Annotated in this window: 56 protein-coding genes, 1 tRNA gene and 1 pseudogene (2 of these 58 cut by a window edge); 31 read left to right on the top strand and 27 right to left on the bottom strand. The window is 32.1% G+C overall.

The annotated features are described in order from the left end of the window. From LJY17_RS08665 to LJY17_RS08635, 7 genes are all read left to right on the top strand, one after another. On the top strand, window positions 1–792 hold the 3' portion of the coding sequence (locus LJY17_RS08665) for an AAA family ATPase (RefSeq protein ID WP_264543442.1). Its footprint begins 162 nt before the window's first position; the window shows 792 of its 954 coding nt (coding positions 163–954); the start codon falls outside the window, past its left edge; it ends in the stop codon at window positions 790–792. 10 nt (window positions 793–802) lie between these two features. Then, a complete protein-coding gene (locus tag LJY17_RS08660; protein WP_264543441.1) occupies window positions 803–2,077 on the top strand; it encodes a YCF48-related protein in 1,275 nt (424 codons plus the stop codon). A gap of 307 nt (window positions 2,078–2,384) precedes the next feature. After that, window positions 2,385–5,156, top strand: coding sequence for a bifunctional aconitate hydratase 2/2-methylisocitrate dehydratase (locus LJY17_RS08655; protein ID WP_264543440.1), 2,772 nt, complete (start codon window positions 2,385–2,387; stop codon window positions 5,154–5,156). Between the two features lie 238 nt (window positions 5,157–5,394). Further along, entirely contained in the window at window positions 5,395–6,990 is a 1,596-nt protein-coding gene (locus LJY17_RS08650) for an RNA-directed DNA polymerase (RefSeq protein ID WP_264543439.1), read from the top strand. Beyond that, window positions 6,972–7,676 carry a hypothetical protein gene (locus LJY17_RS08645; protein WP_264543438.1) on the top strand — a complete coding sequence of 235 codons (705 nt, stop codon included), beginning with the start codon at window positions 6,972–6,974 and terminating at the stop codon, window positions 7,674–7,676. Before LJY17_RS08650 ends, LJY17_RS08645 begins: the two co-directional genes overlap by 19 nt. 138 nt (window positions 7,677–7,814) lie before the next feature. Then, window positions 7,815–8,348: a hypothetical protein gene (locus LJY17_RS08640; protein ID WP_264543437.1), complete on the top strand. Its 534-nt coding sequence runs from the start codon at window positions 7,815–7,817 to the stop codon at window positions 8,346–8,348. Window positions 8,349–8,469: 121 nt separating this feature from the next. Then, on the top strand, window positions 8,470–10,734 hold the full coding sequence (locus LJY17_RS08635; RefSeq protein WP_264543436.1) for an aconitate hydratase: 2,265 nt from the start codon (window positions 8,470–8,472) through the stop codon (window positions 10,732–10,734). A 55-nt stretch (window positions 10,735–10,789) separates the two neighbouring features. Here the strand turns inward: LJY17_RS08635 and LJY17_RS08630 are convergent, their stop codons facing one another. Further along, on the bottom strand, window positions 10,790–11,671 hold the full coding sequence (locus LJY17_RS08630) for a TolB family protein (protein ID WP_264543435.1): 882 nt from the start codon (window positions 11,669–11,671) through the stop codon (window positions 10,790–10,792). 288 nt (window positions 11,672–11,959) lie between these two features. Here LJY17_RS08630 and LJY17_RS08625 point away from each other — a divergent pair, with 288 nt between their 5' ends. After that, window positions 11,960–13,279: a peptidoglycan endopeptidase gene (locus LJY17_RS08625; protein ID WP_264543434.1), complete on the top strand. Its 1,320-nt coding sequence runs from the start codon at window positions 11,960–11,962 to the stop codon at window positions 13,277–13,279. On the opposite strand, the gene LJY17_RS08620 is transcribed toward LJY17_RS08625, so the two are convergent. The 6 genes from LJY17_RS08620 to LJY17_RS08595 form a co-directional block, all read right to left on the bottom strand. Beyond that, window positions 13,276–13,491, bottom strand: a complete 216-nt coding sequence (locus LJY17_RS08620; RefSeq protein WP_264543433.1) for a hypothetical protein — start codon at window positions 13,489–13,491, stop codon at window positions 13,276–13,278. The two genes, LJY17_RS08625 and LJY17_RS08620, sit on opposite strands and share 4 nt — an antisense overlap. A 36-nt stretch (window positions 13,492–13,527) precedes the next feature. Further along, window positions 13,528–14,049, bottom strand: coding sequence for a GNAT family N-acetyltransferase (locus LJY17_RS08615; RefSeq protein WP_264543432.1), 522 nt, complete (start codon window positions 14,047–14,049; stop codon window positions 13,528–13,530). A gap of 7 nt (window positions 14,050–14,056) precedes the next feature. Continuing rightward, entirely contained in the window at window positions 14,057–14,416 is a 360-nt protein-coding gene (locus LJY17_RS08610) for an iron chaperone (protein WP_264543431.1), read from the bottom strand. A gap of 54 nt (window positions 14,417–14,470) precedes the next feature. Beyond that, the gene (locus tag LJY17_RS08605; RefSeq protein ID WP_264543430.1) at window positions 14,471–14,803 is read right to left on the bottom strand and encodes a YegP family protein; all 333 of its coding nucleotides are present in this window, start codon (window positions 14,801–14,803) and stop codon (window positions 14,471–14,473) included. Between the two features lie 115 nt (window positions 14,804–14,918). Then, window positions 14,919–16,370 carry a glyceraldehyde-3-phosphate dehydrogenase gene (locus LJY17_RS08600; protein ID WP_264543429.1) on the bottom strand — a complete coding sequence of 484 codons (1,452 nt, stop codon included), beginning with the start codon at window positions 16,368–16,370 and terminating at the stop codon, window positions 14,919–14,921. Between the two features lie 138 nt (window positions 16,371–16,508). Further along, complete coding sequence (locus tag LJY17_RS08595) at window positions 16,509–17,900, bottom strand: S1C family serine protease (RefSeq protein ID WP_264543428.1); 1,392 nt, start codon at window positions 17,898–17,900, stop codon at window positions 16,509–16,511. Between the two features lie 272 nt (window positions 17,901–18,172). Here LJY17_RS08595 and dapF point away from each other — a divergent pair, with 272 nt between their 5' ends. The 4 genes from dapF (at window position 18,173) to LJY17_RS08575 (ending at window position 21,404) form a co-directional block, all read left to right on the top strand. Further along, window positions 18,173–18,955, top strand: coding sequence for a diaminopimelate epimerase (gene dapF / locus LJY17_RS08590; protein WP_264543427.1), 783 nt, complete (start codon window positions 18,173–18,175; stop codon window positions 18,953–18,955). A 5-nt stretch (window positions 18,956–18,960) separates the two neighbouring features. Then, a complete protein-coding gene (locus LJY17_RS08585; protein WP_264543426.1) occupies window positions 18,961–19,494 on the top strand; it encodes a GNAT family N-acetyltransferase in 534 nt (177 codons plus the stop codon). A gap of 10 nt (window positions 19,495–19,504) precedes the next feature. Continuing rightward, entirely contained in the window at window positions 19,505–20,527 is a 1,023-nt protein-coding gene (gene mltG / locus LJY17_RS08580) for an endolytic transglycosylase MltG (RefSeq protein ID WP_264543425.1), read from the top strand. A gap of 238 nt (window positions 20,528–20,765) precedes the next feature. Beyond that, window positions 20,766–21,404: a peptidoglycan-binding protein LysM gene (locus tag LJY17_RS08575; RefSeq protein ID WP_264543424.1), complete on the top strand. Its 639-nt coding sequence runs from the start codon at window positions 20,766–20,768 to the stop codon at window positions 21,402–21,404. Here LJY17_RS08575 and LJY17_RS08570 read toward each other — a convergent pair. Then, window positions 21,401–22,127 (bottom strand): annotated as a pseudogene (locus LJY17_RS08570) (SAM-dependent methyltransferase). The gene LJY17_RS08575 and the pseudogene LJY17_RS08570 overlap by 4 nt on opposite strands. Before the next feature lie 259 nt (window positions 22,128–22,386). Here LJY17_RS08570 and LJY17_RS08565 point away from each other — a divergent pair. The 3 genes from LJY17_RS08565 to LJY17_RS08555 all read left to right on the top strand — a co-directional run bounded on the left by LJY17_RS08565 (window position 22,387) and on the right by LJY17_RS08555 (window position 25,371). Next, window positions 22,387–22,599, top strand: coding sequence for a hypothetical protein (locus LJY17_RS08565; protein WP_264543423.1), 213 nt, complete (start codon window positions 22,387–22,389; stop codon window positions 22,597–22,599). Between the two features lie 94 nt (window positions 22,600–22,693). Beyond that, complete coding sequence (locus LJY17_RS08560) at window positions 22,694–24,253, top strand: vitamin K epoxide reductase family protein (protein ID WP_264543422.1); 1,560 nt, start codon at window positions 22,694–22,696, stop codon at window positions 24,251–24,253. A gap of 59 nt (window positions 24,254–24,312) precedes the next feature. After that, window positions 24,313–25,371 (top strand): TlpA disulfide reductase family protein, encoded by a 1,059-nt coding sequence (locus LJY17_RS08555; RefSeq protein WP_264543421.1) that lies wholly within the window; start codon window positions 24,313–24,315, stop codon window positions 25,369–25,371. Here the strand turns inward: LJY17_RS08555 and LJY17_RS08550 are convergent. Both LJY17_RS08550 and dnaA read right to left on the bottom strand, forming a co-directional pair. Next, on the bottom strand, window positions 25,364–25,825 hold the full coding sequence (locus tag LJY17_RS08550; RefSeq protein WP_264543420.1) for a low molecular weight protein-tyrosine-phosphatase: 462 nt from the start codon (window positions 25,823–25,825) through the stop codon (window positions 25,364–25,366). The two genes, LJY17_RS08555 and LJY17_RS08550, sit on opposite strands and share 8 nt — an antisense overlap. Further along, window positions 25,825–27,252, bottom strand: a complete 1,428-nt coding sequence (gene dnaA / locus LJY17_RS08545; RefSeq protein ID WP_264544892.1) for a chromosomal replication initiator protein DnaA — start codon at window positions 27,250–27,252, stop codon at window positions 25,825–25,827. The genes LJY17_RS08550 and dnaA overlap by 1 nt, the downstream gene beginning before the upstream one ends. A 197-nt stretch (window positions 27,253–27,449) precedes the next feature. Between dnaA and LJY17_RS08540 the strand changes: the two genes are divergently transcribed. Further along, window positions 27,450–27,851, top strand: a complete 402-nt coding sequence (locus tag LJY17_RS08540; RefSeq protein ID WP_264543419.1) for an acyl-CoA thioesterase — start codon at window positions 27,450–27,452, stop codon at window positions 27,849–27,851. Here the strand turns inward: LJY17_RS08540 and LJY17_RS08535 are convergent. Genes LJY17_RS08535 through ribD form a run of 3 tightly spaced genes read right to left on the bottom strand, consistent with a single transcriptional unit; the run spans window position 27,848 to window position 30,113 of the window. Further along, window positions 27,848–28,456, bottom strand: coding sequence for an IMPACT family protein (locus tag LJY17_RS08535; protein ID WP_264543418.1), 609 nt, complete (start codon window positions 28,454–28,456; stop codon window positions 27,848–27,850). The two genes, LJY17_RS08540 and LJY17_RS08535, sit on opposite strands and share 4 nt — an antisense overlap. 45 nt (window positions 28,457–28,501) lie before the next feature. Then, window positions 28,502–29,113, bottom strand: a complete 612-nt coding sequence (locus LJY17_RS08530; RefSeq protein ID WP_264543417.1) for an HAD family hydrolase — start codon at window positions 29,111–29,113, stop codon at window positions 28,502–28,504. After that, entirely contained in the window at window positions 29,106–30,113 is a 1,008-nt protein-coding gene (gene ribD, locus LJY17_RS08525; protein ID WP_264543416.1) for a bifunctional diaminohydroxyphosphoribosylaminopyrimidine deaminase/5-amino-6-(5-phosphoribosylamino)uracil reductase RibD, read from the bottom strand. The genes LJY17_RS08530 and ribD overlap by 8 nt, the downstream gene beginning before the upstream one ends. A 25-nt stretch (window positions 30,114–30,138) precedes the next feature. On the opposite strand from ribD, the gene LJY17_RS08520 reads away from it, so the two are divergent. Then, the gene (locus LJY17_RS08520; protein WP_264543415.1) at window positions 30,139–30,615 is read left to right on the top strand and encodes a GNAT family N-acetyltransferase; all 477 of its coding nucleotides are present in this window, start codon (window positions 30,139–30,141) and stop codon (window positions 30,613–30,615) included. Beyond that, window positions 30,616–31,470 (top strand): peptide chain release factor N(5)-glutamine methyltransferase, encoded by an 855-nt coding sequence (prmC, locus tag LJY17_RS08515; RefSeq protein WP_264543414.1) that lies wholly within the window; start codon window positions 30,616–30,618, stop codon window positions 31,468–31,470. A 3-nt stretch (window positions 31,471–31,473) separates the two neighbouring features. Here prmC and LJY17_RS08510 read toward each other — a convergent pair whose 3' ends face one another. Then, entirely contained in the window at window positions 31,474–32,715 is a 1,242-nt protein-coding gene (locus LJY17_RS08510) for an ABC transporter permease (RefSeq protein ID WP_264543413.1), read from the bottom strand. A gap of 173 nt (window positions 32,716–32,888) precedes the next feature. Here LJY17_RS08510 and hisS point away from each other — a divergent pair, with 173 nt between their 5' ends. Further along, window positions 32,889–34,313, top strand: a complete 1,425-nt coding sequence (gene hisS / locus LJY17_RS08505; protein WP_264543412.1) for a histidine--tRNA ligase — start codon at window positions 32,889–32,891, stop codon at window positions 34,311–34,313. Window positions 34,314–34,340: 27 nt separating this feature from the next. On the opposite strand, the gene xerD is transcribed toward hisS, so the two are convergent. Further along, window positions 34,341–35,246 (bottom strand): site-specific tyrosine recombinase XerD, encoded by a 906-nt coding sequence (xerD, locus tag LJY17_RS08500; RefSeq protein WP_264543411.1) that lies wholly within the window; start codon window positions 35,244–35,246, stop codon window positions 34,341–34,343. A 61-nt stretch (window positions 35,247–35,307) separates the two neighbouring features. Here xerD and LJY17_RS08495 point away from each other — a divergent pair, with 61 nt between their 5' ends. Beyond that, on the top strand, window positions 35,308–35,904 hold the full coding sequence (locus tag LJY17_RS08495; protein ID WP_264543410.1) for a porin family protein: 597 nt from the start codon (window positions 35,308–35,310) through the stop codon (window positions 35,902–35,904). A gap of 65 nt (window positions 35,905–35,969) precedes the next feature. On the opposite strand, the gene LJY17_RS08490 is transcribed toward LJY17_RS08495, so the two are convergent. The 3 genes from LJY17_RS08490 to LJY17_RS08480 form a co-directional block, all read right to left on the bottom strand. Further along, window positions 35,970–36,662, bottom strand: coding sequence for an outer membrane beta-barrel protein (locus LJY17_RS08490; protein ID WP_264543409.1), 693 nt, complete (start codon window positions 36,660–36,662; stop codon window positions 35,970–35,972). Between the two features lie 173 nt (window positions 36,663–36,835). Further along, window positions 36,836–37,477, bottom strand: coding sequence for a hypothetical protein (locus LJY17_RS08485; RefSeq protein ID WP_264543408.1), 642 nt, complete (start codon window positions 37,475–37,477; stop codon window positions 36,836–36,838). 173 nt (window positions 37,478–37,650) lie between these two features. After that, on the bottom strand, window positions 37,651–38,292 hold the full coding sequence (locus LJY17_RS08480) for a porin family protein (RefSeq protein WP_264543407.1): 642 nt from the start codon (window positions 38,290–38,292) through the stop codon (window positions 37,651–37,653). Window positions 38,293–38,586: 294 nt separating this feature from the next. Between LJY17_RS08480 and aroQ the strand changes: the two genes are divergently transcribed. Next, complete coding sequence (gene aroQ / locus LJY17_RS08475; RefSeq protein WP_264543406.1) at window positions 38,587–39,000, top strand: type II 3-dehydroquinate dehydratase; 414 nt, start codon at window positions 38,587–38,589, stop codon at window positions 38,998–39,000. Window positions 39,001–39,047: 47 nt separating this feature from the next. Then, window positions 39,048–41,522: a DUF5686 and carboxypeptidase regulatory-like domain-containing protein gene (locus LJY17_RS08470; RefSeq protein ID WP_264543405.1), complete on the top strand. Its 2,475-nt coding sequence runs from the start codon at window positions 39,048–39,050 to the stop codon at window positions 41,520–41,522. On the opposite strand, the gene LJY17_RS08465 is transcribed toward LJY17_RS08470, so the two are convergent. The 4 genes from LJY17_RS08465 to LJY17_RS08450 all read right to left on the bottom strand — a co-directional run bounded on the left by LJY17_RS08465 (window position 41,519) and on the right by LJY17_RS08450 (window position 44,739). Beyond that, a complete protein-coding gene (locus LJY17_RS08465; protein WP_264543404.1) occupies window positions 41,519–42,289 on the bottom strand; it encodes a sulfite exporter TauE/SafE family protein in 771 nt (256 codons plus the stop codon). The genes LJY17_RS08470 and LJY17_RS08465 overlap by 4 nt on opposite strands. Window positions 42,290–42,370: 81 nt before the next feature. Next, window positions 42,371–43,681, bottom strand: coding sequence for a UDP-N-acetylglucosamine 1-carboxyvinyltransferase (gene murA, locus LJY17_RS08460; RefSeq protein ID WP_264543403.1), 1,311 nt, complete (start codon window positions 43,679–43,681; stop codon window positions 42,371–42,373). Window positions 43,682–43,731: 50 nt separating this feature from the next. Then, window positions 43,732–44,451, bottom strand: a complete 720-nt coding sequence (locus tag LJY17_RS08455) for a DUF4290 domain-containing protein (RefSeq protein ID WP_264543402.1) — start codon at window positions 44,449–44,451, stop codon at window positions 43,732–43,734. Next, the gene (locus LJY17_RS08450) at window positions 44,452–44,739 is read right to left on the bottom strand and encodes a DUF493 domain-containing protein (protein ID WP_264543401.1); all 288 of its coding nucleotides are present in this window, start codon (window positions 44,737–44,739) and stop codon (window positions 44,452–44,454) included. A 117-nt stretch (window positions 44,740–44,856) separates the two neighbouring features. On the opposite strand from LJY17_RS08450, the gene LJY17_RS08445 reads away from it, so the two are divergent. The 5 genes from LJY17_RS08445 (at window position 44,857) to LJY17_RS08425 (ending at window position 49,443) form a co-directional block, all read left to right on the top strand. Further along, entirely contained in the window at window positions 44,857–45,393 is a 537-nt protein-coding gene (locus LJY17_RS08445; protein WP_264543400.1) for an ATP-binding protein, read from the top strand. A gap of 75 nt (window positions 45,394–45,468) precedes the next feature. After that, complete coding sequence (locus tag LJY17_RS08440; RefSeq protein WP_264543399.1) at window positions 45,469–47,364, top strand: RecQ family ATP-dependent DNA helicase; 1,896 nt, start codon at window positions 45,469–45,471, stop codon at window positions 47,362–47,364. Beyond that, the gene (gene fmt, locus LJY17_RS08435; RefSeq protein ID WP_264543398.1) at window positions 47,364–48,314 is read left to right on the top strand and encodes a methionyl-tRNA formyltransferase; all 951 of its coding nucleotides are present in this window, start codon (window positions 47,364–47,366) and stop codon (window positions 48,312–48,314) included. The genes LJY17_RS08440 and fmt overlap by 1 nt, the downstream gene beginning before the upstream one ends. 177 nt (window positions 48,315–48,491) lie before the next feature. Then, window positions 48,492–48,767, top strand: coding sequence for an HU family DNA-binding protein (locus LJY17_RS08430; protein ID WP_264543397.1), 276 nt, complete (start codon window positions 48,492–48,494; stop codon window positions 48,765–48,767). Window positions 48,768–48,882: 115 nt separating this feature from the next. Next, the gene (locus LJY17_RS08425; protein ID WP_264543396.1) at window positions 48,883–49,443 is read left to right on the top strand and encodes a YqgE/AlgH family protein; all 561 of its coding nucleotides are present in this window, start codon (window positions 48,883–48,885) and stop codon (window positions 49,441–49,443) included. Here LJY17_RS08425 and LJY17_RS08420 read toward each other — a convergent pair. Next, on the bottom strand, window positions 49,440–50,246 hold the full coding sequence (locus tag LJY17_RS08420) for an aminotransferase class IV (RefSeq protein ID WP_264543395.1): 807 nt from the start codon (window positions 50,244–50,246) through the stop codon (window positions 49,440–49,442). The genes LJY17_RS08425 and LJY17_RS08420 overlap by 4 nt on opposite strands. Before the next feature lie 63 nt (window positions 50,247–50,309). Next, complete coding sequence (locus LJY17_RS08415; RefSeq protein WP_264543394.1) at window positions 50,310–50,702, bottom strand: START-like domain-containing protein; 393 nt, start codon at window positions 50,700–50,702, stop codon at window positions 50,310–50,312. Between the two features lie 149 nt (window positions 50,703–50,851). Between LJY17_RS08415 and LJY17_RS08410 the strand changes: the two genes are divergently transcribed. After that, window positions 50,852–50,925, top strand: a tRNA-Met gene (locus LJY17_RS08410). A gap of 107 nt (window positions 50,926–51,032) precedes the next feature. Further along, the gene (locus LJY17_RS08405; RefSeq protein ID WP_264543393.1) at window positions 51,033–52,535 is read left to right on the top strand and encodes a sensor histidine kinase; all 1,503 of its coding nucleotides are present in this window, start codon (window positions 51,033–51,035) and stop codon (window positions 52,533–52,535) included. Between the two features lie 44 nt (window positions 52,536–52,579). Here LJY17_RS08405 and rny read toward each other — a convergent pair whose 3' ends face one another. From rny to LJY17_RS08390, 3 genes are all read right to left on the bottom strand, one after another. Next, window positions 52,580–54,142, bottom strand: coding sequence for a ribonuclease Y (rny, locus tag LJY17_RS08400; RefSeq protein WP_264543392.1), 1,563 nt, complete (start codon window positions 54,140–54,142; stop codon window positions 52,580–52,582). Between the two features lie 206 nt (window positions 54,143–54,348). Continuing rightward, entirely contained in the window at window positions 54,349–54,642 is a 294-nt protein-coding gene (locus LJY17_RS08395; protein WP_264543391.1) for a cell division protein ZapA, read from the bottom strand. A gap of 8 nt (window positions 54,643–54,650) precedes the next feature. Beyond that, the gene (locus LJY17_RS08390) at window positions 54,651–54,941 is read right to left on the bottom strand and encodes a DUF3450 domain-containing protein (RefSeq protein ID WP_264543390.1); all 291 of its coding nucleotides are present in this window, start codon (window positions 54,939–54,941) and stop codon (window positions 54,651–54,653) included. Between the two features lie 187 nt (window positions 54,942–55,128). On the opposite strand from LJY17_RS08390, the gene LJY17_RS08385 reads away from it, so the two are divergent. Beyond that, complete coding sequence (locus LJY17_RS08385; protein ID WP_264543389.1) at window positions 55,129–56,823, top strand: M23 family metallopeptidase; 1,695 nt, start codon at window positions 55,129–55,131, stop codon at window positions 56,821–56,823. Window positions 56,824–56,829: 6 nt separating this feature from the next. Beyond that, a protein-coding gene (locus LJY17_RS08380; protein ID WP_264543388.1) for a TonB-dependent receptor crosses the window boundary here: on the top strand, window positions 56,830–57,671 show its 5' portion. 1,618 nt of this gene lie beyond the right edge of the window; the window shows 842 of its 2,460 coding nt (coding positions 1–842); the start codon lies at window positions 56,830–56,832; its stop codon lies off the right edge, out of view.

The following is a 57,671-nucleotide window of genomic DNA, read 5'->3' as shown; positions in this document are numbered from 1 at the left end:
AAGACGCTAATGGTGAATACTATTTCTCAGGCTTTGGGCTTGGATTTTAAACGTATTCAGTTCACACCAGATTTGATGCCTTCGGATATTTTAGGTAGTGAAATACTAGATGAAAACAGAACGTTTAAATTCATCAAGGGGCCGATATTTTCAAATATTATCCTTGCGGATGAGATTAATAGAACACCGCCTAAAACACAAGCGGCTTTATTAGAAGCGATGCAGGAGAAGGCAGTAACAATTGCAGGGCATCATTACAAGTTAGAATTACCATTTTTTGTTTTGGCAACACAGAATCCAATAGAGCAGGAAGGAACCTATCCTTTACCAGAAGCACAGTTGGACCGTTTTATGTTTGCCATTAAATTAGATTATCCATCATTTGCAGAAGAAGTACAAGTGGTAAAAAGTACTACTACAGATTCTTCGGTTAAGGTAAATCCATTGTTTACAGCTCAGGAAATCATCGATTTTCAACATCTAATTCGCAGAATTCCGGTTGCTGATAATGTTATAGAATATGCAGTAACCTTAGTCTCAAAAACAAGGCCCAATAATCCTTTAGCTACCGATTTTGTTAAAAACTATCTTGATTGGGGAGCAGGTCCAAGAGCCTCACAGAATTTAATTTTAGCAGCAAAAACACATGCAGCACTTAATGGAAAATTTTCTCCGGATATAGAAGATGTGCAAGCGGTTGCAACAGGAATTTTACGTCATAGAATTATCAAGAATTACAAAGCTGACGCCGAAGGAATTTCGGAAGAAAACATAATTAATAGACTATTTTAGTTACCCGTTTATGAAATCTGTTTTAAAGTCATTATTTTTATTATTATCCTTTACTGCTTTTTCACAATCGCAGTGGCATCCATTATCATCGGCTTATTTAAATACAAATGGCAGTAGATTTGATGATGTCTTTTTTCTTAATGATAATTTAGGGTGGGCAGCAAACGGATCAACCGCAGCGGTTTACAAAACAACAGATGGTGGATTAACTTGGACGCCGCAATTGTCCGAAGCAACCTTAGGCATTAATACCTATTTTAGAAATATTGAGTTTTTAAACGCGAATATTGGTTTTGTTGGAACACTAACTAATAATAAGTTTTATAAAACTGTCGATGGAGGTACAACATGGGCAGAAGTGACTAATATAGGAACAGCGCCTCGTGCAGTTTGTGGTTTAGACTGTGTTGGAACTTCTACAGTTTATGGCTGCGGATCTTATATGAATGTGCCACCATTTATTATAAAATCTACAGATTCTGGCGCAACATGGCAATACATTAATATGTCTGCTTATGCAACAGGACTAGTTGAGATAATGTTTTTAGATGAAAATAACGGTTTTGTTTCTGGGAGAAATAACGCTGGCGGAATTATCTTAAAAACTACCGATGGAGGTGTTACATGGACTCAAATATTCAATAGCGGTTTGGCTGGTGAATATGTTTGGAAATTGCAAACGCTTCAAGGGAATACCAATGTAATGTTTGGATCGATCGAATCAGTGGCGCCTAATCTTGGGAAATTAATAAAATCAACAGATGCTGGAGTTACATGGGTGAGTAAAGATGCTCCTGAAACAGACATTCAAGCAGTAGGCTTTATCACCGAAAACCACGGTTGGATGGGAGGTCATAATACTGGTTTTTTTGAAACGTTTGATGCAGGAACTACTTGGACAGATATGGGTATTGGTGGTAGCTTGAACAGAATTTTTATCATAAACCAAGACTTGGCCTATGCTTCTGGCTCGACTATATATAAGTTTGATAGTACTTTAAGTACTAATCAGGTTCAAGATATTCCTGTGCCGCCTTTATCGGTTAAAATTCATCCAAACCCTATAAATGATAAGCTAAATATCACGGTTGATTTTAAAGATGCCGATCATCTTATTATCGAACTTTATGATAACCTAGGAAGAAGATTGTGTGAGTTGAAACAGTTAGATATAGATTTTCCTCAGAAAAAATCATTTGAATTCGATTTTAACTTCCCTAAAGGGGTCTACTATGTTAATTTTCATTCAAATACCTCGCGTCAATCTGTTAAAATTGTTAAATAAATTTTATCCTTTTTTCTAATTTCATCGAGGCAAACAACTACACTGAATTGCTAATATTTCAATTTTAAATCACGAATTTTTACAATTCAATAATATATTTTTTAATTTTTACGAATTATTAAATAATATGTTAAAAAGAATTATTTTGTTGAAATATTTTCATCAAAATAGAATGTTTATAAATAATATTCTTTTGAATTTAATGAAATGCTAAATATTTTTTAATTTAAATCGTATTGGTTAAATTTGCCTAAAATTTTAAAACAAACAAAAAAACAATAACCCAGTTAATTCTAAAAACATTCAAATGAGTATTTATAGCGATTATATTAAAGAAATCGAAGAGCGTAAAGGTCAAGGTTTACACCCAAAACCAATTGATGGCGCTGAATTAGTAAGCGAAATTATTGCTCAAATTAAAGATGTAAACAATCCAAATAGAGAAGATTCTCTTAAGTTTTTTATCTACAATACATTGCCTGGAACAACTCCGGCTGCAGGTGCTAAAGCTAAATTTTTAAAAGAAATTATTTTAGGAGAAGCAACAGTTGCAGAAATTACTCCAGCCTTTGCATTCGAATTATTATCACACATGAAAGGTGGTCCTTCAATCGAAGTATTGTTGGATGTAGCTTTAGGAAACGATGAAGTAATTGCTAAGCAAGCTGCTGATGTGTTAAAAACACAAGTTTTCTTATACGATGCTGATATGGATCGTTTAAAAGTGGCTTTTGAAAAAGGAAATGCAATTGCAAAAGAGATTTTAGAAAGCTACGCTAAAGCAGAATTCTTTACAAAACTTCCAGAAGTTGCAGAAGAAATCAAAGTAGTAACGTTCATCGCTGGTGAAGGAGATATTTCTACAGATTTATTATCACCAGGTAACCAAGCGCACTCGCGTTCTGACCGTGAATTACACGGAAAGTGTATGATTACGCCTGAAGCGCAAGAGGAAATCAAAGCATTACAAGCACAACATCCAGACAAATCAGTAATGTTAATTGCTGAAAAAGGTACTATGGGTGTAGGTTCTTCTCGTATGTCGGGAGTGAATAACGTAGCGCTTTGGACAGGAAAACAAGCAAGTCCTTATGTCCCTTTCGTAAACTTTGCTCCAATCGTGGGTGGTACAAACGGAATTTCTCCAATTTTCTTAACTACGGTTGACGTAACTGGTGGTATTGGTATCGACCTTAAAAACTGGGTAAAGAAAACGGATGCTAACGGAGAGGTAGTTCGTGATGAAAACGGTGAGCCTGTTTTAGAGCAAAAGTATTCAGTAGCTACAGGTACTGTTTTAACAATCAATACAAAATCAAAAAAATTATACAATGGTGATCAGGAGTTAATCGATATCTCAAGATCATTCACTCCACAAAAAATGGAATTTATCAAAGCGGGTGGTTCTTACGCTATCGTTTTTGGTAAAAAATTACAAACGTTTGCAGCTAAAACTTTAGGAATTGATGCACCTCTAGTGTATGCACCTTCAAAAGAGGTTTCAATTGCAGGACAAGGTTTAACAGCTGTTGAAAAAATCTTCAACAGAAATTCTGTAGGAACAATTTCTAAAGAAGCATTACACGCAGGTTCTGACGTTCGTGTTACTGTAAACATTGTAGGTTCTCAGGATACTACGGGTTTAATGACGGCTCAGGAGTTAGAATCGATGGCAGCTACGGTGATTTCGCCAATCGTTGACGGTGCGTACCAATCAGGATGTCACACGGCTTCGGTTTGGGATAAAAAAGCACAGGCTAATATCCCGAAATTGATGAAATTTATGAACGATTTCGGATTGATCACGGCTCGTGACCCGAAAGGTGTTTACCACTCAATGACTGACGTTATTCACAAAGTATTGAACGATATTACGGTAGATGATAGAGCAATCATCATTGGGGGTGACTCACACACACGTATGTCAAAAGGAGTAGCGTTTGGTGCCGACTCAGGAACTGTAGCGTTAGCGTTAGCAACGGGTGAAGCTTCTATGCCAATTCCAGAATCGGTTAAAGTAACTTTCAAAGGGGAAATGAAATCATACATGGACTTCCGTGATGTGGTGCATGCTACGCAAGCGCAAATGTTACACCAATTTGGAGGAGAAAATGTATTCCAAGGTAGAATTATCGAAGTTCACATTGGTACATTAACTGCGGATCAAGCGTTTACTTTTACAGACTGGACGGCTGAAATGAAAGCCAAAGCGTCTATCTGTATTTCAGAAGATGAAACCTTAATCGAATCATTGGAAATTGCGAAAGGCAGAATCCAAATCATGATCGATAAAGGAATGGATAATACTAAAAAAGTATTACAAGGATTAATTGACAAAGCCAACAAACGTATTGCTGAAATCCGTTCAGGTGAAGAGCCTGCTTTACGTCCAGATGCCAACGCAAAATACTATGCTGAAGTAGTAGTTGATTTGGATGTAATTGCTGAACCTATGATTGCCGATCCGGATGTAAACAATGCTGATGTTTCAAAACGTTATACACACGATACCATCCGTCCGTTGTCTTTCTACGGAGGGACTAAAAAAGTAGATTTAGGATTTATCGGTTCGTGTATGGTGCACAAAGGCGATATGAAAATCTTGGCACAAATGCTTAAGAACGTGGAAGCGCAAAAAGGAGAAGTTAAATTTAACGCTCCATTGGTAGTGGCTCCTCCAACCTACAACATCGTTGATGAGTTGAAAGCTGAAGGTGACTGGGAAGTATTACAAAAATACTCTGGTTTCGAATTTAACGATGATGCGCCAAAAGGTGCTGCACGTACCGAATACGAAAACATGTTATACTTAGAGCGTCCTGGATGTAACCTTTGTATGGGTAACCAGGAAAAAGCTGCTAAAGGAGATACAGTGATGGCAACATCAACCCGTTTGTTCCAAGGTCGTGTAGTAGAAGATTCTGCTGAGAAAAAAGGAGAATCATTGCTTTCTTCAACTCCGGTTGTAGTTTTATCAACAATTTTGGGTAGAACGCCATCAATTGAAGAATATACTGAAGCAGTAGAAGGTATCAACTTAACGAAGTTTGCGCCTTCACATAAGTTATTAGTAAAATAATAGTTTAGTACATGAATAATGAAAACCCGAGTGAAAGCTCGGGTTTTTTGTTTGGGCTATTATGAATGGCAAACATATTTTATTGAAGAATGTTCTAAAGTTTGGATTTGAAATTTATTTAATGGTTAAAAATGTATTAGATTTGAGTATGTAATGAATGGGTTTATGTTTCCTCAGATGAGATTGATAGAATGAAATAAAGAAATTTTAAACAGAAAAACATAATAAAAAACAAACTATGGACTATTATAAACTTGCAATTGATAATATATCGAAATTTGGTGATACGGATATATTTCCTTTTCCGATTGAAAATGCCTTATTTTATGATAAGCCAGATGAGGTAAAAAAAATATTAGAAAAGATTTCTAGTGATTTTGATAATTGGAGTGTAAATTATCCAATTGAATCAATAAATAGTTGTATTCCTGTGGGAATTACGGGGTTTAGATGGGCTGCGATAATTGATCCTATTTGGAATGCTTATTTACTTTATGAGGTCCTGAAGATCTCAAAGGATATAGAATCTAAACGAATAAATCTAAATAAGAATAGTGTTTTTTCATATAGAATAAAGTTAAAGCAATCAACAGGGAAGCTGTTTGATAATGAATATACTTGGAGAAAATTTTATGAAACTGCAAGAACAAAGGCAAGTAATGCTTCATATGTAATAAAGTTTGATATCTCTGATTTTTATACTCGCATCTACCACCATAGACTTGAAAATGCATTGTTGAGATCAACAACTAATACAACTTCAGTTAAAAGGATAATGAATATTTTAACAGGTATTTCCAAAAATGCATCTTACGGTTTGCCAGTTGGAGGAAATGCTGCTAGAATACTAGCTGAAGCACTTTTAAATTCTTTTGATCAAATCATTAATAGTAAAAAAATTGATTTTTGTAGATATGTTGATGATTACATAATTTTTGCTGATTCAAAAGAAGATGCTTTCAAAAAATTGAATTGGTGTGCAGAATTTTTATTAAGAAATGAAGGTTTAACTCTTCAGAAAAACAAAACTCAAATATTAACTAGTACTGAGTTTATTTCACAGTCAACGGTAATTTTAGAAGGCGAAGATGATGATGAAGGTAAAGAGAGAGCGTCTTTTATGAGAATAAATATTAAATATGATCCCTATTCCACAACTGCAGAAGAAGATTATAAAGAATTGAAGAAAAAATTATCTGATTTTGATATTGTTCCATTAATAAAGACAGAGATTAGAAAAAGCCGCATTCATCATGCATTTGGGAAGCAACTTCTGAATGCTGTCAATATTCTTGAAGAAGAACCTTTAAATTTGGCTTTTAAGACTATTGCATCAAACTTAGATGCATTCTACCCAGTTTATCCATCTGTTATGCAATTAGCAAACAAAAAGTTGCTTGAATGTGATGATGAAACCGTTTCGTTTTTTTTAAACACTCTTTCTGGATTAGTTTTTTCAAATTCATATATAATTCAAACTGATAATAATGCTTCGTATACTGCGAGAGTACTATCTTTAAAAAATACAGAAACAAGTATACAAGCTATTGATCAGATAGCAAGTAACTCTCGTTCGACATTGGTGAAAATGAATTGTATGTATGCAATGACAAATTTGTATAATTCATTTTGGCTTTCGGATCTTAAATCCCAATTTTCAACATTGACTTCCTGGGAAAGAAGAGCATTTATTGCCTCAAGTTACTTCATGAATGAAGAAGGAACTTTTTGGAGGCAAAAAATAGAGTCACAATTTTCAGAATTTGAAAGTTTATTAAAAAGCTGGGTAGGGAATAAAAATCCTTCAGCAACAAAATGGAAATTACCCTTATGATTTCAGAAAAAACATTTGCAAGAGGTTATTCCTCTTTTTGGACTCAAAATACTCCTTGGTTAACCGATTATGTGAGTTTTCTAAATAAAGGGAGTATTGAAAGAATGTTTAAACCGATGGTTTCATTAGATGAGACAAAATATCGTTCAATTAATAATTCTGCAGCATTTATTGATTTTAAGCAAAAAAGAATTGGAGAAGAATTAGAGCTGTCAAAAATAATTGAAATTACATCAGATAACTTAAAACATTTACCTAGAAATGGTTTAGAAACTTACATTCTCGATGAAGTAAATAATTCTACAATCAAAGAACAATCAAAAAGATTAATCTCAACATATTCAGGAAAAAAATTGATTTTTGAACCACAGTTTGGAGGGTGTGGGATAATAGCAAATTGTCAAGGGGATTTACTTTATGAAAATGTACTCTGTGAAATTAAAGCAGGCGAAAGAAATATACAATCTTCCGATATCAAACAATTATTAGTTTATTGTGCTCTAAATTGGTTATCGGATGAAAAAATTGAAATTGAAAAAATTGAAATTTTCAATCCAAGACAGGGTATTTATTGGAATTCAACTTTAATAAATTTAATGGAAAACATTTCAACGTTACCTATGGAAGATTTCTTCGAAGAAATAGGTCATTTTTTATATATCACATCTGAAGAGTTTGAATTATAATAACTCTTTTGCTGGCGCGAGCATCTTGCTCGTGCTTTGTATTTATAAATTTACACTACTCATAACCCCGCTCCGCAAAGTCTCCTGACTTTGAGTAACAAATCACTTCAAAGTGATACTTGCTTAAGTTAACTTAATATGAAGATGGAACCTCAAAAATCACTTAAAGATTTCAATTATCATTTTAGAGGTAATTTGAATACAGCTACAGTTACATATGGCATTGTGTTTATAATACCCATATTTTTAGTACTACTTATAATCTCGATGAGTTTGTCATCAATAATTGCAAAATTGATAGGTGTTGCGGTTGTGTTAAGTTTATTGATATATTTCTTTATAAAGTTTGACAGTGAAAGCGACTTGATTTTGTTTTGTGATGATGAAATGGTTCATTTTAAAAAGAAAGTTATGGGTAGGATGTCCTATTCAGAACTTCAAGAAATAGAAATTGTAAAAAGGAGAAAAAGATTGACACAAGTTGATTTTAGAATAAAAGAGAATAAATTCTCAGTTAGCATAGAAACAAAGAGTTTTTCAAACTTTACCTATGAACAATTCGCCGAATTTTTATTAAAGCAAAATCATAGTATTGTAGTTATTGAAGATGATAATTATAAAAAATTTAGATATACTTTAGAAAAAGGTGAAATTAATAAAACCTCAATTTGAATTTTATAAATCATAATAACTAAACTCGAGCATACAACTCAGTCCTTTTTTGTCAAAGCTGCTTAATTTTTTTGTAACTTGTAGGGTTAAAACAAATAACAAACAATAAATAAGTAGTATTATGGCATTTGATATTGAAATGATTGAAAAAGTGTACGCTACTATGGCTTCGCGTGTGGATAAAGCACGTGAGCTGGTGGGTCGTCCGCTTACATTATCAGAAAAGATTTTATATTCTCACCTATGGGAAGGAACCCCTTCTCAAGCGTTTACCAGAGGTAGAGATTATGTCGATTTTGCGCCAGACCGTGTTGCGTGTCAGGATGCAACCGCACAAATGGCTTTACTCCAATTTATGCATGCGGGTAAAAGCAAAGTCGCTGTGCCTACCACCGTACATTGCGATCACTTGATTCAGGCAAAAAACGGCGCAGCAGAGGATTTGGCATTTGCCAACAAACAATCCAAAGAAGTGTTTGATTTCTTGTCATCGGTGTCGAATAAATACGGCATCGGGTTCTGGAAACCGGGATCGGGGATTATTCATCAAATTGTATTGGAAAATTATGCTTTCCCTGGAGGAATGATGATTGGTACCGATTCGCACACGGTAAATGCCGGTGGTTTGGGTATGCTTGCCATTGGTGTGGGTGGTGCCGATGCGGTGGATGTCATGTCGGGCATGTCATGGGAATTGAAATTTCCTAAATTAATCGGTGTGAAGTTAACCGGAAAACTAAACGGTTGGACAGCACCAAAAGACGTAATTTTAAAAGTAGCCGATATTCTTACCGTAAAAGGAGGAACAGGCGCTATTGTAGAATATTTTGGCGAAGGAGCCGAATCGATGTCGTGTACCGGAAAAGGAACCATCTGTAATATGGGGGCCGAAATTGGTGCGACCACATCAACCTTTGGTTATGATGATTCGATGCGAAGATATTTAGCAGCAACTGGTCGTCAGGATGTGGTCAATGCTGCCGATAAAGTAGCGTCGTACTTAACCGCCGATGCGGAGGTATATGCGAATCCGGCACAGTATTTCGACCAATTAATCGAAATCAATTTATCAGAATTAGAGCCGCACATTAATGGGCCATTCACTCCGGATAGAGGAACTCCGGTTTCTAAAATGAAAGCGGAAGCCGAAGCGAATGGTTGGCCTATCAAAGTAGAGTGGGGATTAATCGGTTCGTGTACCAATTCGTCGTATGAAGATATGTCGAGAGCCGCTTCCATTGTGGAGCAGGCAGTCGCACACGGAATCACTCCAAAAGCGGAATTTGGTATCAACCCAGGTTCGGAACAAATCCGTTACACCATCGAGAGAGACGGAATCATCGCGACTTTCGAAAAAATGGGAACCAAAGTATTTACCAATGCTTGCGGACCATGTATTGGGCAATGGGATAGAGCAGGAGCAGACAAGCAAGAGAAAAATACAATTATTCACTCCTTTAATAGAAATTTCTCTAAAAGAGCAGACGGGAACCCAAATACACACGCCTTTGTAACTTCGCCAGAAATGGTAGCGGCTATTGCAATTTCGGGTCGTTTGGATTTCAACCCAATTACCGATACATTATTGAATGATAACGGGGAGCCAGTAAAATTGAATCCGCCTCATGGGGATGAATTACCAACCAAAGGTTTCGAAGTAGAAGATGATGGCTTCCAAGCGCCAGCAGCCGATGGTTCTTCAGTAGAAGTGGTTGTTTCGCCAACTTCGGATAGATTACAATTATTGGCGCCTTTTGAAGCGTGGGACGGTAAAAATATCACGGGTGCGAAGTTGTTAATCAAAGCATTTGGAAAATGTACCACCGACCATATTTCGATGGCGGGCCCGTGGTTGCGATACCGTGGACATTTGGATAATATTTCCAATAATATGTTGATTGGTGCTGAAAATGCGTTCAACCATAAAGCGAATTCGGTTAAAAATCAATTGACTGGAATTTACGATGAGGTCCCAAAAGTGCAAAGAGCCTACAAAGCGGCTGGAATTCCATCCATTGTGGTGGGTGACCAAAACTATGGTGAAGGTTCTTCACGCGAACATGCGGCTATGGAACCACGCTTCTTAGGGGTAAAAGCGGTATTGGTAAAATCATTTGCTCGTATCCATGAAACCAATCTGAAAAAGCAAGGAATGTTGGCCTTAACGTTTGCTAACGAAGCCGATTATGATAAAATCAAGGAAGATGATACGATCAACTTCTTAGATTTAACCGAATTTGCGCCTGGTAAACCTTTAACCTTAGAATTTGTTCATGCAGATGGATCAAAAGATATTATTTTGGCCAATCACACCTATAATGAAAGTCAGATTGGCTGGTTTGTGGCAGGTTCAGCGTTAAACTTGATTGCGGCAGGTAAAGCGTAATAAATTATAATAGTAAACAAAAACTCCTGCCAAAAGCAGGAGTTTTTTATTTTGATTATTTTTTGGATTGATACTTCTTAACATCAAAATCAACGGAATAAAAATCTTCAGACATCAATCCATTTTCCATTTTCTTCTGACGAGCAAAGTATAGTTTTTTCTCTTTTTGGTGTACAAAAGGACAAAATTCAGCTAGTTCTGAATTAATTGGTTTTCCTAAATTAATGGGTTCGCTCCATTTTCCTTTGTTATTAAAGCTGATATACAAATCGATTTCGCCATGACCTTTTGGATTGCTCGAGAAATAAATAATATAATCTTCGTTAGGCGAAATATAAGGATTCGATTCTCTTTCTTCGGTATTGATGGGACTACCTAAATTCTCTGGCTTTTGATATTCTCCTTTCACCAATCTAGAAACCCAAAGGTCTGAATTGCCTTTTTGGGTTTCATTATCTTTCATAAAGTAAATGGTACCACTTTTGGTCATAGAAGCAAATGATTCCGAGGCATCAGTGTTGATGGTGTTTCCTAAGTGATACGGTTCGCTCCAGCCATTTTTTACTTTTTTAACCGCCCAAATGTCAAAACCTTTGCGTTGAGGGTGATTTTCTACGCTTCTGGTGGATTGAAATAGGACTGTTTTTCCATCGGGACTAAAAACAGGATCAATGTCTTTCCAACTTCCATTCGGACTAGAAAAAGACGCTACCACTGGTTTCATCCATTTTCCGTTTCTTTTGTGAGATTCCATAATGATTAAAGTATCTCTTTTCCCTTTTGATTTTACCCAAAGTGCCGTTTGTGAATCGGGTGAAATAGTTAAGCCAAAAACACCTCCGTCTGAGATTATATATTCTTCAAATTTTTGAGGTTCTTTTTGTGCGTGTGCATAAGTAAATGATAAAAAGCTCAATGCTAGTAACAATTTTTTCATAGGAATGACCGTTTGTTTCTTGATTAAATCAAATATATACAGAATGAAATGTAATTTTTTGGTAATTAACAAATTGTTATGCTTTCTTAAAATGTAAATTGTTTAATGTTTTGATTGTTAATTTTTTGCTGTTTTATTTGTTCTGTTTTTTAGAAATAAAATCTTACTTTTAAAAGCGTGAAATTCTTAAAAATGTTAAAACTTTACAAGCAAAACGTTTAAAATGCCTATCTTGTGAACCGTTAAAAATTTAGCAGTTTTTTCTTACTGTGATAAAATTTAATACTTATGAAGCTCCAAAAACTTTTAACCTTATTTCTTTTTGTAATTACTAATGTGGTTTTCTCTCAAGAAAATATCAAACATTCTGTTTCAAAAGGAGAATCTGTTTATAGTATTGCTCAAAAATACAATGTAAAACCAGCTGAAATTTTAGCATTAAATCCAAAAGCTAAAAAAACACTTCAGTTGAACATGGTTTTACAAATTCCATCAAAAAATAAAGTCGAAGAAAAAAAGTCTGAAACAGTAGAACATGAAGTCGCTGCAAAAGAAACATTGTACGGACTTTCAAAAAAATACAATACTTCTATTGATAAAATAAAAGAAGCCAATCCAATTATAGAAACTGAAGGTTTGAAAATTGGTTTAAAATTAATTATTCCAATAGGAGAGAGTAAAGTTGACGCTGTTGCTAGTAAAAAGGAAGAAAAACCAATCCAAAAAGAAGAGGTTAAAAAGATAGAAAAAGCTTCAATTGTTCAGAAAGAAGAAGTTAAAGAAGTATCAATTTCTGGCGAACAAATAGTTCACGAAGTACAACCTAAAGAAACTAAATACGGTATTTCTAAAAAGTATGGAGTTTCAATTGCTGAATTGGAATCTTTAAATCCTGAAATTAAAAACGGACTTGCAGTTGGAGTTAAGTTATTGGTTAAGAAAGGCAGTCAAAATGAAAATGTTATTTTAGAAAATAAAAAAGAAACTAAAGTTGCTGTTGTTGGAAAATCTGAAGAAAAACCAATTGCAGAGAAAAAAGTTGAAAAGAAAGAAGATAAAAAATCTGGAAGTCAATTTAAAGTAATAGGTAGAGTTGAATCAGATAAAAACGATGAGGTTGCAGATGTGAAACCTCAAATTGAAGAGTCAGATGAGGAAGTAGATGAAACAACTCAAACTCAAACGGAAGTTGTAGAAGTGGAGCCGCTTACTCCAGAAAATATGACTAAAGCTGAATTTCTTATTTCTAAAGCATCTGAAAATTTAGGAGCAAGATACAGAAGTGGAGCTACAGGTAATGGAGGTTTTGATTGTTCTGGATTAATGTTTTCGACTTTTAAAAACATAGAAATGACTTTGCCACGTTCTTCTCGTGATATGGCTGCAAATGCTGGAGTTAGAATTGATAGAAGTCAAGCACAAAAAGGAGATCTTATTTTCTTCGCAACTCGTGGAAGAGGTGTTAGTCATGTTGGTATGATTACTGAAGTAGCAGAAGATGAAATTAAATTTATTCATTCTTCTACTAGTGCTGGTGTTATTATTTCTTCAGTAAAAGAGCCTTACTATGCAAGACGTTTTGTTCAAATTAACCGAGTTTTAAATTAATGAACCTCGCTAACTGGTACTTTACAGTTTTCTGAAATCCAAGTTGCGTCAAATTCATTTATTTCTTTTCGTTCCCCTTTGTATATGTAATATTCATTAGGAAGTTTCGAATCACCTACTGTTGGCATCTTATTGATTATTTTTTCTTCAGGACAATCTTTGATTAAGTTTTTGTTTTCACATTGTGATGTAACTACTGCTAGTAGAATCATGGTATGACATTTTAAGAGCATAGCTTTTTAGTTTAATTATTTCCAATCTTTTTTGTTTATACAGTATTCAAAGTTTAGTTTTTCGGGTTCACCATGATAGGCAACTTCAATTTCTCGGACTTTGGTAGCGCCTAATCGTTCAATGGCTTTTTGAGAACGAATATTATTTTCACCAATGTGGAAGTAAATCGTGTCAACAAATTGGAATGCATAATCCATCATAAGTTTTTTTACTTTGGGATTATAGGAGGATCCCCAATAATTTCTTCCATAAAAAGTATAGCCAATTAATACAGAATTATTATTTGTGTCTAAATCATAGAATCGAGTACTTCCTATTGTTTCTCCTGAAGCAATATCAACTATTTTAAAAGCACCTTTTGATTGCATAGCGCCATCAAAAAAGTTTTGAAATACTTCTCTTTTATATCGGTCTTTATTTGGGTGCTGTTCCCAAACTAATGGATCGCTGGCAACTTTATATAATTCTTCAAAATCTGTTTTTTGCAAAGGATATAAAACAACAGAGTCGTCTTTTAATGTTGGTTGTAAATTCATTTATAATTTATTTGGAAACCTCTTGAATTCTAAATTCAACAATTTTTTGAATTAAATCGTAGGGTATGGGTTGAGAAAGCGGAAATTGAATAGATCCTTTTCCTGTTTTGTAATTTTTAAGTTCTTCTTGAAATGCTTTGTTGCCAGAAGGTAAAGCATAAAAACCTATATGATTTTTAAAAGCGGCAAAATAAACCAGTACTTTTTTCAGTTTAAACGCTGGCATATTATAGCTGATACATTCAGTAGCTTGTGGAGCAGCCTTTTTTATTAAGTTTCTGATAGTTGACAAAATTGAAGCTGTCTCTTCAGAAAAATCAGAGATGTATTCGTCAACACTTTGATATTTTTTACTGTAATTGAGCATTTGGTGTAAAAAAAATCCGTTTCTAAGTGAAACGGATTTTAAGATTTTATTTTTTTAAACAGTTTCGTCTTCTACAGATGCATTAGGAGCATTTTCACCTACAGAACTAACTCCGTTGTCTCTTCCTTGCTCGCTTTCATACATTTGACTTGAACCAATGATTTGTCCGTTTCCAGCTTTTAAATTGAAATAAAATTTACCATTAGCGGCAACTTTTTTGTCAAAGTTTGATTCATCTTGTGAATTTTTTCTAACAGATTCGATTCCATTTTCACATCCTGCCTTTGCTGAATATCCTTCGCTAGTCAAAATTACTTGACCGTTACCTGCCTTTAAATTGAATTGAAACTCACCATTGGCTCTTTTAGAAATTACAAATTTTCCCATAATAATTTATATTGCGTTTAATTTGTAAGAAAGATAGTAAATATTGTGATAAATAAAAAAAATCCGCCTCAAAAAAATGAAACGGATTTTGAAATATTAAATTAAATCTAACCTATTAATAATAAGTATAACGTCTAACTTTAGCAATATATTTTGCTAAACGAATAACTTGATGACTGTATCCGTACTCGTTATCGTACCAAACATATAATACAACATTTTTACCGTCGTTAGAAACTAGAGTTGCATTACTGTCATAAATTGATGGTTGTGCAGTTCCTACAATATCAGAAGATACTAATTCATTGTTTAATGAGTATCTAATTTGTTCTACTAGAGCACCTTCTAAAGCATATTTTTTCATGATGTTGTTTAAATCAGCAACTGAAGTTTCTTTTCCTACTTCAAGATTTAAAACAACTAATGAACCATTAGGAACAGGAACACGAATAGCGTTTGAAGTCAATTTACCCGCAAGACTTGGTAATGCTTTTGCCACTGCACTTCCAGCACCAGTTTCAGTAATTACCATGTTTAAAGCAGCTGAACGACCACGGCGGTATTTTTTGTGCATGTTATCAACCAAGTTTTGGTCGTTTGTATAAGCATGGATCGTTTCGATGTGTCCTTTTACAACGCCTAGAGTATCTTCAATAACTTTTAAAACAGGAGTAATTGCATTAGTTGTACATGAAGCCGCAGACCAAATTTTAACTTCATCTGGATTGTAATCTTCATGGTTTACTCCGTAAACGATATTCGGAACACCTTTACCAGGAGCAGTTAATAATACTTTTTCAACTCCTTTTGAAGTTAAATGTCTTGCTAAAGCCTCTTCTGTAGTGAAAGCTCCAGTGTTGTCGATTACTAATGCATCGTTGATTCCGTATTTCGTATAATCAATTTCTTCTGGAGAATTTGCTGTAATGATATGTACAGTTGCACCATTGATGATTAAAGCATTGTTTTCTGGATCTGCTTGAACTGAACCTTCAAAATCACCGTGTACCGAATCATAACGTAATAATGAAGCTCTTTTTTCTAATAAAACTGCATCATTTTTATCACGAGTTACAATTGCACGTAAGCGTAATTGTTGCCCTTTTCCAATTTTAGAAGACATTTCACGAGCTAATAAACGACCAATACGTCCAAAACCATATAGAACTACATCTTTAGGCTTAATTTCAGAAGTTTCTTTAGCGTTTCTTAATTTATCAACAACAAATGCCATTGCATCGTTGTATTTGTTATCTTCCAAATGATATTCGTATGTCAATTTTCCAATATCAAGTCTTGAAGGTGGTAAGTCCAATTTGTTGATAGCTCGAGCAATTTCAACTGAATCAAAAACGTTGATTGGCTTTTGAACGAATTCTCCAGCATATTCGTGTAAGTTTATAATTTCACTTACGTTTCTGTCTATTAATTGATTTCTAAAAAGAACTAATTCGATTGACTTATCGTACCATAAATCGCTTATGATTTTGATAAATTCAACAGCAGCTCTTCTTCTGTCAGCTTGGAAAGCTATTTCTTTTTCGTAAACAGTTGTGTTGTTGCTCATTGGTATAAAAGAGTTTATGTTTTTTATTGGCGCAAAAGTATCAATTTCAAACGTTTTCGTAAAATTATTTATGATATTTTTTTAATAAAAAAAGCCAATCAAAATCTGATTGGCTTTTACTTGTTTCGCGTGATTTTCTTATAGTAAGAAACGTAGTATTTGACCGCTATTTGTTAGTAATTCTATTTGTGAGCGTTGATTTTCTCCTTTTTTAGAAAGCACTCTTGTTATAGTTTCTATATCAGTTGCTTTAACATTGTCAACACTCAAAATTATTCCGCCTTTCAATTGATCAGCATATCCTACTAATTCATCATTAGTAATATCTTTAATTTTTACTCCATAGTTTACTCTAAAGTTTTTCTTGTCGGCGGCATCAATATCTTCTAATTCTAAACCTTTCAAGTCATAGTTGATTAGTTCTTTTTTAGTTAGTTTAACAGTGGTACTCATTAATTTTCCATCTCTTAAAAATCCAACTTTTACATCATCATTTGGTCTTTTAGTATTAATGTATGAAGTCAAGTCGGCAAAAGTGATAATACTTTTATCGTCAATTTTATTGATAATATCGCCTTTTTTAAGACCCGCTTTTTCGGCACCAGTATTTTTAGATACTTTGCTAATTAAAACGCCTGTTGTTTCTTTTACTCCAAATTCTTTGGCTGTAGCGCTATTTAATTCGCCACCTTCAATTCCTAAAACACCACGTTGCACATTGCCATATTCCATTAAGTCTTCGACAATTTTGCGTGTAAGATTAGATGGTACAGCAAATGAATAACCTGTGTAACTTCCAGTAGGGGATGAAATCATCGTGTTAATACCTACTAATTCTCCACGAGTGTTTACCAATGCTCCACCACTGTTTCCAGGGTTTACAGCAGCATCTGTCTGAATAAAAGATTGGATTCCTTGATTACTTAAATCACGTGCTTTCGCAGAAACTATACCAGCAGTCACTGTCGATGTTAAGTTATAAGGATTACCTACTGCCAAAACCCATTCTCCTACTTTTATGTTGTCTGAATTACCAAAGGTTGCGTAAGGTAATTTAGTATCTGCATCCACCTTTAGTAAGGCAATGTCCATTTTGCTGTCTGTGCCTACAAGTTTTGCTTTGTATGTTTTGTTGTTGTTCAAAGTGACTTCCAGTTCGGTAGCATCTTTAACCACATGGTTATTGGTTACTATGTAACCGTCTTCACTAATGATAACTCCTGAGCCAGTTCCTACCTGTGTTTGTTGTCTACCTTCTCCTTGATAACCATAAAAAAACTCCATTAAAGGATTGCTGGGAATATTATAAACGGTTTTGTTTTTAACGTGAACTACAGTATGTATTGCATTATCAGCGGCGGTTGTAAAGTCAACCCCTTCGGCTCCTAAACTAACATTTCTTGCAAAGTTTTCATTTGCTATTGATAATTTTGATGAAGCAGAATTATTGTCAAAAAATAATTTGTAAGCCCCTAAAGTAGTGGCTCCGCTCAATAAAGAAACCAAAAATAAACTTCCAAATTTTTTCATAGTATTATGTTTTATGATTTTAAATGTTTAACGTAAAAATAAAAATTTCGTATATACATAAAAACGAGTTTAACGCTCTTTAACAGTCTTTAACTTCTTATTAATATTTGTACATTTGTTATGTTGTTTAGAGGAGCATTACATTTATGTTCCAGTTCAGCATTTGTCCTGCTGTTCGCTATATCTTTTTGTTGGTCATTGAGCGGAGGCGAAATGACCAACAAAAAGGATGTCACTACCATCAGGGCTATTTAACGACATTACATTTCACTATGCAATTTACATTTTACAAATATCAAGGAACGGGAAATGACTTTGTCATGGTTGATAACCGTTCACTTACTTTTCCCAAAAATGATACCAAACTAATTGAAAAACTTTGTGATCGCCGTTTCGGTATTGGTGCCGATGGTCTTATTTTGTTAGAAAATGACGAATCGACAGATTTTAAAATGGTTTACTATAATTCTGACGGAAACGAAAGTTCTATGTGTGGAAATGGTGGACGATGTTTAGTTGCATTTGCTAAAAAATTGAATGTGATTTCTGATTCTGCAACTTTTATTGCTGTTGACGGTTTGCATCATGCAACTATTGATGAAAATGACATTGTGTCATTGCAAATGAAAGATGTAGATGAAGTGCAACAACACGAAAATCATATTTTCTTGAATACAGGTTCTCCGCATCATGTTGAACTAGTAGAAGATTTACATATTTTTGATGTTCGTAATGAAGGATCAAAAATTAGATATAGTAATTTGTATGGTCAAGCTGGAAGTAATGTTAACTTTGTTACTCAAACCGATGAAAATAAATTTTGGTTGCGTACTTATGAAAGAGGTGTAGAGGATGAAACTCTTTCTTGTGGTACTGGGGCAACAGCTGTAGCGATAGCAATGAAATATATGGGAAAAACAAACAGTTCAGTAATTCAGTTGAGAGTTGAAGGCGGAGAACTGGAAGTCTCATTTGTTGAAAAGAATGGATTTTTTACTCAGGTTTTTTTAAAAGGACCTGCAAAGTTTGTTTACGAAGGACAAATCACTTTATAAATTCGATGATAACTTTAAAAGGAGAAAATATATATTTAAGAGCGCTTGAACCCGAAGATCTTGACTTTGTTTTTGCTGTAGAAAATAATGAGGAAATTTGGGAAGTGAGTAACACACAAACTCCATATTCAAGATTTTTAATTCATCAGTATTTAGAAAATGCACATCAGGATATTTACATAGCAAAACAATTGCGTTTAGCTATTTGTAAAAATAATTCTTTTGAAGCGATTGGACTTATTGATTTGTTTGATTTTGATCCCAAAAACAAAAGAGCAGGGGTTGGAATAGTTATACAAAATCAAGTTGATAGAAATCAAGGGGTTGGAAAAGAATCTTTGTCTTTGTTAATAAAATACAGTTTTGCACAGTTAGGACTTCATCAGCTTTTTGCAAATATTGGAGCTGATAATGAACCAAGTTTAAAGCTTTTTACTACATTTGGTTTCCAAAAAATTGGCACTAAAAAGGACTGGACTTTCAATAATCATAAATTTCATGATGAGTACATGTTTCAATTGATAAACACAACCTATTAAATTTAAAGTTTTGAATAAAAAAAGAATAGCAATAGCTGCACTTGTAGCAATTTTGGCAGTAGCCATTTATGCATATATCAATATATTTTCAGCTAATACAAAGTTTGATAAAGATGAGGTGTATGTTTATATACCAACAGGCTCAAAGTATGAAGATGTACTTCAAATTTTAGAACCTTATGTGTCAGATATTAGTAAGTTTAAATTTGTTGCTGAGAAACGGTCTTACGATGAAAATGTATTTCCAGGGCGTTTCTTATTCAAAAAAGGAATGGGAAGTTTTGCACTGGTATCGTCATTACGTCATAATATGCCGCTAAATTTAGCTTTTAACAACCAAGAAAGTCTTGAAAAATTAGTATCTCGTGTTTCTTCTCAAATTGAAGCTGATAGTGTTAGCTTAATGAAATCAATTACCGATTCTGTTTTTATGGAAAAGAATGGATTTAATAAAGAAACTGTACTTGGTATGTTTATACCAAATACTTACGAGCTAAAATGGAATACATCTGCAGATAAGTTTAGAGATAAAATGGCAGATGAGTTTAATCGTTTTTGGAATGATGAACGTAGGACTAAAGCCAAAGCGCTAGGAATGACTCCAGCTCAAGTTATTACTTTGGCTGCAATTGTTCATAAAGAAACTGTAAAAACAGATGAACGTCCAAGAGTCGCTGGGGTTTATTTAAACAGATTAAAGCTTGAAATGCCTTTACAAGCTGATCCTACAGTTATTTATGCTGTAAAAAGAGAAAGTGGTGACTTTAACCAAGTTATAAAAAGAGTAAAAGGGGATATGTTGAGAATTCACTCACCTTATAATACATATGTAAATATAGGATTGCCTCCAGGTCCAATTGCGATGCCTGATATTACAGCAATCGACGCTGTTCTTAATGCCGAAAAACATGATTATGTATATTTTTGTGCAAGTGTAGATAGACAAGGCTATCATGATTTTGCCAGCACTTATGAAGCTCATATGGTAAATGCAAAAAAATATGCAGAGTGGGTCACTAAACTTGGATTATAATTGTTAACAACTATCATAAAAAAAGCCGATTTTAACTAAATCGGCTTTTTTTGTTATAATTTAAAAATCTATAAAATCACTGTAAATCAACGATTTAATTTGCTTTTTGTCTATTTTTTGAAATTATTAACAATGCTTTCAATATTAAAGAGTTACCTTTGCCTCGTAGAAATTTTCTAGTAATGATGGAATTTTCACGTTAATGTACCGTGATTCCTAGCTAGAAGAAATTCATTTTATGACAAAAAAACAGATATTTTATCTCGGATTATTTGCCTCAATCATCACCCTTAGTTCAGGTTTTAGACCTTTCCAAGCAGAATTATTTCCTTGGTTCCATGTTTTTGACAAAGAAATAGTTTACAAAGTACCTACTGAAATAGAAGTGGATCAAACGTATTTTGACGTTCCCTTTACGGGCAAAACTTTTGTTGGTTTTCAACAAAGATTAGCCGTTAGAGAATCTCAAGGGAAATACCATAAGGTTAATACACTTGGGTATTTAGGTAAGTATCAATTTGGTTCTGAAACACTTGAAAGTTTAGATGTAAATGATGAACAGCATTTTCTTGAAAGTAGAAAGCTTCAAGAAAAAGCTTTTATGGCTTATTTAGCACGAAATAAGTGGGAGTTGCGTAAGGAAATAGCAAAGTATACAGGAAGAGTTGTGAGAGGTATAACTATTACAGAATCTGGTATATTAGCAGCAGCACATTTAGGTGGTCCGGGAGCAGTAAAAAAATTCTTGAGAAGTAATGGTCAAAGAAAATTTAAAGACGGTTATGGTACTTCAATAACAGAATATTTAAAAGAATTTGCTGGTTATGATACCAGCTTCATAGAAGCTAATAAGGGAGCTAAGGCTAGAGAGTATTAGTAGTTTTTATGAATTATAAAAATAGAAGGTCGGTTTTGTAAATCGACCTTTTGTTTTTTCCAGTCTTTTACAGCTAATGTTTTTATAAATTCTGTTGGAAGTGTTATGTCACATGCAATACACAAGTTGGTGTTTGGGTGCAATGTGTTTAGAATGTCTTCTAAGAGTTTATTGTTTCGGTAAGGAGTTTCGATAAATAGCTGTGATTGATTTTTCTCAAAAGATATTTTTTCAAAATTTTTTAATGCCGCTTTTTTTTCACTTTTATCAATAGGAAGATAGCCATTGAAAGCAAAACTTTGACCGTTCATTCCAGAAGCCATTACCGCTAATAAAATTGAACTTGGTCCTACAAGCGGAACTACTTGTATGCCTTTTTCATGTGCTAATTTTACAATAACAGCGCCAGGATCAGCTACTCCAGGGCATCCTGCTTCACTCATTAATCCAACATTTAAGCCGCTTAGTAACGGTTTTATGAATTCCTGATGCTCCTGTGCTTCGGTGTGTTTATTTAGTACCGAAATTTTTAAATCAGGTTGTTTTTTCTCGGGATGAACACTTTTTATAAAGCGACGTGCAGTTTTTTTCGTTTTCAACAATATAATAGTCAATAAAATCAATACTCCTTTTTATGGTTTGAGGTAAAACATCTTCAGGATTCATTTCTCCAAGCGTGGTTGGGATTAAATATAGTTTTCCTAAAAAAGTAATTGGTTTCATATAGTTGATTTGTCTTTATAATTCTTGATTCAAAATATCATCATTATGTTTTAATTTATTGGATTAAAGAACTTATGTATAAAGTTAGGCTCCTTAAAAAACAAAAAAACTATAATTGTCTCTTTTAAAACTTCCTCTCTTATTAAAAGAGTTTTAGGTCAAAATTAAATAATTATATTTTAAAATGAAATTTTGTAATATTTTTTTGCTCAATTTGTGTTAATGAAAAGTATTATTGTTAAATAAAATAATTAAACAAATGGATAATAAAATTTTAAGAAATGTTCTTAGTAGAGAAGAAATGAGAGGGGTGATTGGAGGGAAATTACCTAATTTTGAAAATAATTGTCACAGTGATTGCAGTCCTGACGGGGCAAATACTTGTGCTTCAGCTGATTGTCCAAATTCGTATTGTGCGACATATCATTGTGGCCCTTCAAACACGAGAATTCATAGTTGTCAGTACCAATAATGATTTTATGAATAAAATATAGAATTATTTAAACTAGAGATTATTTCAAGAAGAGATAGTCTCTATTTTTCTATTATAACATTTTATAAAAAATATGATTAAAGTATTTAGTTTTCTTTTTCATTTTTTAAAAAAAGAAAATATTGAAATTGATGAGACTGAGTTCTTATTTCAAATGCAATCACATCCTGACTTTCCTTCTTTACTTACTATCTCAGATACTTTGAGTTTTTTTAATATAGAAAATACTGCTATTAGGATTGATTTTCAAGAAATTGAGTTATTGCCCAATAATTTTATTGCTAGTTTGAAAGAGGAAGATAATAGGCCGCGACTTTGTGCAGTTGAAAAGAAAGATAATTTTTATTTACTTTTATGGGATAATGAAGTTTTGAGCGTTTCTAAAGAAGAGTTGCAAAAAAGATGGACTGATATTGTTTTAATAATAAGTGATTCGAAGTCAGAAAGGAATCAACCTCTAAAAAAAGACTTTTCTTTTTTTTTAATCTATGTTTTATGTTTTATTTTATTAATTCAATTTAAAATAGATATAGTTGCTAAATTTTTCTTTATATTTCCATTGTTGGGTGTTTTTTTATCAATAGCCGCTTTAAAAGATTTGTTTGGGGTTGAAAATAATTTAATTAACAACCTGTGTAATATCACTTCATCTTCCAATTGTAGTGAGGTTGTAAATTCTAGCAAATGGAAAATTTTCAGGTATATAAATTTTAGTGATTTAAGCATTGTTTTTTTTGTTAGTCAAATGACAGCATATTTTATCTTTTGTTTTGCTTTAAGTTTAGCTGATTTTTTTTCAATTCAATTTTTTTTACTAACAGGATCTTTTCCTATTATTATTATTTCTTTATTTTATCAAAAATTTGTAGAAAAAAAATGGTGCCCAATATGTGTAATGCTAATTTCCATTCTTTCTTTAGAGTTTTTTTACCTTTTGAGATTTGAAATATTTAGCTTAAGTGTTTCTTTTCAATCAATTTTCTTTTACATAGCATTGGTTTCAATGATAATATTTCTCTGGAAAATAATAAAAAAACAATTGATTGATGTGAAAGAACTTAAAGAATTTCGTTTAAAATCAAATAGATTTCAGAGAAATTATGAAATTTTTAAAAATACATTGGTTTCAAAAGAGAAAAAACTATTACCAGAGAGTCCAATTGTGTTCGGAAATAAAGAGAGTAAAACTCAAATAGCAATCATTACTCATCCATTTTGTAAATTTTGTGAAGAAGCACATGAGATTTTGGAACAAATATTGTTAAAGTATCACGACCATATACAAATACAAGTTATATTTAAAGTAGATTTTGAAAATTCAGATGAAAAAGCAAAATTGTTTTTCAAAAAATTATTGGGTATATATTTTTCTAAAGGAAAACAAGAGTTTAGAAAAGCAATAAAATATTGGTATAAGTTTAAAAGTATTGAAAAATGGACTAGTGAAAGTTTGATTGTGGAAGATTTTGATAAAATGGACGATTTATTAATAAAACAGAATGAATGGTGTTCAGTTAACAATGTCAATTATACTCCTGCTATTTTTGTTAATGGATATGAATATCCTAAATTGTATGAAAGAGAAAATTTAGAGTTTTTTATAAATGAATTAATTGAAGATTCATCGTTTTAAAGTATGGTGCGTTATTAAATGTATCTATAATTTAGAAAATTTTAATCAGAATAGAAATTATGAAACTGATTTTTAAAACACTGTTTATCCTTTTTTTTATAAATAATTCATTAGGTCAAACTAGTAAGTATAATTTTACATTGGATTGTTTTTTGAAAAATGATTTAGAAGGTTATATGTTTGTTGAATATGAAGGAAAGCTTGATAGTTGTTTAATTGTAAATAATAACTTCTCATTTGAGGGGTTAATTGATAAAGATATTGTGAGGGCTGTTTTTTACTTAAAAGATAAGCCATCGAATGTTTTTGGGGTTTATTTGGAAAAAAAACAGATAAAATTAGAGTTGTCTGTAGAAGATAGATTAATGAATAACGGAAGTAAGCTTTCTTTTTTTAAATTACTATCAATACATGGAACTGAAACAGCAAAGATTGAAGATGAATACAATGAAATTTGGCAAAAATATTTATTTGATAAGACTAAAGATTATAGACCAAATTTGTATAGAAAACTAGATGAGATAGTTGTAAATCACCCAAAAAATCCTTTAGGTGTAGATTTATTGAGTAGTTTAACTAGGCAAAAAGATACAGATAAGAACATTTTAAAATCTATATATGTTAAAATTGATAAAAGTATAGCTTCAGAATCCACAATTAAGTTTATTGAACAAGATTTATATCCTGAAAACTTTATTAAGATTGATGATTTAGTTTTTGATTTTGAATTACCTGATGATAAAGGAAAGATATTTAATACAAAAGATCTTAAAGGGAAATGGTATTTGTTAGACTTTTGGGCTAGTTGGTGTGAGCCTTGTAGAAAACAAATGCCTAGTTTGAAAAAAGTTTATAGTTTATATAAAAATAGAAATTTTGAGATTTTAGGAATTTCAATAGATAAAAATAAAAGTAATTGGATTAACGCTTTAAAAAAAGAGAATGTTGATTGGATTAATGTTATAGAAAACAAAGAGTTTCTGGGTGAAGTTGTGAAAAAATATCATATTAATTCAATTCCTTCAAATGTTTTGATAAATAATTATGGGAAAGTTATTGCGAAAAATATTGATTTAGATCAATTAGAAGTGATTTTGAAAAACATTAAGGTTAATTGATATTTTTTAATTTTACTGCAATTATTTCGCAGGCTTCATCAAGCATATCGTATACTTTTTCAAAGCCATCTTGACCTCCATAGTATGGGTCTGGTACATCTACTCGTTCACCTGGAAAAATTTCTTCTAAAATGAGTTGAATTTTGTTTTTATGATTTTCGTTTTCTGCAAGCGAAACAACATCTTTAAAATTCTGGTTGTCCATTACATAAATATAGTCAAAATTATCAAAATCAGACTTTTGAAATTTTCTGGCTTTTTGATGAGTAATGTCAATGCCTCTGTTTTTTGCTGTAAGAATTGAGCGTTTGTCAGGTTGTTCGCCCGAATGCCATCCGCCAGTTCCAGCAGAATCAACAATATATTCTTTTGATAACTTTGAACGTAAAATACCTTCAGCCAGTGGGGAACGGCAAATATTCCCCAAACAGACCATAAGAATTTTTTTAGGCATTATAAAGAAAGTTTCTTGTTGATATCGTCAACAAATTTTTTGAACTGCTTATCTGTAGTCACTAAGTTGTCAACCGTTTTGCAAGCGTGTAAAACAGTGGCGTGATCTCTATCTCCAATTTGTGAACCAATATTGGCTAAAGACGCTTTAGTGTATTTTTTTGCAAAGAACATAGCTAGCTGGCGTGCTTGCACCACGTGACGTTTTCTAGTTTGTGATTGTAATGTGTCAACATCTAACTGGAAATAATCAGAAACTACTTTTTGAATGTAGTCAATAGATATTTCACGTTTCACATTTTTAACAAACTTCTCAACTACTTGCTTCGCTAAGTCAATTGTAACTTCTTTTTTATTAAAAGATGATTGAGCAATTAAGGAAATAATAGCACCCTCAAGTTCTCTAACATTACTTTTTATATTACGAGCTACATATTCGATGATTTCTTCAGGCATTTCAACCCCATCACGGAATAAGATGTTTTTCAAGATTGATACTCTTGTTTCATAATCTGGTTGGTGTAATTCAGCAGATAGTCCCCATTTAAAACGAGATAATAAACGTTGTTCAATATCTTGCATGTCAACAGGAGCTTTGTCTGATGTTAAAATTACCTGTTTCCCATTTTGGTGTAAATGGTTGAATATATGGAAGAATACATCTTGAGTTCCTGTTTTTCCGGAAAGGAATTGAACGTCATCAATGATTAACACATCTATCAATTGATAAAAGTGAATGAAATCATTTCGAGTATTTTTTTTAACTGAATCTATATATTGTTGCGTGAAAATTTCTGCAGAAATATATAAAACGGTTTTGTCTGGGTATTTGTCTTTAATTTCAACACCAATGGCATGTGCCAAATGTGTTTTTCCTAGTCCAACACCGCCGAAAATTAGTAGTGGATTGAATGAAGTTCCTCCTGGCTTATTTGCTACAGCCATACCCGCTGATCTTGCTAAACGGTTTGAGTCTCCTTCAAGGAAATTTTCAAAACTGTAGTTGGCATTTAATTGCGATTCGATTTTAATATTTCGAATTCCAGGTATGATAAAAGGGTTTTTTAATTCTGGATTTTTTTGTTGAACAGGAACATCAATTTCCTGAGTTTTTACAGCAGGTCTATTGTTACTTGGTATTTGCTCTGTGAATGGAAGTTTGTTTCCATAAGTGTTCTCCATTTTAATTTTATAGAGTAACTTAGCGTTTTTTCCAAGCTCTTTTTGTAATGCAACTTTTAATAATTTAACATAGTGTTCTTCTAGCCATTCATAGAAGAATTTACTAGGTACTTGAATATAAAGTGCGTTGTCTGTAAGCTCTACTGACTTGATTGGTTCAAACCAAGTTTTGTATGCTTGCTCTTGAATATTATCTTTTATGAAAGACAGACAATTCTCCCAGACTGATTCCGCAGTTTTATTCATTGTATGCATCTAAAATGTTAATTTTTAAAAGATTAAACTTGTTAATTTTGGTACAAGTTTTAGGGTTGATTGGGATAGCAAATATGCCTCATAAAATTCTTAAAAAAAAATTTTTTTGATGTTGATTTTATAAAAAAAATGTTGTAAAGCGTTTTATTGGGGTTAACAGAGTGTTAATTTTTTTTAAAGAAAGAGTGATGAAATTTTATGATTTAAATGTGCGAGTAAGATATGCAGAAACCGATCAGATGGGTGTTGTTTATCATGGTAATTATGTGCAGTATTTTGAAATGGGTAGGGTGGAATGGCTTAGAAATCTTGGAGTTACCTATAAATCAATGGAAGAAAATGGAGTTATGCTTCCTGTAGTTTCATTGACTATGAATTATAAAAGACCTGCACGATATGATGATGAGTTAACAGTGCGAACTATTTTTAAAAGTCAGCAATCGGTTAAAATAGAATTCGATTATGAAATCTATAATCAATCAAATGAGTTATTAACAACAGGTAGTTCAATTTTGGTTTTTGTAGATGTTAAAACGGGGCGTCCAATTTTACCTCCAGACTATATTAAAGAGTTATTAGTAAAAGTTTAAAATTCTTTAATTTCTACTTCAAATAAATTAGTAAAAATGTCGAAAATCATTTCGGCATTTTTTTTACGTGTGCTGATTTCTATTTGACAATTCTCTTCCATTTTTTGAGAAATAATGTTAAGATTCTTTTCTTTTATAACCCTCATTACTTTATTCATGTTTTTGTAATCGAAAGTTATGTTGAAATGAATGTCTATTGTCTTCTCAATTATGTTAGACGATTCCAAAGCTAGTTTTGCGCCTTCTCGATAAGCCGAAATCAAACCTCCAACACCAAGTTTTATTCCGCCAAAATAACGAACAACTACAATTAATATGTTTGTAACGTCAAAAGATTGTATTTGGCCATAAATGGGCATGCCGGCACTATTGTTGGGTTCTCCGTCATCGTTAGCTCGGTATTGTATTTTTGTTGTGCCAAGTTGCCAAGCATAGCACCAATGACGTGCAGAGAAATGTTCTTTTTTTAAACGTTCGATATGGGTTTTCGCTTCTTCCTCTGAAGAAATAGGGAATGCATAACCATAAAACTTACTGTTTTTTTCTTTAAACAGTACTTCGGGTGAAGCTTCTTCTATTGTTTTATATGTATCGGTAGTACTCAATGTAGCAATTTGAGTACAAAAATAGTGTTTTAATAAAATCTGTAATTATGAAAAAGGAAGTTCTTTTTTAGAAAAAAGATCGGTTACATCTTCCTTGCCTACTTCTAAATTCCAAACATGCATACCTAATGAAGCAGCTATGTCAGTGTTTGTTTTTTTATCATCAATAAATAAAGTGCGTTTAGGAGCTAGTTCGTGTTTTTTAATGATAAAATTAAAAGCCTCAGGCTCTGGTTTTCGATGTCCTATTTCAAAAGAAAAGTAAATTTTTTCGAAGCATTGATAAAATTCACGGGCAAAAGTCATTCCTACTCGATGTTCAAATTTTGCAATATGAATCTCGTCGGTATTACTTAAAAGAAATAAACGGTATTTATGCGATAATTTTTGAAGGAACTCTAATCGTGATAATGGGAAGTCAATTAAAACTGAATTCCAAGCAGTTCTTATGTCATCAATTGAAGCGTTAGGCATGAGCTTTTTCATTTCAATCATGAATTGAACTTCGGAGATTTTCCCTTTTTCAAACAGTTGATTAATCTTATCTATTTCTTCGTTCCAAGATTGTAATCCAAGTTTTTTTAACGCTTCTAATGATGCGTTTTTGTCTAAATCCATGAACACATCTCCAAAATCGAAAATAATAGTATTAATCATAATTCGTAAAAATTAAAAGTTCATCACTTATTATTTTTTTGCTTTCGCTAATTTTTCTTGAAATTTTTGGAGCCTTGGTTCCTTCAGAAAAAAAAGAAAGACCCTTAAAAACTCTTGCTTCGTCCCAAAGTCGAGCATCAATAAAAGTTTGTAAAGTTTGGCTTCCTCCTTCAATGATTACCGACTGAATTTCTTTTTCATACAAGTAGTTACAAATTTGATTTGCAATATTTTTAGAAAAATCAATTTCATTCTCAGTAATCAAAATGGTAAGAGCCGAATTATCAAATATAGCACTTTCTTTTGGAATTCTGTTTTTTTTGTCTAAAACTATTCTTACAGGTTGGTTGCCTTTCCAGTCTCTAGCTGTTAAGCTAGGATTGTCGTCAATTATGGTTTGCGTTCCTGCTAAAATTCCTTGTTCTTCGGTACGCCATTTATGGACTAATTGGCGAGAATATTTATTAGTAATCCAAACGGGTTTTTTATCTTCTTTAGTTTTAGGAGCTATAAAACCATCTTTCGTTTCTGCCCATTTTAAAATTATGTAGGGGCGTTTTTTGTTGTGAAATGTGAAAAAACGTTTGTTTAGTTCATTGCATTCTTCTTCTAAAACGCCAACAGTTACATTGGCCCCAGATTCGATTAATTTTTTAACTCCATTACCTGATACTTTTGCAAAGGGATCAATTGTGCCAATCACCACATTTGGTATTTTGTGATGAATTATTAAATCGGAACAAGGTGGTGTTTTTCCAAAATGACTACATGGTTCTAAACTTACATAAATCGTAGATTTAGATAACAATGATTTATCCTTAACGGAATTGATGGCGTTTACTTCAGCATGGGCTTCTCCTGCTTTTTTGTGCCAACCTTCCCCAATTATTTTTCCGTCATATAGAATTACACTTCCTACTAAAGGATTTGGATAGGTTGTGCCCAGTCCATTTTTAGCTAATTCAATACAACGCGATATGTATTTTTGATGTATCTTCACATCACAAAAATAAGCTTTTAATTTTATGTTGATTCGAGAAATACAAGCACAAGACAATATTCAAGTAGCCAAAGTTGTTCGAACAGTTTTGGAAGAATTTAATGTACCAAAAGTAGGGACAGCTTATGCAGATCCTGAGCTTGATAAAATGTATGAAGCATATCAAAAGTCAAACTCTGCTTATTTTGTTGTAGAAAATGAAGATAGAATTGTAGGTGTTGCTGGAATTTCTCCTCTTGCAAATGGTAATCCCGAGGTTTGCGAATTGCAAAAAATGTATTTTCTTCCAGAAACCAGAGGTTTAGGGATTGGTACACAAATGATGGAGGTGTGTTTAACAAAGGCTAAAGAATTTGGTTTTAAACAATGTTATTTAGAAACCATGCCCTACATGGAAGCTGCTCAAAAATTATATAAAAAATCTGGATTCGAATATTTAGATGAACCTATGGGCTGTACAGGACATTCGGCTTGTCCAGTTTGGATGATTAAAAGTTTATAAATGTATTTAAAAGAATATAAAATTCAATTTACTAAAGAGTTGTCGTCGATTTATGATGAGCACGAAATAGATAGTTTTTTTTACATACTGCTTGATGCTTTTCATGGGATGAAAAGGGTTGATTTAGCTATAAATCATAATATGGAATTAGACACCATGCAATTATTGCAATGGGAAACAGTTTTGTCTCAACTTGTAGAGGAAAAACCCATACAATATATATTAGGAGAAACCGAGTTTTATGGTTTACCGTTTTATGTGAATGAAAATACATTAATTCCGAGGCCAGAAACAGAAGAATTAGTCGATTGGATTATTAAAGAGACAAAGGATAAAAGTCAAAATTCGAAAGTGAGAATTTTGGACATAGGAACGGGAACAGGTTGTATTGCTATTTCTTTAGCAAAGAATTTAACTAATGCAGAAGTATATGCTTTAGATGTTTCAGAAAAAGCATTGGTGATAGCTGCTAAAAATGCTAACAGAAACAATGTTGAAATTACTTTTCTTAACCAAAGTGTTTTAGAAACCAATGACCTTGAACAGAAATTTGATATTATAGTTTCTAATCCGCCGTATGTTCGTAATCTTGAAAAACAGGAAATCAAGAAAAATGTATTAGACTTCGAACCACATTTAGCGCTATTCGTTGAAGATAATGACGCTCTATTGTTTTATCGAAAGATAACAGAATTGGCTCAAAAAAATCTATCAGAAAAGGGAATGTTATTCTTTGAAATCAATCAGTACTTGGGGAAAGAAATGTTTGCTCTACTAGAAAACAATAATTTTTTAAATATCGAACTTCGAAAAGATATTTACGGCAATGACCGAATGATTAAAGGTGAAATATAACCGTTATTCGTATCTTAACGCTTCGATAGGGTCTAGTTTTGCAGCTTTTAGCGCCGGATACAATCCTGAAATTATTGCTACAATGAAACATACCAAAAATGCAGAAGTTATAGCTAACCAAGGAATCACAAATTTAAAATCTAATAGAGAAGCGAACCCAAAACCAATTAATATTCCTAAAATGGTTCCTACCAATCCACCCAATTGACCAATTACTAAAGTTTCCATAAAGAATTGCATGGCAATAGTACTTCTTTTGGCACCTAAAGCTTTTCTGGTTCCTATTTCACGAGTTCTTTCGGTTACAGATACCAACATGATATTCATTAAAGCAATAGTAGAACCAAAAATGGTAATAACACCAATTACCCAAGCAGAAATTCCTAAATATTGTGTTATTCCTAAAATTTTATTTATCAAATCATCGCTTCTGGAAACACCAAAGTTTTGATCTTCAATCGGACTCAATTTACGAACCTTACGCATTGCGATAATGGCATTATCAACGGCTTCATCAAGTAACTCTTTTTTTTCAATCATTACACTTGTTGAGTAATTGATATTAGGAGCTGTAAAAAGTGTTCTTGCTACTTGAATTGGAATTAAAACTCGTAAATCTTGGCTGTTTCCAAACGTTGATCCTTTTTCCTTTAAAACACCAATCACTTTAAATTTAGCACCTCTTATTGAAATTGTTTTGTCAATAGGATTTACATCAGCTAGAAGTTCTTTTTCAAAATCAGCACCAAGGATACATACATAATTGTTATTTTCAATATCGAAACCTGTAAAATTTCGCCCTTTAACAACTTCTAAACCTGAATTAACGGTATAATAATCGTCAACTCCTAAAACAGAAACTTCAGGATCTGTTTTTTTGCTTTCAAATTTAACCTCGGCATTTGAAGTGGCGGTAAAAGATAAAGAGGTATGTGCAGATGGAAAGTTGAAGTTTTTTTTGAAAGCAACAGCCTCAGGATACGAGATAATAGGATTAATCTTTTTTAATTCTCTATTGCCTTCTGTACGGGTTAAATTATCATATTGATTTAAAGTAAAAGTATTAGATCCCATAGAGGCAAAATCTTTAGAAAGTGTATTCTCAAGTGCCGAAACCACTGTTAAAATACCAACAAGTGCCATAATACCAATACCAATAATAAGTACTGTTAAAACCGTGCGAAGCAATTGTGTTCTTATAGAACCTAATGCAATCTTAACATTTTCTCTAAACAATCCTACCATAGCTAATGAGTAACTAAAATACGTTTTTTGTTACAATTCCGATTAAAATTTTACTATTCTTCTAAAATGTAAGATATTTGCGAGTAAAATTAGAAGTTAGAAATGAGAGTTGCTTTACTTTTTTCTTGTTCTAACTAAAATAATTTATAATTCATAACTCATAATTTTAAAAAATGGCTCAAAAACCAAGTATTCCTAAAGGAACAAGAGATTTTTCTCCTATTGAAGTGGCAAAACGTAATTATATTTTTAATACAATGCGTTCTCATTTTGAAAGATTTGGTTATCAGCCTATCGAAACTCCTACATTTGAAAATTCAGAAACCTTAATTGGAAAATATGGAGAAGAAGGGGATCGATTAATTTTTAAGATTTTGAATTCGGGAAATTATTTTTTTAATAAACAGAAAATAGAATTACCTAAATCTATAGAATCATTGCAAATAAATTCAGCAGAAACAATCTCGGTTGAAGAGTTAATAGAATTAAATCAATTTACTAATAAAATTTCAGAAAAAGCACTTCGCTACGATTTAACAGTCCCTTTTGCTCGTTATGTGGTTCAACATCAAAATGAAATTGAATTTCCTTTTAAACGTTATCAAATTCAACCAGTATGGCGTGCTGATAGACCTCAAAAAGGACGTTTTAGAGAGTTTTATCAGTGTGATGCTGATGTGGTTGGTTCAACTTCATTGTGGCAGGAAGTTGAATTAGTACAATTGTACGATTCGGTTTTTTCTGATTTGGGATTAAAAGGAGTAACTGTAAAAATTAATAATCGTAAAATTTTGTCTGGTATTGCTGAGGTTATTGGTGCATCTGATAAGCTTATTGACTTTACTGTTGCGCTTGATAAATTAGATAAGATTGGTGAAGAAGGCGTGAAAAAAGAAATGCTTGAAAAAGGTATTTCGGAAGAAGCAATTTCTAAAGTACAACCGTTGTTTAATTTTACTGGAACAATAACTGAGAAGTTAGAAAAACTTGCTCAATTATTATCTACTTCAGAAGAAGGACTAAAAGGAGTAGAGGAGTTACGTTTTATTTGCGAAAATGTTTTAGAGATTGGATTAAAAGAGTCAAAACTAGATTTGGATGTGACTTTAGCCAGAGGACTAAATTACTATACTGGAGCTATTTTTGAAGTAGGTGCGCCAGAAGGAGTATCAATGGGATCTATTGGAGGAGGAGGTCGTTATGATGATTTAACCGGTATTTTTGGTCTAAAAAACATGAGTGGAGTAGGTATTTCATTCGGTTTAGATAGAATTTATTTGGTTGTAGAAGAATTAGGATTGTTTCCAGAAACAGTGACTTCAACTTCAAAAGCTATTTTCTTGAATTTAGGAGAAACCGAAGCTAAATTTTCAATGAAAGCCATTGCAAAACTTCGTAACGAAGAAATTAAAGTAGAGTTATATCCTGATGCAGCAAAAATTGGGAAACAATTTCAATATGCCGATAAACGAGGAATCCCTTACGCAATTATTGTAGGAGGAGAAGAAGTTCAAAATAATGTTTATAATATTAAGAATCTAACTTCTGGTGAACAGCAAACAGTAGATTTAGAATCTTTAAAAGACATTTTAAAATAGAAAAAAATCCTTCGAAAGAAGGATTTTTTATTTGTTTCTAGGATGAAAAGTCTGCATTACTTGGTTTAAGTGTTTTCTGTCAACATGCATGTAAATTTCTGTTGTGGTGATAGATTCATGTCCTAACATTAGTTGAATAGATCGTAAATCGGCCCCGTTTTCTAATAGGTGAGTAGCAAATGAATGACGAAAAGTGTGAGGGCTTATCGTTTTGTTGAGGTTTATTTTTTTTGCCAAATCTTTTATAATAGTGAAAATCATAGCACGGGTAAGTTGTTTGCCTCTTCTATTTAAAAACAAAGTATCACCAAATTCTTTTTGAATGGGTAAATGAGGGCGGACTTCTTTTTTGTAAATCTCAATGTATTTTTGTGTTAAAGGACTAATGGGAACAAAACGCTGTTTGTTTCCTTTTCCTGTTACTTTTATAAATCCTTCATCAAAAAATAAATCAGATATTTTAACTGAAACCAGTTCTGATACACGAAGCCCACATCCGTAGAGTGTTTCGAGCATGGCTCTGTTACGTTCTCCTTCATTGCTAGATAAATCAATTGCATTAATCAAATTGTCTATGTCTTCAATATTTAAAGTATCGGGGAGTTTTCTCCCTAAGCGTGGAGCCTCAATTAATTCTAGAGGATTATCAACCCTGTAATCTTCAAAAATTAGATAATTAAAAAAGCTTTTTAGGCCAGAAATTATTCTTGCTTGACTCCTTGGATTTACTTTTTTCGAAACGTCATAAATAAATTCTTGGACGATTTCTTCTGTTATTGTGATTGGGCTTTTGTCTATTTGATTTTCAGTTAAATAAAGACTTAGTTTTTCAATATCGAGAGTGTAATTGTCGATGGAATTTTGTGATAATCCACGTTCTATTTTAAGATATGATTGGAAATTCTTGATGAATTTGGTCCAGTTGTTGTTCATTAAATAATATAATTTTTTAAAAAATATAGCGTTGTTTAATTATAAACTAAAATTTTTGGATATGAAATTAATTAAAAATTTAACATTAGGAACTTTTTTGTTTGTATTTGCATCAAATGCATTTGCGCAGGATAAATCAGGGGCCTCATTTGGAATTAAAGGAGGTTTAAATTACGCTACAGTTTCAAAAGGTGATTTTGAAGAAGGACCAGACCCAAGAACTAGTTTTCATATAGGTTTTATGGGGGAAGTACCATTGGTACCTAAAATTTTATCACTACAACCAGAGTTGTTGTACTCAAGACAAGGTTTTGAAAATACTATTAAACTTATTTTAGGTAATTCATATAAGGTTACTTATAAGATAGATTACATTAATGTACCAATTTTAGCTAAATTAAAATTAGGAAATGTTTTTGCTATAGAAGCTGGTCCACAATTTGGAATGAAAGTATCTGAAAAAGTTGAGTCTGACAATAATGTGTCAGATCAAAATGATGTAAATAGTTTTGATACAGCTATTGCGGGTGGTGTTTCACTAAACTTTGCGGGAGGAGCTTTTATTTTTGGACGTTATACGCAGAGTTTAAATGAAGTTGTTAAAGACTCTGGGTCTAAAAATATGGTGATTCAGGCGGGAATCGGATTTAAAATGTAGTTATCAATCTTGATCAATAAAAAAACCACGCTTTAAGCGTGGTTTTTTGTAATAATATTTTGTTATTAGAATTGGTAACCAATTCTGATTCCACCAATAACTTGTGTAGTAATTCCTGATTCTTTTCCACCAGCAATATTTACATTTGGTTGTCCTGTTTCACTGATTTCGATATCTTTATTTTTACCAGTTAAAATATTTAAACCAGCTTCAACACCTAAGAATACTTTTTTAGCGATGTAGTAATCTGCACCAGTTACAAGTCTTAAACCAAATTGAGTTCCTGCATTGTTAATGAAGTTTCCAGCATTATCTATATTTGCTCCATCAACATTGTAGAAATAATTGTTCTCAGTGTATTCAGTTTTAGCACCTTTAAAATTAAGTAATAAATCAGCACCTGCATAAGTTGATAATCTTTCTGTACCTGCGAAGTGTTTTTCAACCCCAAGGTTTAATGTGAAGTTTGAATTTTTGTTAATCGTAGTTTCAACATTGTTTGGGTTTGAATTGTCAATCGATTCAGTTTTGTTAGAGTTTGTAGCAAAACCTAAACGTAAACCTAAATCATCTTTTAAGAAATATCTGAATTTTAATACTCCAGTGTTTAAATCAAAGTTTGCATTGTTTAAACCACCAGTTAAACCAACTTCAGTAGTAACTGTACCTTTTACTGGTTTGTAAGAAGAAGTTGATTCTTGAGCGTTAGCAAAAGTAAACGCGAAAACTGCAGCAGCAGTTAATAAAACTTTTTTCATTTTTTAATGTTTTTTAAAAATTTCGATGCGAAGATAGTGTGTTTTTATTTGATTGACCAAGTGATTTTTTAATAAAAAAGTAAGTTTTGTCTTATGTAGTTGATTTTTAGTAATATATAAAAAGAAAAAACCACGCCATTGGCGTGGTTAATATTGAGAATCTAAGGTTTTTATTAGAATTTTAAAGCAAGACCTGCCATAACTTTCACTCCACCTAAAGTAGATTTTCCTTTGTAGTCAACACCTTCTTCAGTTAATTTTGATTTTAAGCTGTTTCCTTCATATCCTACGTTTAAGATAACACCTACTACATCAGTAAAGAAGTAGTTACCACCAGCGTTAACACCGTAGTTTAAACCAGAATATTTGGTTTTTTGACCACCAACATAAGCAAATGCAAGATCTTTGTCTTTACCAGAAGTAAATCCGATAGATGGACCAGCGTAAACGTTAAATTTGTCTTTGTTTACAAAATAATATCTACCTGATAAATTTACTTTAACAAGTGATACTGAAGGGTCTGAGTAACCGTAACCGTAATCAACACTTTTTGGTGTTAAAACTACGGTACCTAATTCTACGCCAATACCAGCACTGAAACTTTCAGCGATACCATATTGGAAATTAACTCCAAATTGAGCGCCAGCAGCATCAAATTTCTCTTTTGTTGAACCAGCTTCATCTAATTTATGACTACCTGAACCAGTCATGAAACCACCTAAAACATTAACTTGCATAGTTCCTTTTTGGTGTGATTGAGCACTAGCAGTTCCGATAGCTAAAACCGCTAAAGCAGAAAGTAAAACTTTTTTCATCTTTTTTGTTTTTTTAAAATTACTGAACGAATTTAAGATATTTTTTAAGTTACAAATGACGTTATGTAAGTTTTTTTATAGTTTTTTCCTTAATTTTTTGTTATGAACTTGATAATCAATAATTTATGTTTGCTGTGTTTTATGCATGGATTAGATAAGATTTTATTTGTAAATTAAAATTTATAGCCAACTGATAGACATAGAACATTATTTTTAATTTCATTATTTGAAGCTGTATCATCAATATCTGTCAAACCTATGTTGTATCTTAAACCAGCAAAAAGATTATCGGTAAAATTGTAAGACGCCCCTATGTTGAAGCTGATATCAGTTCCTTTTACTTCTTTTTTGATATCTCTTTCACCTGATCCAGAAATTATGTCTCCACCGTCATTTTCAGACCATTCATATTTGGATTTTGCTCCAACTAAAAAACCAACTTGTGGACCTGCTTCTAAAGCTAAACTTTTTATTACATAAAATTTAGCAATAACTGGGAGATTGATGTAGTTTAAGTTGAATTTATTTTCTTCATTATAAGAATAGTAATAACTTCCTATTGAATAACTCTCAGATTCTTCTGTTTTTGCACCTTGAGTTGAGAATAATAATTCAGGCTGAATTGCAAATTTGTCTGTAAGACCAATTTCTGCAAAACCTCCTAAGTGGAATCCAATTTTTGAATCAGGATCACTTCCTTCAGAAAAGCTCAAATTTGAAAGATTCAAACCAGCTTTAGCTCCAAATTTTACTTTTTGTGCATTAGCAAATCCAAAAGTGAATAGTACTAATGTTGTTAACAATACTTTTTTCATTTGTTTATAGATTTAAAATTGGTAACATTAAATTATAATATATTGATATTCAGATTATTGTTTGTATTGAATAGTTGTTAACAATTTTTTAAGTTTGAAATTATATCGCTTTAAGTAGTTGTTTTTTTAGTAGAAATGCAATATTTCTAGATACAAAAAATCCATTTAAAGAAGCCGTAAGGATTGCACTTTGATTGTAGTTCAATTTTTTTAGAGAAGTTTTTTTTAAATGAAGAATTTGAGGAACAAACTCAAATTAGAAGAAAACCCCTATATTTACTCAAAATACTAATTGTGAGAATACTTGTTATAAATGGCCCTAATTTAAATTTATTAGGAAAAAGAGAACCTGAGGTTTATGGTAATCAAGATTTTGATACTTTTTTTAAAACTATGAAATCTAAGTATTTAAAAGTTAACTTAGAGTGCTTTCATAGTAATATAGAAGGTGAAATTATTAACAAATTACAAGAAGTTGGTTTTGATTATGACGGAATTATTCTGAATGCGGGAGCTTATACTCATACTTCAATTGGTATTGGTGATTGTATAAAAGCAATTACAACTCCAGTAGTTGAAGTTCATATATCAAATACTTTTTCAAGAGAAACATTTCGACATCAATCTTATATTTCTCCGAATGCGAAAGGAATAATTATAGGTTTTGGACTCCAAAGTTACGAATTGGCAATACAATCTTTTTTATAAAAGCAACCTTTCTTTATTAAATTACGTCTTTAAAGAAAAATCTAAAAATGAGAAACCTTTTTTTAATCGCCTTTTTGTTGTTTTCTGTTTTTTCCAATTCTCAAATTAAGGGTTTGGTTACCGATGAGAATAATAATCCACTTCCTTTAGTAACAGTTTTAGTAGATAATACTTATAATGGAACCACAACAAATGAAAAAGGATTTTATGAGCTTAATTTAAAACAAAAAGGTAAGTATACTATAATTTTTCAGTATTTAGGTTTTAAGACCAAAAGAGTTACAGTTACTATTGAAAGCTTCCCGCATGAACTTAATGTAAAATTGGCTGAGGAAAGATACACTTTAAATGAAGTTGTGGTTAGTAATCAAGAAGATCCTGCAAAGCAAATTATTCGCAATGCTATTGCTTCAAAAAAAGAAAATTCTGTCAGAACAGCTAAGTATAAAGCCGATTTTTATTCAAGAGGATTAATGCGAATTAAAGATGCTCCTAAAAAAATTCTGGGTCAAGATTTAGGGGATTTTGACGGTGCCTTAGATTCAACTCGAACAGGGATTTTGTATTTATCAGAGACAGTTTCCAAACTTAGTTTTCAAAAGCCAGATAAAATGAAGGAAACAATTGTGGCTTCAAAAGTTGCTGGTAAAAACAATGGTTTTAGTTTTAATAACGCGGCAAGTGTCGAATTTGATTTTTATGAAAATTATCTTCCTTTTCAAGTAAATATTATTTCACCAATAAGTGATAATGCCTTTTCATATTATAAATTTAAAATCGATGGAAGTTTTTTTACAGAAGATAAACAACAAGTAAATAAAATTAAGGTTATACCTCGTAGAGACACCGAACCAGTGGTTGAAGGTTATATATATATTGTAGAAGATTCTTGGGCTATTTATGCTGTAGATGTCAATATAAAAGGATACCGAATGCAAACTCCAGCTTTGGATAATTTAATTTTAAAACAAAGTTTTAGTTACAATCAAAAAGATAAAATTTGGACAAAGAATACTCAGAGTTTGGATTTTGTTGCTGGATTATTAGGAATTAATCTTTCAGGAAGGTTTACTTATGTCTACAGTAATTTTGAGTTCGAACCTACTTTTGATAAAAAAACATTTACTCGTGAGGTTCTTTCTTTTGAGAAAGATTCTAATAAAAAAGACAATGATTTTTGGAATACTATAAGGCCAGTTCCTTTAACTAATGAAGAAAGTACTGATTATGTTAGAAAAGATAGTATCCAAACTTTGAGACAATCAAAAAAATATCTTGATTCGATAGATAAAAAAAGCAATAAGTTTTCTTTGTTTGATGTTGTAAGTGGTTATAGTTATAAAAATTCTTATAAGGATTGGTCTTTGAATTATACAGGATTCTTAACCAGTATTCGATTTAATACTGTTCAAGGGTATGCTTTGAGTACTGGCTTAAATTATTTGAAGACTAATAAAGATGATAGGACTTACACTTCTGCAGGTCTTGTGTTTAATTATGGTTTTGAAGAAAATAAGCTGAGAATAAAAGGAGAATTTTCTAAAAAGTTCAATAATGTTAATGATGCTTTGCTAACTTTTTCTGGAGGAAGAGATATTGTTCAGTTTAATCCAAATAACCCGATTTCAAATATTGTGAATTCGGTTAGTACTTTATTCTTTAAAAATAATTTTATGAAACTTTACGACAAGAGTTTTGTAAATGTAGGTTACAGTCAGGAAGTTTTAAATGGATTTTCGGTATTTACTAATTTGGAATATTCAGAAAGAAAGCCATTGTTTAATAATACTGATTTTACCATTGTAAAAAAAGATAAGGTATATACATCTAATAATCCTTTGTTTCCATTTGATTATGAAAATTCAATAATCACGAAGCATAATTTAGTTAAAGGAAGAATTACCGGAAAAATAAACTTCGCTCAAGAGTATTGGTCAAGACCCGATGGAAAGTTTAATTTATCAAACGATAAGTACCCAACAGTTTATTTGACTTATGAAAAAGGATTTGCAGGAAATAAATCACAATACAATTTTGATTATCTAGCCTCAAGAGTTTCACATGATTTTCTTCTTGGTAACAAAGGGAATTTAGGCTTGAATATAACTGCTGGAAAATTTTTTAATGGTGATAATATTTCTTTTGTTGATTATAAACATTTCAATGGAAATCAGACACACATTGGTCAATCAGATAGATATTTGAGCGTGTTTAATATGATGCCGTATTATAGATACAGCACGAATGATTCTTTTTTTGAAGCCCATGCAGAATATGATGATAAAGGTTTTATCGCAAATAAAATTCCACTGATTAATTTACTAAAAGTGAATATGATTTTAGGGTATCATAACTTATCATTGCCAGGAATCAATCCGTATCAGGAATTTTCAGTTGGATTGGATAATTTAGGTTTTGGTAAATTTAAATTATTCAGAATTGATTATGTTCGTTCGTATCAAAGCACAATTCAAAAAGACGGAATTGTTTTCGGTTTGAAAATATTAAATGCTCTGAATTAATTTTTTAAAAACACATCATAACTTAGGCGAATTAGAGTGCCAATAACCACAACAAGAAAAAAGATACGAATAAAACCGTTCCCTTTTTTTATTGCCAATTTTGCTCCTAGCCATCCGCCAAAACCGTTACAAACAGCCATTGGTAAAGCCATTAACCAAAGTATTTTTCCTTTGGAAATAAATAAAGCTAATGAACCTATGTTTGAAGCGATGTTTACGAGTTTTGCATTGGCTGATGCATGAAGAAAATCCAATCCGAGAACAAAAATAAAAGCAACAATAAGAAAACTTCCAGTACCTGGTCCAATAAAGCCATCATAAAAGCCAACAAAAGCACTAATTAGGATTCCGTAAAATATTGCTTTAGTGTTTGAAATTTCTTTAGGTTTATGGCTTCCAAAATCTTTTTTTATGAATGTGTAAATGGCTAATAAAATTAGGATTACCAACAGTAATGGCTTCATAAAGTCATTATTCACAATCGTAAGAACATAGGAGCCAAAGAAAGCACTAAAGCATGAAAAAAATGTCATTATAAACAATAGTCTCCAATTCATATCTACATTTTTTAAATATTGAATAGAGGCAATACTGGTCCCTGTTATACCTGGAACTTTTAATGATCCAGTTAAATTAGCGATTGGCTGATTAGGTAAAAGAATTAAAGCAATAGGAGTTTGAATTAATCCACCACCACCAGCAATGGCATCAATAAATCCAGCAAAAAAAGAGGCAATGCAAAGAAATATAATAATGTAGGTTTCCATTTTGGTTTGGTTGAAAAAGAAATTCCAAACTCCAATTATGTATCGGAATTTGGAATTTTATATAATTACATATTCAAAATATTACGCTCTAACAATATTAGCACCTAAAGCTCTTAAACGCTCATCGATACGTTCATAACCTCTGTCTATTTGTTCGATGTTTTGAATTGTACTTGTTCCTTTTGCTGTCAAAGCTGCAATTAGTAATGAAATACCAGCTCTAATATCTGGTGAACTCATTGTTGTTGCTTTTAGTTGTGATTGGAAGTTGTGTCCCATTACCACAGCTCTATGTGGGTCACAAAGCATAATTTTTGCTCCCATATCAATTAATTTATCCACGAAGAATAAACGGCTTTCAAACATTTTTTGGTGAATTAAAACATCTCCTTTAGCTTGAGTTGCAACTACTAATACAATACTTAATAAGTCTGGAGTAAATCCAGGCCAAGGAGCATCGGCAACAGTTAAAATTGAACCGTCAATGTCTGTTTTAATTTCGTATCCGTCTGTGTGAGCAGGGATATAAATATCATCTCCTTTTTTCTCTAAAGTTATTCCTAATTTTCTGAAAACATTTGGAATAACACCTAAATTTTCCCAGCTAACATCTTTAATAGTGATTTCGCTTCTTGTCATAGCAGCAAGACCAATCCATGAACCAATTTCAATCATATCTGGTAAGACTCTATGTTCGCATCCACCTAATTTATCAACTCCTTCAATAGTTAGTAAGTTTGATCCAATTCCAGTGATTTTAGCACCCATCGAATTCAGCATTTTACATAACTGTTGTAAGTAAGGCTCACAAGCAGCATTATAAATAGTTGTAGTTCCTTCTGCTAAAACAGCAGCCATAACAATATTTGCAGTACCAGTAACCGAAGCTTCGTCAAGTAACATATACGCTCCTTGTAATCTTCCGTCTATTTCTACTCCGTAAAAATGATCAGCTCTCTCGTATCTGAATTTTGCTCCAAGATTAATGAAACCTTCAAAGTGAGTGTCTAAGCGACGACGTCCAATTTTATCTCCTCCTGGTTTAGGAATGTATCCACAACCAAAACGTGCTAAAAGCGGGCCTACAATCATAATAGATCCTCTTAAACTTCCACCTTCTTTTTTAAAGGCTTCGGTTTTAAGATATTCAATATTTACTTCATCGGCTTGGAAAGTATAATCACTAGGACCGTTTTTTTGAATTTTTACACCTAAATTACCTAAAAGAACAATTAGCTTGTTAACATCAATGATATCAGGAATATTTGTAATCCTTACTTTTTCGGAAGTCAATAAAACAGGACATAATATTTGTAACGCTTCATTTTTTGCACCTTGTGGCTGAACAGTTCCTTTTAGTGGTATACCACCTTCAATTTTAAATGTTCCCATTTTAAATTATGAGTTATAAGTTATTAATTATGAGATGTGTTGTCTCTTAATTATTTAGGATTGTTATTGTTTTTTATAAATGGTTTTTTAGGGCCATTTTTTTGATTTTTTTGCTTTCCGTTGTTATTATTGTTGTTTTGAATTTTGTTAGACATGCGTTTGTTTGTACGCATCAAATCTTGAGTATTGGAAAGCTCTTCGCTAGAAGTAGTGAGGTTAAATTTACCTCCTGATAATTCGTACAAATGCTCAAAAATAACAGCATCAGTAACAGTGTCTTTATTCCAGCTTAAATATGATTTTTTCATATGATTTGCAATAACACGAACTAAAGCGTTTTTCATTTCGCCTTCTTCCCATTCGTTTGCTTTTGCAATCATATAAGTAATATTATTTCCATAAAAACGATATTTAGGGAAATTTTGTGGGTATTTCAATGGGTCTGGTTTCATCTTCAATACCTCTTTAGAAGGAATTGGATAGGGAGAATCTACATCTAAAGAAAAATCAGACATTATAAATAATTGATCCCAAAGTTTATGTTGAAAATCAGGAACATCACGCAAATGAGGGTTCATACTTCCCATAACGGAAATAATGTATTTCGCCATTTTATTGCGCTCTTCTTTTTCTTTAATAGCCAATGCTTGATCAATTAGCTTATGTAAATGACGTCCGTATTCAGGTATAATAAGCGATTTGCGTTCAGAATTGTATTCTAAATTCTGAACTACTTCGTTAGCATTTTCTCGAATATATTTTTTATCCATTTATAAAGATATTATCCCTTCAATTGTTGACACTTCTTGGTATTTTTTAATTATCTCGTCGGCGTTATTTAGCAAAACGCTTATAGAAATACTTGTAAATTTAGCATTCTTTGATTCACGAGTTTCAATGATAGCTCCCAAATTGTTAAAAGCCGCTTCTACTTGTGCAATTTTTTCAATATCGCTGGGAACAATAAATTTGTATAAGTATTCAGAAGGCCATTTTTTTGTGGTCGAATTAAGTTCTTCTTTTAATCTTTCGTAAAATTCGGTTGTTTTTTTATCCATCTTCTGCATTAAAATAAACGCAAATATAAGCTTTTTGAAATTAGAAATTATCGAATGTAAATTCAATTTTCAAAAACCAATAAGTTTGATTAAGTTTGCACCTTTATTTTTAGAGTTTTGGAAAAGGAAATTATTGTAATTACTGGCGGACCAGGTACTGGAAAGACAACGATTATTGAAGGACTAATCGAAAAGGGATTTACATGTTATCCTGAAATTTCCCGTGAAGTTACCCTAGAAGCACAAAGACAAGGAATTGATCAGTTGTTTTTGACAGAACCTTTGTTGTTCAGTCAGATGCTTTTAGAAGGTAGAATAAAGCAATATCAAAGCGCTATTAAAGAAGAAAGTACACAGGTTTTTATAGATAGAGGAGTGCCAGATGTCTTGGCTTATATGCATTTTATAGGAGATACATACCCTCAACATTTTGATGAAAGTTGCCATGATAGTAAATACAGTAAAGTATTTGTTCTACCACCTTGGGAAGATATATATGTGAGTGATCAAGCTCGTTATGAAAACTTTGAGCAGGCTAAGATTATCTACGATCATCTTAAGGAAACCTATGCAAAATACGGTTACAAACTTATAGAAGTGCCTATTGGAACTGTAAATGAGCGTATCGATTTTATTTTTACTCACCTTAAATAGTCAGTATAGTTTTAATTTTAAAAAGTTTGTTTTAAATAAGTAAACTTTTTATTTTTAGACTTTAAATACTTCTGAATGCAGCAAGCATTACAAATTCTTGAAAAATATTGGAACTATTCTTCTTTTAGACCTGTTCAGGATGAAATAATACAATCAGTATTAAAAGGTAAGGACACTTTTGGGTTAATGCCTACAGGGGGTGGGAAATCATTGTGTTTTCAAGTTCCTGGAATGGTCTTTAATGGTTTTTGTCTTGTTGTTTCTCCCTTGATTGCTTTAATGAAAGACCAAGTGGCTCAACTGCAAAGTAGGGATATTAAAGCTATAGCATTGACTGGTGGTATTAAAACAGATGAAATACTGCAATTGTTAGATAATTGCCAATTTGGGAATTATAAATTTTTGTATCTATCACCAGAGCGCCTTGAACAAGATTGGATTCTGGAACGTATTAAAAGTTTACCTGTAAGTTTAGTGGCAATTGATGAAGCACATTGTGTGTCGCAATGGGGTCATGATTTTAGACCTTCATATCTGAAAATTAAAAATTTAAAAACTCATTTTCCTAAGATTCCTTTTATAGCCTTAACAGCATCAGCTACTCCAAGAGTGCAAATAGATATTATTAATTTGTTAGGATTAGAAAATCCGAATCTTTTTTCGAAGTCATTCGCTAGAGAAAATCTAGGTTATCATATTATTAAAGCCGAAGATAAGTTGTATAAACTCAATCAAATTCTTCAAAAAAACCCTGAGTCTTCAATTATATATGTTCGTAATAGGAAAAACTGTCATGAATATGCTCAAAAATTAGCCGATTTAGGTTTTAAAACCACTTTTTATCACGGTGGATTACCTTTAAAAGAAAAAGAGAAAAACATGAACTTGTGGCTTACAGATAAAAGCCCTGTTATGATTGCTACAAGCGCTTTTGGAATGGGGATTGATAAACCCAATGTGAAAACAGTTATTCATATAAACCTGCCTGAAAATTTAGAAAGCTATTATCAGGAAGCGGGGAGAGCTGGTAGAAACGGAGAAAAGGCATTTGCAATTTTAATAAGTTCACCTTCAGATATCATTCAGGCTGAAAATCAGTTTATAAATGTATTGCCAGATGTTAAGTTTCTCAAAGAAGTTTATCTAAAACTCTGTAATTATTTTCAAATAGCATATGGGGAAGGCATTAATGATGAATTTCCTTTTAGTTTAAATCAGTTTTGTTTACAATATAAATTTCCAGTTTTAAAAACATTTAATTCCCTTCAGTTTTTAGACAGACAAGGAGTGATAAGTCTTTCTCAGGAATTTTCAGAAAAAGTACAAGTTCAGTTTTTATTGGAATCTAAAGAAGTTATTCGTTACATAAGTCTCAATCCTGATGATGAACCAATTATTTCGACAATTTTAAGAAGTTATCCAGGGATTTTTGATCTTCAAATTAACATCAATTGTGCTTTTGTAGCTAAGAAAACAGGGACGTCAGAAGTTAAAGTGCTAAATTTGCTGGAGAAACTTAAAAATTTAAATATAGTTGACTGTTTTTTTCAGCACAATGAGTCTAAAATTGTTTTTTTAGAAGTCCGTGAAGATGAGAGAACAATTAATCGAATATCAAAACATTTGGAAAACCAAAATTCGGTGAAAAAGGAACAAATGCAAGCAATGATAAAATATGTTTTAAATGAGACAAGTTGTAAAAGTCAATTGCTTCTGGAATATTTTGGAGAAACAAATAGTAATGAATGTGGAGTTTGTTCTTATTGTGTTTCTAAAAAAGTAAAAAAAACTCCTGTTGAAGATTTAAAGTTTGAGATAATGAATCTTTTACAACAAAAAGAGATGACAACTAGAGAAATAGTCTCATTGGTTGGAGTAAGTGAAGAGCAAGTGTTAGAGGTGGTTAAAAAGTTGTTAGAATATAATATGGTTTCTATTAATAGTAGAAATCAATTTACAATAGTAAAATAATGGAAAAATTAAGAATTGTTTTTATGGGTACTCCCGAATTTGCTGTGGGAATCCTAGATGCAATAGTAAAAGATGGTAAACACGAAGTTGTTGGAGTCATAACCGCTGTAGATAAGCCTGCAGGACGTGGGCAAAAAATAAAATATTCGGCAGTAAAAGAATATGCAATTGAAAAAGGATTGAGATTATTGCAGCCTTCTAATTTAAAAAGTGAAGATTTTTTAGAAGAGTTAAAATCGCTTAATGCAAATTTGCAAGTGGTTGTTGCTTTTAGAATGCTTCCTAAAGTGGTTTGGGCTATGCCTAAATACGGAACATTTAATTTACATGCTTCGCTTTTACCAAATTATAGAGGAGCTGCTCCTATTAATTGGGCCATAATTAATGGAGAAACTAAAACTGGTGTAACTACATTTTTTATTGATGAGAAAATTGATACCGGCGCTATGATTCTTAGTAAAGAAATTAATATATCAGAAAATGAAACGGCTGGAGAGTTGCATGATAAACTAATGGTTTTAGGTTGCGAGGCTGTTGTTGAGACTCTAGATAAAATAAGTCAAGGTGATGTGACTGCTATAATACAACAAGATACTCCAGAAATAAAAACAGCTTACAAGTTAGATAGGGAAAATTGTAAAATAGATTTCAATAGAGGAATTGATGAGGCTTATAATTTGATACGAGGTTTGAGTCCATATCCATCAGCATATTGTTTTTTTAAAGATGGTGATGAAGAATGGAATGTTAAGATATATGAGGTAAGAAAGGAAGTTGTAGACCATGATTTAGAATTTGGGAGTGTTGTGACAACAAAAAAAGAAATGAAAATTGCAGTTTCTGGCGGATTTATTCACGTAATTTCAATTCAATTTCCTGGGAAAAAGAAAATGTTGATTCATGAATTGCTTAACGGGATGACTTTTTCTGATCAAGCTAAGGCTGTTTAAGGCTAATAAAATAAGGGTTTCGCGGTTTTAGTAGGGAAAACAAGTGTTGTTTATCAACAAATTACTTGAGTTATTAACAAAAACAACAAAAAATCGCCTAAACTGTTGTATAGTAAGGAAATCCTATTAAATTTGTAAGTGTAAGTATTAATATTAACCAATCAATTAATAACAATTATGAACAAATCAGATTTAATCGATGCTATGGCTGCTAACGCAGGGATTACAAAAGCTGCTGCTAAATTAGCTTTAGAATCATTTTTAGAAAATGTTGAAGGTACTTTGAAAAAAGGTGGAAGAGTATCTTTAGTTGGATTTGGATCTTGGTCAGTATCTAAGAGAGCTGCAAGAGATGGAAGAAACCCTCAAACAGGAAAAACTATCAAAATTGCTGCTAAAAACGTAGTGAAATTCAAAGCTGGTGCTGAATTAGAAGGTGCAGTAAACAAATAATAGTTTGCATAAAGAAATAGAGCCACGCTTTGCGTGGCTTTTTTTATGCTTTTTAACGATTTTATTTGGGAATTACATAAATTAATTGTTAAATTTAAGTCTAAATCTTAATGTTATGATTTCTGTACGACCAAAAAAAGGGCACTTACTGGTAGCAGAACCCTCTATTACAGGAGACTTATCTTTTAATAGATCAGTGGTTTTGTTGGCAGATCATAATGAAGATGGTTCTGTAGGATTTATCCTAAACAAACCACTTGGTTATACACTTCACGATTTAATTCCTGAAATTGATGCAACTTTCAAAATTTATAATGGAGGTCCAATAGAACAGGATAATTTGTACTTTATTCATAATGTCCCATTATTAATTCCTGAAAGTATTGAAATAGCTGAAGGAATTTATTGGGGAGGAGACTTTGAACATGCTAAAAACCTTATTAATGAAGGTAAAATAGGCAGGTCAAATGTTCGATTTTTTCTTGGCTATTCGGGTTGGGACGCAGAGCAATTGCAACATGAGTTAGAAGCTAATTCTTGGATCATTTCGGAAAATGGTTTGCGAAACAAAATTATTGGGAAATCGGCTACAGATTTTTGGAAAGAAAAAATCATCGAACAAGGAGGTGATTACCTCATTTGGTCAAACGCGCCAGAAAATCCAATTTACAATTAACCTAAACGTATTTTAGTGTTTAATTTAGAAATTAAAGTCTGAGATAAATTTGTTTCAAACTCTTTCTTCCTGTATTTGGTTACGGGTTGAATTCCTTTAATCACATTGGTAATAAATAATTCGTCGGCCTTTTGTAGATCGAAAGGGGAAATATTTACTTCTTCTACAGTTAAGCCTTCAATTGTTTTTGCTAAAGCAATAATTTGCTTTCTCATAATTCCATTAAGACATCCTTCTGAAATTGGAGGAGTAATCAATTTGTTGTCCTTAAGCATAAAAATGTTACCGTTAAGTGCTTCGGTGACATTTTTATCTTCATTTAGTAAGATACAATTGTCTAATCCATTTTCATCTGCGTAAATGCTTCCAGTAATTTGAACTATTTTGTTAGTACTTTTAAGTGTAGAAATCAATTGTTTTGAAACGTAAAAGTCTTTGAAGATATCAACTTCATAAGATGAGTTTTCTATCTGATAGATTGGTTTTTCAATTTTTGAAACTGAAATAACATATTCAATGTTGTTGTCTTTTGGTAAATAAAAACCACCTTCTTTACGAAAAACAGTTATTCTTACTCTTGCAGATGCTTCAAATTGTTCTTTTTTTACTTCATTGAGTATTTCCTTTTCAAAAAATTCCATAGTAAAATTCATTGGAATCTCCATTCTTAAAATTCTCATTGATGCCATTAATCTGAAATAATGATCTTCTAAAAAAAGAATTTTACCGTCTAAAATTTTAACAGTTTCAAATAAAGCATCGCCGTAAAGAAATCCGCGATTGTGAAGTAATGAGTTTTGCATAAAAAATCCCGCTATGTTTTAATTACAAAGCGGGACAAATATAAGTCTAATAATTTTTAAATGCTAAACAGAACCAATAACATGTTTTAGGTCTGAAATTTGGTTTTCCCACAGCATTTTAGCTTCGTCTAAATCATCATGTTCAGCAAAATCAACTACCATCAACGATACATCTTTTGTGATGTCGTCTTCAAGTATTCTTAATTCAAAATAATATTCAGTGTCTTTGTTTTCAGAATCAACCCATCTGAATTTTATTTTTTCTCCATTTTTTTTAGAAAAAAGACGTGCTCTTTCTTCTGAATCGTCCCATTTGAAAGTGAAAAATTCGCCACGTGAATTTACGTTATCTGCGAACCATTCTTGCAGTCCTGAAGGCGTAGAAATATATTGATAAAGTAATTGCGGAGATGAATGTATTGGGAACTCTAGTTCGTAACGTATTTTGTTGTCCATTGGTATTAAATTTGGCGTAATATATATAATATAGGATAGAAAAAAAAATAATTTTTAAAATAAATAATTTTTAAAAATATATTTGCAAGCTTTAAATATAGTCTTATATTTGCACCCGCATTCGGCAAGGATGTGAGACCAACAAAAATGGCGAGGTAGCTCAGTTGGTTAGAGCGCAGGATTCATAACCCTGAGGTCACGGGTTCAACTCCCGTCCTCGCTACAAAAAGCCCAGTATTTACTGGGCTTTTTTATTTCAAACAACTTGTAAATGAGAAAGTTGGTAGATTTAAAATTTTTTAGGTACATTGCCGCCATAAATTTCTCTCTATGAATAACGGCTACTTGGAAGATTTAGAGAATGATTATTTGAAAAAAATTGTATCTCAACAGAAAGATTTATTCTTTCAGTTTACTCTCGCGTCAGATTTAAAGGTTTCAATTAATTTTTTACGAGGATTAGTCGATGACTTTTTTGAATACTCACTTGAGCAAATAAACTGTAATCCCAATTTAATTTTTGAGAATAGAATCAACAGAGAAGACCTTCAGAAAATGAAAAGAGTATTTTTTGAAAGTATAGATACTCTTAAAAGTTGTGAATTTGATTATAGGGTTTCTTTACCAAAAGCCGGGGATAAATGGTATCGCGTTGTAGGAAGTTGTGAACGTACTATTGACGGTATAGCATTTTATGGGACTAATAGTGATGTTACATCTTTAAAATACCAAGAAACAGAATATAAAATATCTGAAGCGAGAAGTCAGTTTGCTAACTTAGCTTCAGGAATTGGTGTTTGGGATTGGAATATGGTTACGAATGAGGTCTTTTATTCGGCACAATCATTAAAAATACTCGAGCTGGAAAATAGTGGTCTTGATTTAATTTCGAACCCAGAAAAATGGGATGAATTAGTGCATCCAGATGATCTTGATGTTTATTTTGGTAATATAAAAGAGCATTTTGATGGGAAAATCCCTTATTATGAAACCTATCATAGAGTATTATGTAACGGAATTTATAAGTGGATTCTTGACAGGGGTAAAGTGATTTCTCGTGATACAGATGGTACACCATTAAGAATCATTGGAACGCATACAGATGTTACCTCTCAAAAAATTAGAGAACAAAAGTTACAGGAAACACTTGATTTGGTAAACAATCAAAAAAGTAAATTATTAAATTTTGCGCACATAGTTTCTCATAATTTAAAAAATCATACAGGTAATTTAAGTTCGCTTCTTAAAATGCATGCTGAAGATTATTTAACCACAGAAGAGACCTTGTCGAGTATTAGAATTGTTTCAGATGAGCTTACAACAACTATTGAAAATTTAGTGGAATTGGTAAATATTCAGGTTTCGACAAATATTGAAAGTCAAAATTTAAATGTTTTAGAGTATTTCAACAAAGTTGTATTGCTTTTAAGTGATGATATTAGAAAAGGCGAAGTAAAAATAATAAACAGAATCCCAGATAACTTAAAAGTATGGTTTATTCCGGCTTATTTAGATAGTATTTTGCTGAACCTTACAACTAATGCAATAAAATATTCTGATCCGTCAAAAGGACCTATGATTGAATATTATGTTGAAGAAGAAGGTGGGTTTGATGTGTTGTGTGTAAAGGATAATGGATTGGGAATCGATTTAGAGAAATACAGGGACTCTATTTTTGGATTGTATAAAACATTTCATAGAAATGAAAATTCAACAGGAATTGGCTTGTATATAACTAAAAATCAAGTAGAGGCGATGGATGGCAAGATAGAAGTAGACAGTGTTGTGGGTGAGGGAACAGTTTTTAAAGTTTATTTTAAAAAGAAATCATAAAAAAGACCGCATTAGCGGTCTTTTTGTTTTTATGTGTGTTTTTCTTATTTAGCAATGTTAACTGCTCTAGTTTCTCTAATAACAGTGATTTTTACTTGTCCAGGATAAGTCATTTCTGTCTGTATTTTGTGAGAAATATCAAATGATAATTTAGAAGCCATTTCATCAGATACTTTTTCGCTTTCTACAATTACACGTAGTTCACGACCAGCTTGGATAGCATAAGCACTTTTTACACCGCCAAATCCATAAGCGATATCTTCAAGATCTTTTAATCTTTGGATATATGAATCTAAAACTTGACGACGAGCTCCAGGACGAGCTCCCGAAATAGCATCACATACTTGAATGATTGGTGATAATAATGACTTCATCTCAATTTCGTCATGGTGAGCTCCAATTGCATTACAAACTTCTTCTTTTTCACCATATTTCTCAGCCCATTGCATTCCTAATAATGCGTGTGGTAAATCACTTTCTGTATCTGGAACTTTTCCTATATCGTGTAATAAACCAGCTCTTTTAGCAAGTTTTACGTTTAGTCCAAGTTCAGCAGCCATTAAACCACAAAGTTTAGCAACTTCGCGTGAGTGCTGTAAAAGGTTTTGACCATATGATGAACGGTATTTCATACGTCCCACGATTTTGATTAATTCAGGGTGTAAACCGTGAATTCCTAAATCGATAACGGTGCGTTTTCCAACTTCAATGATTTCGTCTTCAATTTGTTTTTGTGTTTTTGCAACAACTTCCTCGATACGAGCTGGGTGAATACGTCCGTCAGTAACTAATTTGTGTAGTGCAAGACGTGCAATTTCACGACGCACAGGATCAAAGCATGATAAGATAATTGCTTCAGGAGTGTCATCTACAATGATTTCAACACCAGTTGCAGCTTCAATAGCACGAATATTACGTCCTTCACGTCCAATAATACGTCCTTTTACATCATCAGATTCAATATTAAATACAGAAACACAGTTTTCAACAGCTTCTTCTGTTCCAACACGTTGAATTGTATTGATGATTACTTTTTTAGCTTCTTGTTGTGCTGTTAATTTAGCTTCTTCAAGAGTTTCTTGAATATAAGCCATAGCATTAGTTTTGGCTTCAGCTTTTAAGCTTTCCACTAATTGATTTTTTGCATCGTCTGCAGAAAGTCCAGAAATTACCTCAAGTTGTTCTACTTGAGATTTGTGCATTTTTTCTATCTCAGCCGATTTTTTGTCTAAAGCTTCAATTTTAGTTTGATACTCAGCAGCTTTACTTTCAAACTCGTCGTTAACTTTTTTAGCTTTTGCCAATTCGTTTGAAATTTGAGATTCCTTATCACGAACCCTTTTTTCAACTTCGGCAACTTTTCTGTCTCTTGAAAGGATAACTTGTTCGTGCTCAGCTTTTAATTCAATAAATTTTTCTTTTGCTTGTAAAATTTTATCTTTCTTGATGTTCTCTGCTTCTTGATTTGCATCTTTTAAAATTGATGCTGCTTCTTTTTTAGCATTTTTAATCAAGTTAGAAACGTTACTTTTTTCAATGAATTTTGCAATCCCAAATCCGCCAGCTAATCCTATAATTCCAGCAATAATTATTGTTAAAATGTCCATAGTTTTTTGAATGTTTATATATAAAAAAACCTACATTAGAAGAAATGTATAAACTCGTATTGACAAGTTTTGAGCTAACCCGTTTTTCAAGCTTCCTACTTAAAGGCCTGCTATAGTAACGGAGATTTGCCCATTCTAATTTGTTAGCGTTGAGTTTATCAAATAAGTACTAATGTAGGTAGTATTTTTAGTGTATGTAAAGAGCGTTATTTATCTAGATAATCTGCTAATAAATCATTTAATTTTTCCAATTTGATTTTAGTTGTTTCTTCAATAGTAGATTTCTCTATCTGTCTTTGTTCAACTTGAGCTGCAAATTGTAAAGCGCACATGGCCAAAACATCTTGTTTGTCACGTACTGCATAATTTTGTTCAAATTGTTTAATCATGGCATCTATTTTTTTTGAAGCACTTCTTAGTCCTTCTTCCTGACTTGGGTCTACTGTTAAGGGGTAAACACGATCAGCTATAGATATCTTAATTTTTAATTTTTCACTCATTATGCGTTTTAATCAGATAATTGTGCTATACAATAGTCAATTTCTCTAATTAATGAATTTATTTTAAGCTTTGTATCTCGTTTATATTCGTCACTACCAAGTAATGAATTTGTGATTTTTATAGAGTCAAATCTTGACTTTAAATCTTTTATTTCTTGTTCCTGATTTTGGATAATTTTTTCAGCTTGATCTAGCTTTTGTTGGATTTCTTGATTTGATTGGTGTAAACTCTCCATTTTATTTAAGAGTTTCTGAAACCTAACTTCAAGAGAATCAACTATTCCTCCAATATCGCTCATTTCAATAAAAATTCATTACATAACTTCACAAAGTTAATATTCCTGATGAATTATAACAATATCTTTAGAAAAAAAAATGAAATTTATCACTTTTTACTTCTAGTTTGTTTGTTTTCTTAGGGTTATATATGTTTATTGTACGTATTTTTTTATAAAACAATTTGTTATATTAGCGCAAATGTTTTTTATGAGATTTTTAATTTTTTTGATACTGTTTTTAGCTAATTACTCAATTGGTCAAGATAAATACCCTAAAGATTATTTTAGATCTCCATTAGATATTCCTTTGTCATTAGCGGGCTCATTTGGTGAACTTCGCCCCAATCATTTTCATTCAGGAATCGATTTTAGAACACAACAAAAAGAAGGCCTTCCAGTTTATGCCAGTGCTGATGGCTTTATTTCAAGAATAAGAATATCTACTACGGGTTATGGGAAATCAATTTATATAGATCATCCTAATGGATATACTACTGTTTACGGACATTTACAGCGTTGTGCTCCTGATATTCAAAATGTGTTAAATAAAGAGCATTATACCAAGCAGAATTATGAAATAGAAATACGCCCAAAAGCAAATGAAATGCCAGTTAAAAAAGGTGATTTAATTGCATATTCTGGGAATACTGGTGGTTCAAGTGGTCCTCATTTGCATTTTGAAATTAGGGATACTAAGTCTGAATTCATAATTAATCCATTGTATTTTGGACTGTGTGATAGCTTAAAGGATACAAAAAAACCAGTTCTTAATTCAATTTTAGCTTATCCTTTAGATGCTAATTCTCAAATAAATGGCTCGGCAAATCCTGTTTTCTTAAATCTAAATTTACAAAAAGACGGAACATATATTTCAAATCCAATTACCGCTAGTGGGAAAATAAGTTTTGGAATTAATGCTTATGACTTGGCAAACAATAGTTATGGGAAGAATGGTATTTTTAAAATGAGTTCTTTTGCTAATGGATTGCCTTATTTTGGATATGAGTTTGAAACATTTTCTTTTGATGAAACAAAACTCATCAATACCTTTATTGATTATTCTAGATATCAATCTCAAAAACAGCGTTTTCAAAAATTGTTTGTTGGTTATTTTTATCCGCAAAATATTATAAAAACTAAAAAAAATGATGGTATTCTAAATGTTTCGTCTAATCTCACTACAAACTACAAAATAGTTCTTGAAGATTTTAATCAAAACAAGACAGAAGTCAATATTCCTGTAACTTATGGAGTCTTGCCAATAACGCAACAAAAAAGTGAAAAAGTAACTCCTTATTTTCTAAAAGCTTTAAATGAACAGAGTTATACTAAAGATGATATTTCTGTTTTTATACCTGAAAAAACTTTTTACGAGGATTTCTATTTAGACTTTGACGTTAAAAATAATGAGCTTTTTCTGCACAACGATTCTGAAGCTGTTAATGGAAACATTACTATCAGTTTTGATGTTACAAAAATTCCTGAAAATGAAAGAGAAAAAATGTTTATTGCCAATTTAGACGGGACAAGAATTGAATATAACAAAACTTACAAAAAAGAAAACCTATTTACAATCTACACCAAAAAATTAGGTAAATTCTTTTTGTCTAAAGATGAAGAAGCTCCTAGAGTTTACAATCCAAGTTTTAAAGATGAAGATGTTTTAGATGATGCAAAGACCTTTAAGATTTATATTTCGGATAATTTGTCTGGAATAAAAGAATACAACGCTTTTTTAAACGATAAATGGATTTTAATGGAATATGAAACTAAATTGAATAGGCTGACTCATAATTTTTCTGACGATATTTTTATTAATGGAAGGAATGATTTTAAACTAATTGTAAAAGATAATATGGGAAATTCTACTACATTTGAATCCTATTTTACCAAAACCAAATAAAATATTTTGAAAACCTTATATTCCTTTTTGTTTTTTCTAGTTTCTATTGTATCATTTGCCCAAACTTCAAGGGTTAAAGGGATTATTTTAGATGAAAATAATCAACCAGTAGAAAATGTAAATGTCATTTTTCAGGAAAATAAAACTGTAAGTAATTCGAATGGTTTTTACATCTTGACAATCCCATCAAATGTTAAATCGAACCTTAAATTTTCCCATGTATCACTTAAAACGGCAGTTATTTCTTTAGAATTAAAGCCAAATGAAGATTATGAGTTCAATATTATTCTTAAAAGTAACGTAGAGCAAATAGGAGAAGTGGTAATTACAAATAATAGCCGAAAAAGAGTAGAAGGTGTTACAACTATTTCTCCTAAAGCTATTCGTTTAATTCCCGGAGCCAATGCAGGTGTTGAAAACATCATTAAAACATTACCAGGGGCAAGTGGAAACAATGAATTGAGCACAGGATACAATGTTCGAGGAGGAAATTATGACGAAAACTTAGTTTATGTTAATGAAATAGAAGTGTACAGACCTTTTTTGATTCGTTCTGGACAACAAGAAGGATTGAGTTTTACAAACACTGATTTGGTTCAAAATGTTGATTTCTCAGCAGGAGGTTTTCAAGCAAAATTTGGAGATAAATTGTCTTCAGTTCTTGATATTACGTATAGAAGACCAACAAAATTTGGAGCCTCATTAGAAGCTAGTTTCCTTGGTGGAAGTTTAGCAATGGAAAATGCTTCGAAAAATCAAAAATGGACTGCTGTTACTGGAGTTCGCTATCGTGATAATAGATTGTTGGTGAATAGCCAAAAAACTGAAACAGATTTTAAACCACGTTT

It is taken from the genome of Flavobacterium hankyongi (assembly GCF_036840915.1).
Classification (GTDB): domain Bacteria; phylum Bacteroidota; class Bacteroidia; order Flavobacteriales; family Flavobacteriaceae; genus Flavobacterium; species Flavobacterium hankyongi.
This window is presented reverse-complemented; position numbering and strand designations above follow the sequence as displayed.

Bases quoted from the DNA above. Each gene is read 5' to 3' on its own strand.
- LJY17_RS08660 (WP_264543441.1), top strand. From the start codon at position 803: ATGAAATCTGTTTTAAAGTCATTATTTTTATTATTATCCTTTACTGCT.
- LJY17_RS08655 (WP_264543440.1), top strand. From the start codon at position 2,385: ATGAGTATTTATAGCGATTATATTAAAGAAATCGAAGAGCGTAAAGGT.
- LJY17_RS08650 (WP_264543439.1), top strand. From the start codon at position 5,395: ATGGACTATTATAAACTTGCAATTGATAATATATCGAAATTTGGTGAT.
- LJY17_RS08645 (WP_264543438.1), top strand. From the start codon at position 6,972: ATGGAAATTACCCTTATGATTTCAGAAAAAACATTTGCAAGAGGTTAT.
- LJY17_RS08640 (WP_264543437.1), top strand. From the start codon at position 7,815: ATGAAGATGGAACCTCAAAAATCACTTAAAGATTTCAATTATCATTTT.
- LJY17_RS08635 (WP_264543436.1), top strand. From the start codon at position 8,470: ATGGCATTTGATATTGAAATGATTGAAAAAGTGTACGCTACTATGGCT.
- LJY17_RS08630 (WP_264543435.1), bottom strand. From the start codon at position 11,671: ATGAAAAAATTGTTACTAGCATTGAGCTTTTTATCATTTACTTATGCA.
- LJY17_RS08625 (WP_264543434.1), top strand. From the start codon at position 11,960: ATGAAGCTCCAAAAACTTTTAACCTTATTTCTTTTTGTAATTACTAAT.
- LJY17_RS08620 (WP_264543433.1), bottom strand. From the start codon at position 13,491: ATGATTCTACTAGCAGTAGTTACATCACAATGTGAAAACAAAAACTTA.
- LJY17_RS08615 (WP_264543432.1), bottom strand. From the start codon at position 14,049: ATGAATTTACAACCAACATTAAAAGACGACTCTGTTGTTTTATATCCT.
- LJY17_RS08610 (WP_264543431.1), bottom strand. From the start codon at position 14,416: ATGCTCAATTACAGTAAAAAATATCAAAGTGTTGACGAATACATCTCT.
- LJY17_RS08605 (WP_264543430.1), bottom strand. From the start codon at position 14,803: ATGGGAAAATTTGTAATTTCTAAAAGAGCCAATGGTGAGTTTCAATTC.
- LJY17_RS08600 (WP_264543429.1), bottom strand. From the start codon at position 16,370: ATGAGCAACAACACAACTGTTTACGAAAAAGAAATAGCTTTCCAAGCT.
- LJY17_RS08595 (WP_264543428.1), bottom strand. From the start codon at position 17,900: ATGAAAAAATTTGGAAGTTTATTTTTGGTTTCTTTATTGAGCGGAGCC.
- dapF (WP_264543427.1), top strand. From the start codon at position 18,173: ATGCAATTTACATTTTACAAATATCAAGGAACGGGAAATGACTTTGTC.
- LJY17_RS08585 (WP_264543426.1), top strand. From the start codon at position 18,961: ATGATAACTTTAAAAGGAGAAAATATATATTTAAGAGCGCTTGAACCC.
- LJY17_RS08575 (WP_264543424.1), top strand. From the start codon at position 20,766: ATGACAAAAAAACAGATATTTTATCTCGGATTATTTGCCTCAATCATC.
- LJY17_RS08565 (WP_264543423.1), top strand. From the start codon at position 22,387: ATGGATAATAAAATTTTAAGAAATGTTCTTAGTAGAGAAGAAATGAGA.
- LJY17_RS08560 (WP_264543422.1), top strand. From the start codon at position 22,694: ATGATTAAAGTATTTAGTTTTCTTTTTCATTTTTTAAAAAAAGAAAAT.
- LJY17_RS08555 (WP_264543421.1), top strand. From the start codon at position 24,313: ATGAAACTGATTTTTAAAACACTGTTTATCCTTTTTTTTATAAATAAT.
- LJY17_RS08550 (WP_264543420.1), bottom strand. From the start codon at position 25,825: ATGCCTAAAAAAATTCTTATGGTCTGTTTGGGGAATATTTGCCGTTCC.
- dnaA (WP_264544892.1), bottom strand. From the start codon at position 27,252: ATGAATAAAACTGCGGAATCAGTCTGGGAGAATTGTCTGTCTTTCATA.
- LJY17_RS08540 (WP_264543419.1), top strand. From the start codon at position 27,450: ATGAAATTTTATGATTTAAATGTGCGAGTAAGATATGCAGAAACCGAT.
- LJY17_RS08530 (WP_264543417.1), bottom strand. From the start codon at position 29,113: ATGATTAATACTATTATTTTCGATTTTGGAGATGTGTTCATGGATTTA.
- LJY17_RS08520 (WP_264543415.1), top strand. From the start codon at position 30,139: ATGTTGATTCGAGAAATACAAGCACAAGACAATATTCAAGTAGCCAAA.
- prmC (WP_264543414.1), top strand. From the start codon at position 30,616: ATGTATTTAAAAGAATATAAAATTCAATTTACTAAAGAGTTGTCGTCG.
- LJY17_RS08510 (WP_264543413.1), bottom strand. From the start codon at position 32,715: ATGGTAGGATTGTTTAGAGAAAATGTTAAGATTGCATTAGGTTCTATA.
- hisS (WP_264543412.1), top strand. From the start codon at position 32,889: ATGGCTCAAAAACCAAGTATTCCTAAAGGAACAAGAGATTTTTCTCCT.
- xerD (WP_264543411.1), bottom strand. From the start codon at position 35,246: ATGAACAACAACTGGACCAAATTCATCAAGAATTTCCAATCATATCTT.
- LJY17_RS08495 (WP_264543410.1), top strand. From the start codon at position 35,308: ATGAAATTAATTAAAAATTTAACATTAGGAACTTTTTTGTTTGTATTT.
- LJY17_RS08490 (WP_264543409.1), bottom strand. From the start codon at position 36,662: ATGAAAAAAGTTTTATTAACTGCTGCTGCAGTTTTCGCGTTTACTTTT.
- LJY17_RS08485 (WP_264543408.1), bottom strand. From the start codon at position 37,477: ATGAAAAAAGTTTTACTTTCTGCTTTAGCGGTTTTAGCTATCGGAACT.
- LJY17_RS08480 (WP_264543407.1), bottom strand. From the start codon at position 38,292: ATGAAAAAAGTATTGTTAACAACATTAGTACTATTCACTTTTGGATTT.
- LJY17_RS08470 (WP_264543405.1), top strand. From the start codon at position 39,048: ATGAGAAACCTTTTTTTAATCGCCTTTTTGTTGTTTTCTGTTTTTTCC.
- LJY17_RS08465 (WP_264543404.1), bottom strand. From the start codon at position 42,289: ATGGAAACCTACATTATTATATTTCTTTGCATTGCCTCTTTTTTTGCT.
- murA (WP_264543403.1), bottom strand. From the start codon at position 43,681: ATGGGAACATTTAAAATTGAAGGTGGTATACCACTAAAAGGAACTGTT.
- LJY17_RS08455 (WP_264543402.1), bottom strand. From the start codon at position 44,451: ATGGATAAAAAATATATTCGAGAAAATGCTAACGAAGTAGTTCAGAAT.
- LJY17_RS08450 (WP_264543401.1), bottom strand. From the start codon at position 44,739: ATGGATAAAAAAACAACCGAATTTTACGAAAGATTAAAAGAAGAACTT.
- LJY17_RS08440 (WP_264543399.1), top strand. From the start codon at position 45,469: ATGCAGCAAGCATTACAAATTCTTGAAAAATATTGGAACTATTCTTCT.
- fmt (WP_264543398.1), top strand. From the start codon at position 47,364: ATGGAAAAATTAAGAATTGTTTTTATGGGTACTCCCGAATTTGCTGTG.
- LJY17_RS08430 (WP_264543397.1), top strand. From the start codon at position 48,492: ATGAACAAATCAGATTTAATCGATGCTATGGCTGCTAACGCAGGGATT.
- LJY17_RS08425 (WP_264543396.1), top strand. From the start codon at position 48,883: ATGATTTCTGTACGACCAAAAAAAGGGCACTTACTGGTAGCAGAACCC.
- LJY17_RS08420 (WP_264543395.1), bottom strand. From the start codon at position 50,246: ATGCAAAACTCATTACTTCACAATCGCGGATTTCTTTACGGCGATGCT.
- LJY17_RS08415 (WP_264543394.1), bottom strand. From the start codon at position 50,702: ATGGACAACAAAATACGTTACGAACTAGAGTTCCCAATACATTCATCT.
- LJY17_RS08405 (WP_264543393.1), top strand. From the start codon at position 51,033: ATGAATAACGGCTACTTGGAAGATTTAGAGAATGATTATTTGAAAAAA.
- rny (WP_264543392.1), bottom strand. From the start codon at position 54,142: ATGGACATTTTAACAATAATTATTGCTGGAATTATAGGATTAGCTGGC.
- LJY17_RS08395 (WP_264543391.1), bottom strand. From the start codon at position 54,642: ATGAGTGAAAAATTAAAAATTAAGATATCTATAGCTGATCGTGTTTAC.
- LJY17_RS08390 (WP_264543390.1), bottom strand. From the start codon at position 54,941: ATGAGCGATATTGGAGGAATAGTTGATTCTCTTGAAGTTAGGTTTCAG.
- LJY17_RS08385 (WP_264543389.1), top strand. From the start codon at position 55,129: ATGAGATTTTTAATTTTTTTGATACTGTTTTTAGCTAATTACTCAATT.